48 protein-coding genes, 1 tRNA gene and 3 pseudogenes (2 of these 52 running past the window's edge) are annotated in these 57,671 nt (G+C 71.6%); 34 read left to right on the plus strand and 18 right to left on the minus strand.

Going from position 1 to position 57,671, the window contains the following annotated elements:
* The 4 genes in view from NAMU_RS07765 to lepA are tightly spaced (at most 60 nt apart) and all read left to right on the plus strand, a layout consistent with a single transcriptional unit that may run on beyond the window.
* Positions 1-548, plus strand: the 3' portion of a protein-coding gene (locus tag NAMU_RS07765; RefSeq protein WP_245544909.1) for a dihydrofolate reductase family protein. Its footprint begins 181 nt before the window's first position; 548 of the gene's 729 nt are visible here — the last part of the coding sequence; its start codon lies off the left edge, out of view; the stop codon is at positions 546-548.
* Positions 549-601: 53 nt separating this feature from the next.
* On the plus strand, positions 602-958 hold the full coding sequence (locus NAMU_RS07770) for a YciI family protein (RefSeq protein WP_015746856.1): 357 nt from the start codon (positions 602-604) through the stop codon (positions 956-958).
* A 52-nt stretch (positions 959-1,010) separates the two neighbouring features.
* Positions 1,011-2,300 (plus strand): RNA polymerase sigma factor, encoded by a 1,290-nt coding sequence (locus NAMU_RS07775; RefSeq protein WP_015746857.1) that lies wholly within the window; start codon positions 1,011-1,013, stop codon positions 2,298-2,300.
* Between the two features lie 60 nt (positions 2,301-2,360).
* A complete protein-coding gene (gene lepA / locus NAMU_RS07780) occupies positions 2,361-4,286 on the plus strand; it encodes a translation elongation factor 4 (RefSeq protein ID WP_015746858.1) in 1,926 nt (641 codons plus the stop codon).
* A gap of 27 nt (positions 4,287-4,313) precedes the next feature.
* Here the strand turns inward: lepA and NAMU_RS07785 are convergent, their stop codons facing one another.
* Positions 4,314-4,946, minus strand: coding sequence for a TetR/AcrR family transcriptional regulator (locus tag NAMU_RS07785; RefSeq protein ID WP_015746859.1), 633 nt, complete (start codon positions 4,944-4,946; stop codon positions 4,314-4,316).
* A gap of 89 nt (positions 4,947-5,035) precedes the next feature.
* Between NAMU_RS07785 and NAMU_RS07790 the strand changes: the two genes are divergently transcribed.
* The 3 genes from NAMU_RS07790 to NAMU_RS07800 all read left to right on the plus strand — a co-directional run bounded on the left by NAMU_RS07790 (position 5,036) and on the right by NAMU_RS07800 (position 8,020).
* On the plus strand, positions 5,036-5,974 hold the full coding sequence (locus NAMU_RS07790) for an NAD-dependent epimerase/dehydratase family protein (protein WP_015746860.1): 939 nt from the start codon (positions 5,036-5,038) through the stop codon (positions 5,972-5,974).
* A 79-nt stretch (positions 5,975-6,053) separates the two neighbouring features.
* A complete protein-coding gene (locus tag NAMU_RS07795) occupies positions 6,054-6,845 on the plus strand; it encodes an SDR family oxidoreductase (RefSeq protein WP_015746861.1) in 792 nt (263 codons plus the stop codon).
* Entirely contained in the window at positions 6,842-8,020 is a 1,179-nt protein-coding gene (locus tag NAMU_RS07800; RefSeq protein WP_015746862.1) for an FAD-dependent monooxygenase, read from the plus strand. The genes NAMU_RS07795 and NAMU_RS07800 overlap by 4 nt, the downstream gene beginning before the upstream one ends.
* Positions 8,021-8,027: 7 nt before the next feature.
* Here the strand turns inward: NAMU_RS07800 and NAMU_RS07805 are convergent, their stop codons facing one another.
* Positions 8,028-8,873, minus strand: coding sequence for an alpha/beta fold hydrolase (locus NAMU_RS07805; RefSeq protein ID WP_015746863.1), 846 nt, complete (start codon positions 8,871-8,873; stop codon positions 8,028-8,030).
* 143 nt (positions 8,874-9,016) lie between these two features.
* Between NAMU_RS07805 and NAMU_RS07810 the strand changes: the two genes are divergently transcribed.
* Complete coding sequence (locus tag NAMU_RS07810) at positions 9,017-9,700, plus strand: sensor domain-containing protein (protein ID WP_015746864.1); 684 nt, start codon at positions 9,017-9,019, stop codon at positions 9,698-9,700.
* On the opposite strand, the gene NAMU_RS07815 is transcribed toward NAMU_RS07810, so the two are convergent.
* Complete coding sequence (locus NAMU_RS07815; protein ID WP_015746865.1) at positions 9,692-10,897, minus strand: MFS transporter; 1,206 nt, start codon at positions 10,895-10,897, stop codon at positions 9,692-9,694. The two genes, NAMU_RS07810 and NAMU_RS07815, sit on opposite strands and share 9 nt — an antisense overlap.
* Before the next feature lie 5 nt (positions 10,898-10,902).
* Complete coding sequence (locus NAMU_RS07820) at positions 10,903-11,865, minus strand: zinc-binding dehydrogenase (RefSeq protein ID WP_015746866.1); 963 nt, start codon at positions 11,863-11,865, stop codon at positions 10,903-10,905.
* A 23-nt stretch (positions 11,866-11,888) separates the two neighbouring features.
* Between NAMU_RS07820 and NAMU_RS07825 the strand changes: the two genes are divergently transcribed.
* Positions 11,889-12,095: a hypothetical protein gene (locus NAMU_RS07825; RefSeq protein WP_015746867.1), complete on the plus strand. Its 207-nt coding sequence runs from the start codon at positions 11,889-11,891 to the stop codon at positions 12,093-12,095.
* A gap of 128 nt (positions 12,096-12,223) precedes the next feature.
* Here the strand turns inward: NAMU_RS07825 and NAMU_RS07830 are convergent, their stop codons facing one another.
* Positions 12,224-15,064, minus strand: coding sequence for an ExeM/NucH family extracellular endonuclease (locus tag NAMU_RS07830; protein ID WP_052307858.1), 2,841 nt, complete (start codon positions 15,062-15,064; stop codon positions 12,224-12,226).
* An 86-nt stretch (positions 15,065-15,150) separates the two neighbouring features.
* Between NAMU_RS07830 and hemW the strand changes: the two genes are divergently transcribed.
* The gene (gene hemW, locus NAMU_RS07835) at positions 15,151-16,368 is read left to right on the plus strand and encodes a radical SAM family heme chaperone HemW (protein ID WP_041368565.1); all 1,218 of its coding nucleotides are present in this window, start codon (positions 15,151-15,153) and stop codon (positions 16,366-16,368) included.
* On the opposite strand, the gene NAMU_RS07840 is transcribed toward hemW, so the two are convergent.
* Positions 16,352-16,717, minus strand: coding sequence for a type II toxin-antitoxin system VapB family antitoxin (locus NAMU_RS07840; RefSeq protein ID WP_015746871.1), 366 nt, complete (start codon positions 16,715-16,717; stop codon positions 16,352-16,354). The genes hemW and NAMU_RS07840 overlap by 17 nt on opposite strands.
* A gap of 203 nt (positions 16,718-16,920) precedes the next feature.
* On the opposite strand from NAMU_RS07840, the gene hrcA reads away from it, so the two are divergent.
* The 17 genes and pseudogenes from hrcA (at position 16,921) to NAMU_RS07920 (ending at position 33,666) form a co-directional block, all read left to right on the plus strand.
* The gene (gene hrcA / locus NAMU_RS07845) at positions 16,921-17,943 is read left to right on the plus strand and encodes a heat-inducible transcriptional repressor HrcA (RefSeq protein ID WP_015746872.1); all 1,023 of its coding nucleotides are present in this window, start codon (positions 16,921-16,923) and stop codon (positions 17,941-17,943) included.
* Between the two features lie 106 nt (positions 17,944-18,049).
* Entirely contained in the window at positions 18,050-19,201 is a 1,152-nt protein-coding gene (gene dnaJ, locus NAMU_RS07850) for a molecular chaperone DnaJ (protein ID WP_041368567.1), read from the plus strand.
* Positions 19,179-19,958, plus strand: coding sequence for a 16S rRNA (uracil(1498)-N(3))-methyltransferase (locus tag NAMU_RS07855; RefSeq protein WP_015746874.1), 780 nt, complete (start codon positions 19,179-19,181; stop codon positions 19,956-19,958). The genes dnaJ and NAMU_RS07855 overlap by 23 nt, the downstream gene beginning before the upstream one ends.
* Complete coding sequence (locus NAMU_RS07860) at positions 19,955-20,743, plus strand: alpha/beta hydrolase (RefSeq protein ID WP_015746875.1); 789 nt, start codon at positions 19,955-19,957, stop codon at positions 20,741-20,743. The genes NAMU_RS07855 and NAMU_RS07860 overlap by 4 nt, the downstream gene beginning before the upstream one ends.
* A 29-nt stretch (positions 20,744-20,772) precedes the next feature.
* Complete coding sequence (locus NAMU_RS07865) at positions 20,773-21,129, plus strand: histidine triad nucleotide-binding protein (protein ID WP_015746876.1); 357 nt, start codon at positions 20,773-20,775, stop codon at positions 21,127-21,129.
* A 333-nt stretch (positions 21,130-21,462) separates the two neighbouring features.
* On the plus strand, positions 21,463-22,509 hold the full coding sequence (locus NAMU_RS31380; RefSeq protein ID WP_052308156.1) for a PhoH family protein: 1,047 nt from the start codon (positions 21,463-21,465) through the stop codon (positions 22,507-22,509).
* Positions 22,506-23,066, plus strand: a complete 561-nt coding sequence (ybeY, locus tag NAMU_RS07875) for an rRNA maturation RNase YbeY (protein ID WP_015746878.1) — start codon at positions 22,506-22,508, stop codon at positions 23,064-23,066. Before NAMU_RS31380 ends, ybeY begins: the two co-directional genes overlap by 4 nt.
* Before the next feature lie 8 nt (positions 23,067-23,074).
* Positions 23,075-24,433: pseudogene (locus NAMU_RS07880) on the plus strand (hemolysin family protein); the annotation flags it as partial.
* A gap of 266 nt (positions 24,434-24,699) precedes the next feature.
* Entirely contained in the window at positions 24,700-25,053 is a 354-nt protein-coding gene (locus tag NAMU_RS07885; protein ID WP_015746880.1) for a hypothetical protein, read from the plus strand.
* On the plus strand, positions 25,050-25,973 hold the full coding sequence (gene era, locus NAMU_RS07890) for a GTPase Era (protein WP_041368569.1): 924 nt from the start codon (positions 25,050-25,052) through the stop codon (positions 25,971-25,973). Before NAMU_RS07885 ends, era begins: the two co-directional genes overlap by 4 nt.
* Positions 25,974-26,079: 106 nt before the next feature.
* A complete protein-coding gene (locus NAMU_RS07895) occupies positions 26,080-26,697 on the plus strand; it encodes a DUF3592 domain-containing protein (RefSeq protein ID WP_138180004.1) in 618 nt (205 codons plus the stop codon).
* 103 nt (positions 26,698-26,800) lie between these two features.
* Positions 26,801-28,105, plus strand: a complete 1,305-nt coding sequence (locus NAMU_RS07900; RefSeq protein ID WP_015746883.1) for a M16 family metallopeptidase — start codon at positions 26,801-26,803, stop codon at positions 28,103-28,105.
* Positions 28,102-29,463, plus strand: coding sequence for a M16 family metallopeptidase (locus NAMU_RS07905; protein ID WP_015746884.1), 1,362 nt, complete (start codon positions 28,102-28,104; stop codon positions 29,461-29,463). The genes NAMU_RS07900 and NAMU_RS07905 overlap by 4 nt, the downstream gene beginning before the upstream one ends.
* Positions 29,460-30,464 (plus strand): NAD(+) diphosphatase, encoded by a 1,005-nt coding sequence (gene nudC / locus NAMU_RS07910; protein WP_052307860.1) that lies wholly within the window; start codon positions 29,460-29,462, stop codon positions 30,462-30,464. The genes NAMU_RS07905 and nudC overlap by 4 nt, the downstream gene beginning before the upstream one ends.
* 412 nt (positions 30,465-30,876) lie before the next feature.
* On the plus strand, positions 30,877-32,934 hold the full coding sequence (locus NAMU_RS07915; RefSeq protein ID WP_015746886.1) for an ATP-dependent DNA helicase UvrD2: 2,058 nt from the start codon (positions 30,877-30,879) through the stop codon (positions 32,932-32,934).
* 164 nt (positions 32,935-33,098) lie between these two features.
* Complete coding sequence (locus NAMU_RS29795) at positions 33,099-33,254, plus strand: hypothetical protein (RefSeq protein ID WP_015746887.1); 156 nt, start codon at positions 33,099-33,101, stop codon at positions 33,252-33,254.
* A 145-nt stretch (positions 33,255-33,399) separates the two neighbouring features.
* Complete coding sequence (locus tag NAMU_RS07920) at positions 33,400-33,666, plus strand: WhiB family transcriptional regulator (RefSeq protein WP_015746888.1); 267 nt, start codon at positions 33,400-33,402, stop codon at positions 33,664-33,666.
* Positions 33,667-33,925: 259 nt separating this feature from the next.
* On the opposite strand, the gene NAMU_RS07925 is transcribed toward NAMU_RS07920, so the two are convergent.
* Genes NAMU_RS07925 through NAMU_RS07935 form a run of 3 tightly spaced genes read right to left on the minus strand, consistent with a single transcriptional unit; the run spans position 33,926 to position 38,290 of the window.
* Positions 33,926-35,806: a putative nucleotidyltransferase substrate binding domain-containing protein gene (locus NAMU_RS07925; RefSeq protein ID WP_015746890.1), complete on the minus strand. Its 1,881-nt coding sequence runs from the start codon at positions 35,804-35,806 to the stop codon at positions 33,926-33,928.
* 22 nt (positions 35,807-35,828) lie between these two features.
* Positions 35,829-36,677: a glutamate ABC transporter substrate-binding protein gene (locus NAMU_RS07930; RefSeq protein WP_015746891.1), complete on the minus strand. Its 849-nt coding sequence runs from the start codon at positions 36,675-36,677 to the stop codon at positions 35,829-35,831.
* Between the two features lie 8 nt (positions 36,678-36,685).
* Positions 36,686-38,290: an amino acid permease gene (locus tag NAMU_RS07935; protein WP_015746892.1), complete on the minus strand. Its 1,605-nt coding sequence runs from the start codon at positions 38,288-38,290 to the stop codon at positions 36,686-36,688.
* Positions 38,291-38,440: 150 nt separating this feature from the next.
* Here NAMU_RS07935 and NAMU_RS07940 point away from each other — a divergent pair, with 150 nt between their 5' ends.
* Positions 38,441-38,644 carry a hypothetical protein gene (locus tag NAMU_RS07940; RefSeq protein WP_041368571.1) on the plus strand — a complete coding sequence of 68 codons (204 nt, stop codon included), beginning with the start codon at positions 38,441-38,443 and terminating at the stop codon, positions 38,642-38,644.
* A 17-nt stretch (positions 38,645-38,661) separates the two neighbouring features.
* On the opposite strand, the gene NAMU_RS07945 is transcribed toward NAMU_RS07940, so the two are convergent.
* From NAMU_RS07945 to NAMU_RS29800, 3 genes are all read right to left on the minus strand, one after another.
* A complete protein-coding gene (locus tag NAMU_RS07945; RefSeq protein WP_015746893.1) occupies positions 38,662-39,993 on the minus strand; it encodes an ABC1 kinase family protein in 1,332 nt (443 codons plus the stop codon).
* Between the two features lie 44 nt (positions 39,994-40,037).
* On the minus strand, positions 40,038-41,048 hold the full coding sequence (locus NAMU_RS07950; protein ID WP_138180006.1) for a hypothetical protein: 1,011 nt from the start codon (positions 41,046-41,048) through the stop codon (positions 40,038-40,040).
* A gap of 136 nt (positions 41,049-41,184) precedes the next feature.
* On the minus strand, positions 41,185-41,334 hold the full coding sequence (locus NAMU_RS29800) for a DUF5679 domain-containing protein (protein ID WP_015746895.1): 150 nt from the start codon (positions 41,332-41,334) through the stop codon (positions 41,185-41,187).
* A gap of 175 nt (positions 41,335-41,509) precedes the next feature.
* Between NAMU_RS29800 and mgrA the strand changes: the two genes are divergently transcribed.
* Positions 41,510-42,559 (plus strand): L-glyceraldehyde 3-phosphate reductase, encoded by a 1,050-nt coding sequence (gene mgrA / locus NAMU_RS07955; RefSeq protein WP_015746896.1) that lies wholly within the window; start codon positions 41,510-41,512, stop codon positions 42,557-42,559.
* Positions 42,560-42,583: 24 nt separating this feature from the next.
* Here the strand turns inward: mgrA and NAMU_RS07960 are convergent, their stop codons facing one another.
* Positions 42,584-43,966 carry a zinc-dependent metalloprotease gene (locus NAMU_RS07960; protein WP_041368573.1) on the minus strand — a complete coding sequence of 461 codons (1,383 nt, stop codon included), beginning with the start codon at positions 43,964-43,966 and terminating at the stop codon, positions 42,584-42,586.
* A 78-nt stretch (positions 43,967-44,044) separates the two neighbouring features.
* Here NAMU_RS07960 and NAMU_RS07965 point away from each other — a divergent pair, with 78 nt between their 5' ends.
* Complete coding sequence (locus NAMU_RS07965) at positions 44,045-45,106, plus strand: YlbL family protein (protein ID WP_015746898.1); 1,062 nt, start codon at positions 44,045-44,047, stop codon at positions 45,104-45,106.
* 8 nt (positions 45,107-45,114) lie between these two features.
* Here the strand turns inward: NAMU_RS07965 and NAMU_RS07970 are convergent, their stop codons facing one another.
* Positions 45,115-45,630 (minus strand): PPA1309 family protein, encoded by a 516-nt coding sequence (locus NAMU_RS07970; protein ID WP_015746899.1) that lies wholly within the window; start codon positions 45,628-45,630, stop codon positions 45,115-45,117.
* Positions 45,631-45,867: 237 nt separating this feature from the next.
* Here NAMU_RS07970 and NAMU_RS07975 point away from each other — a divergent pair, with 237 nt between their 5' ends.
* The 3 genes from NAMU_RS07975 to NAMU_RS30400 all read left to right on the plus strand — a co-directional run bounded on the left by NAMU_RS07975 (position 45,868) and on the right by NAMU_RS30400 (position 49,339).
* Complete coding sequence (locus NAMU_RS07975; RefSeq protein ID WP_015746900.1) at positions 45,868-48,816, plus strand: UPF0182 family membrane protein; 2,949 nt, start codon at positions 45,868-45,870, stop codon at positions 48,814-48,816.
* A 155-nt stretch (positions 48,817-48,971) separates the two neighbouring features.
* Positions 48,972-49,048 (plus strand) — tRNA-Met (locus tag NAMU_RS07980).
* Between the two features lie 108 nt (positions 49,049-49,156).
* Positions 49,157-49,339, plus strand: coding sequence for an NUDIX domain-containing protein (locus NAMU_RS30400; protein WP_217180783.1), 183 nt, complete (start codon positions 49,157-49,159; stop codon positions 49,337-49,339).
* A 562-nt stretch (positions 49,340-49,901) separates the two neighbouring features.
* On the opposite strand, the pseudogene NAMU_RS31725 reads toward NAMU_RS30400, so the two are convergent.
* Both NAMU_RS31725 and NAMU_RS07995 read right to left on the minus strand, forming a co-directional pair.
* Positions 49,902-50,141, minus strand: a pseudogene (locus NAMU_RS31725) (HD domain-containing protein); the annotation flags it as partial.
* Positions 50,142-50,587: 446 nt separating this feature from the next.
* A complete protein-coding gene (locus NAMU_RS07995; RefSeq protein ID WP_015746902.1) occupies positions 50,588-52,411 on the minus strand; it encodes an IS481 family transposase in 1,824 nt (607 codons plus the stop codon).
* Between the two features lie 352 nt (positions 52,412-52,763).
* Between NAMU_RS07995 and NAMU_RS08000 the strand changes: the two are divergent.
* Positions 52,764-55,238: pseudogene (locus NAMU_RS08000) on the plus strand (DEAD/DEAH box helicase); the annotation flags it as partial.
* Between the two features lie 1,083 nt (positions 55,239-56,321).
* Here the strand turns inward: NAMU_RS08000 and NAMU_RS08005 are convergent.
* Together NAMU_RS08005 and NAMU_RS08010 are read right to left on the minus strand one after the other, a co-directional pair.
* Positions 56,322-56,885, minus strand: a complete 564-nt coding sequence (locus tag NAMU_RS08005) for a dihydrofolate reductase family protein (RefSeq protein ID WP_015746903.1) — start codon at positions 56,883-56,885, stop codon at positions 56,322-56,324.
* 185 nt (positions 56,886-57,070) lie between these two features.
* On the minus strand, positions 57,071-57,671 hold the end of the coding sequence (locus NAMU_RS08010) for a hypothetical protein (protein WP_015746904.1). It continues 2,459 nt past the right edge of the window; only the last 601 of its 3,060 coding nucleotides appear in the window; its start codon lies beyond the right edge, outside the window — the gene reads right to left on this strand; the stop codon is at positions 57,071-57,073.

Here is a 57,671-nt window from a genome sequence, read left to right on the forward strand (position 1 = left end):
TCGGTCGGATCGTCGACGAGGAATGGTTCGCCCACGCCGACGCCGTGCTGCTCGGGCGGACCACCTTCGACATGATGCGGCCGTACTGGAGCGCCTACCCGAACCAGGAGGAGCTGGTGGCCCGCGTGCTGAACACCTTCCCCAAGTACCTGGTCTCCGACACGCTCACCGACGAGCAGGCGGCCTGGGGTCCGACCACCGTGATCCGCGGCGACGTGGTCGAGCAGGTCCGGGCGATCAAGCAGCAGCCCGGCCGGGAACTGCAGGTACATGGCAGCTGGCAGCTCGCGCAGACCCTGCACAACGCCGGGCTGGTCGACACCTACCGGCTGCTGGTGTTCCCGGTGGTCGTCGGCCAGGGCAAGCGCCTGTTCGACGAGCACAGCCGGCCGACGGCCTTCCGGACGGTGTCGCGGACGGCCACTGCGGGCGGCCTGACCCACCTGGTTCTCGAGCCGACCGCGTTCACCAGCGGTGACCTCACCGCCGACGGCACCACCGACCTCGAGGCCGACGGGACGGAGGTGAGCGCCACCGTCCCGGCCTGAGCACGCCCCGAACCCATCCCGCACGATCACCCCGTAACCCACAGGAGCCCACCATGAAGCAGTACATGCTCTCCGTCCACCACGAGTCCCCGGCCGAGGTCGCCGCCATCACCGAGCAGGACATGCAGCGGATGTTCCAGCAGGTCGACGCGTTCAACGAGCAGGTCCGGCAGGCCGGCGCCTGGGTGTTCGCCGGCGGCCTGGAAGACATCGAATCGGCCACCGTGGTCGACGCCCGCGGCGCCGAGGCGGTCATCACCGACGGACCGTTCTCCGAGACCAAGGAGTACCTGGGCGGCTTCTGGGTGATCCAGGCCGCCGACCTGGACGAGGCCCTGGAATGGGCCCGCAAGGGCTCGGCCGCCTGCGAGGGCCGGGTCGAGGTCCGCCCCTTCCAGGGCGAGGCCTAGCCGCCACCGGCGGTCTTCGTCCGGGCGGGCGATCGTCGGGTGAAATGGGGGCATGCCCGACGACCCCGCTCCGCGCATCGACACCGCCCCGCGCATCGGTTCCGTCCCGGCCCGGAGCATCGAGCAGGTGTTCCGGGCCGAGCACGGACGGCTGGTCGCCACCCTGATCCGTCGCTTCAGCGACATCGACCTGGCCGAGGAAGCGCTCGGCGACGCGCTGGTCGTCGCGCTGCAGACCTGGCCCGAGCAGGGCCTGCCGGCCAATCCCGGCGGCTGGCTCACCACCACGGCCACCAACCGGGCCATCGACCGGATCCGTCGTGAGTCCACCCGGGACGCTCGGCACCGGCAGGCCAGCGCCCAGACCCTGACCCAGCACGACCCGATCGCCGAGCGCGACCGGCAGGAGGAGGAGGTCGGCGTGATCACCGACGACCGGCTCCGGCTGATCTTCACCTGCTGCCACCCGGCGCTGGCCCCGGAGGCGCGGGTCGCGCTCACCCTGCGCCTGCTCGGCGGGCTGACCAGCACCGAGATCGCGCAGGCGTTCCTGGTCCCGGAGCCGACCATGGCCCAGCGGCTGACCCGGGCCAAGCGCAAGATCAAGACGGCCGGCATCCCGTACCGGGTGCCGCAGGCGGAGGACCTGCCGGCCCGGCTGGCCGGTGTGCTGGCGGTGCTCTACCTGATCTTCAACGAGGGCTATCTGGCCAGCTCCGGCGACCAGCCGGTGCGCGACGACCTGTGCGCCGAGGCGATCCGGCTCACCCGGGTGGTCCGCGGCCTGCTCCCCGACGAACCCGAGGTCGCCGGGCTGCTCGCGCTGATGCTGCTCACCCAGGCCCGGCGGGCCACCCGGGTGGCCGGCGGGGTGCTGGTGCCGCTGGACGAGCAGGACCGGACGGCCTGGTCCCGGGACCTGATCGGGCAGGGGCACGAGCTGGTCCGCGAGTGCCTGCGCCGCAACCGACCCGGCCAGTACCAGCTGCTGGCCGCGATCAACGCGGTGCACACCGACGCGCCGACCGCCGCGGACACCGACTGGGGCCAGATCGTCGCGCTGTACGACCAGCTGCGCCGGGTGCACCCGTCACCGATCGTCGAGCTGAACCGGGCGGTCGCGGTCGCCGAGCTGGACGGTCCGGCGGTCGGGCTGGCCCTGGTCGAACCCCTGGACCTGGCCGGATACCACCCGTGGCACGTCGCCCGGGCCGATCTGCTGCGCCGGCTCGACCGGCCGCAGGACGCCGCGGCCGCCTACGAACAGGCCCTGGGCATGACCGAGAACGAGGCCGAACGGGCCTTCCTGCGCCGCAAGCAGCGCGAGCTGACCGGCCACTGAAGGCGGCCGGGGACCCCGGTGGGCCGGTGATTGCCGGACTCGGGGCCCGGCCGTGGGACGATGGAGCGTCCGCCCGCCCGCACTCCAGAAGGATCCAGAAAGACTCCCGTGACATCTGGTCTCGCCGCCCGTGCCCATCGCACGTTCACCCCGCCGGAGTTGATCCGCAACTTCTGCATCATCGCGCACATCGATCACGGCAAGTCGACGCTCGCGGACCGGATGCTGCAGCTCACCGGGGTGGTGGAGGAGCGGGCCATGCGGGCCCAGTACCTGGACCGGATGGACATCGAGCGTGAGCGTGGCATCACCATCAAGTCGCAGGCCGTCCGGCTGCCCTGGGCCGCGCCCGGCCGCGACGGCAAGACCATCGATCACGTCCTGAACCTGATCGACACCCCCGGCCACGTGGACTTCACCTACGAGGTGTCCCGCTCGCTGGCCGCCTGCGAGGGGGCCGTGCTGCTGGTCGACGCCGCGCAGGGCATCGAGGCGCAGACCTTGGCCAACCTGTACCTGGCCCTGGAGAACGACCTGCACGTCATCCCGGTGCTGAACAAGATCGACCTGCCGGCCGCCCAGCCGGAGCGGTACGCCGAGGAGATCGCGCACATCATCGGCGGCTCGCCCGACGACGTGCTGCGGGTCTCCGGCAAGACCGGGGCCGGGGTCAAGGAGCTGCTGGACAAGGTGGTGGCCGAGATCCCGCCGCCGGTCGGCGACGCGGACGCCCCCGCCCGCGCGATGATCTTCGACTCGGTCTACGACATCTACCGCGGCGTCATCACCTACATCCGCGTCATCGACGGCAAGATCACCCCGCGCGAGCGCATCCAGATGATGTCCACCCGGGCCATCCACGAACTGCTCGAGGTCGGCGTCATCTCGCCCGAACCCATCCCCACGGTCGGGCTGGGGGTCGGCGAGGTCGGTTACCTGATCACCGGCGTCAAGGACGTCCGGCAGTCCAAGGTCGGCGACACCATCACCTCCGCGGCCAAGGGCGCCACCGTCCCGCTCGGCGGGTACCGCGACCCGCGGCCGATGGTCTACTCAGGGCTGTACCCACTGGACGGCTCGGACTACCCGTTGCTGCGCGACGCGCTGGACAAGCTGCGGCTCAACGACGCGGCCCTGACCTACGAGCCGGAGACCTCGGCCGCGCTCGGGTTCGGGTACCGCTGCGGGTATCTGGGCCTGCTGCACATGGAGATCACCCGCGACCGTTTGGAACGCGAGTTCGGCCTCGACCTGATCTCCACCACCCCGAACGTGGTCTACCGGGTCACCATGGAGGACACCACCACGCACGTGGTGACCAACCCCAGCGACTGGCCGTCGGGCAAGATCCGCGACATCGTCGAGCCGATCGTGCGGTGCACCATCATCAGCCCGAGCGAGTACATCGGCACCATCATGGAGCTGTGCCAGTCCCGGCGAGGATCGTTGGGCGGCATGGACTATCTGTCCGAGACCCGGGTCGAGCTGCGCTACACGATGCCGCTGGGCGAGATCATCTTCGACTTCTTCGACGCGCTGAAGTCCCGCACCCGCGGCTACGCCTCGCTGGACTACGAGGAGATCGGCATGCAGGAGGCCGACCTGGTCAAGGTCGACATCCTGCTGCAGGGCGAGGCGGTCGACGCCTTCTCGGCGATCGTGCACAAGGACTCCGCCTACGGCTACGGCGTCTCGATGACGGCCAAGCTGCGTGAGCTGATCCCGCGGCAGCAGTTCGAGGTGCCGATCCAGGCCGCGGTCGGGTCCAGAGTCATTGCCCGCGAGACGATCCGGGCGATGCGCAAGGACGTGCTGGCCAAGTGCTACGGCGGTGACATCACCCGGAAGCGCAAGCTGCTGGAGAAGCAGAAGGAGGGCAAGAAGCGGATGAAGATGGTCGGTCGGGTCGAGGTCCCGCAGGAGGCCTTCATCGCCGCACTGTCCACCGACTCCGCCCCGGCGGCCGGCAAGGACGCCAAGAAGTAGCCACCCGGGGGCGCGGTGCGCCCGGCGCTATCCCGGCACCAGACCGGTCAGATAACTGCCGACCACCGCCGCGATCTCGGCCCGGGACTGGGTGGTGCCGGCCGGTGCGGCGGACAGCGAGCCCACCCCGACCAGCCGGTCGTACTGCAGCCCGTCGAGCAGGGCGATCAGCCCGTCGGCCGACCGGGGCGGGTCGGCCGCGCCCAGCCGGGTGACCGCGCCGATCGCCAGGGTCCGGAAAATGCTGCCGGCGTGCAGGATCTCGCGCAGATCGGGATCCGAGGCCACCTCGATCTCGCAGGCCATCCGGGCCAGCGTGCGGTCGCGGTGCTCGCCGATCTGCCCGTCGATGAAGATTGCGACACGGTCCGCCAGCCGGCCGGCCTCGGCCCGTCGCCCGTCCCGGGTGGTCGGTGCCCCCTCCGGGCCGGTCGGCGGGCCCGGCAGCCCGGCCAGCCGCGCCCGGTTGATCTCGGCGATCCGGACCAGCACGCCCCGCAACAGTTCTCGGCGCGTTCGGAAGTGGTACGAGGTGGTGCCGGTCGGCACATCGGCCGCGGCGTCGACGGCCCGGTGGGTGAGCGCGCGCATACCGCTGCTCGCGATCAGGCCGATGGCGGCGTCGGCGAGCAGCTGCGGCCGGTCGGTGATGACGGGCATCGAATGTCCTTCTTGACGGTGGCTGCGACAGGTGTAGTGTATCCGCTACAAATGTAGCACTACAGATGTAGCAACCGAGGAGAACGGCGATGGGCGAGCAGGAACTGCATGTGGTGGTGGGTGCGGGCGGGGTGACCGGGCGGCTGGTCGTCCGGCACCTGCTGGCCGCCGGTTGCCGGGTCCGGGCGGTCACCCGCGACGGGCGCCCGGTCGGCGCCAGCCGGGCCGAACGGGTCGCGGTGGACGCGGCCGATCCCGTCGCGCTGACCGCGGCGGCGCGCGGGGCCGTCGCGATCCATCACTGTGCGATGCCGCCGATCGGGCGGTGGCGCCGCGACTTCCCGCCGCTGACCGACGCGATCATCGCCGCCGGGGAGGCGACGGGTGCGCGGGTCGTCTACGCGGACGACACCTGGATGTACGGCCGGGTCACCGGTCCGATGACCCCCGACCTGCCCTCCCGGCCGGTCAGTCGGCACGGTGTGCTGCGCGCGTGGCTGGCCGAACGGTTCGAGCACGCCGCGGCGGCCGGGCGGATCCGGTTGTCGATCGTGCGGGCCGGTGAGCTCTATGGGCCAGGGGTTCACTCGATGATCGCCGGCACGGTGTTCGGCGCCATCCGCCGCGGCCGGACCGCCCGGTGGTTCGGTACCCCTGACCTGCCGATCACCCCGACCTACATCGACGACTTCGCCCGCACCATCGCCACCGTCGGCTGCCGGGACCGCGCCACCAGCCGGATCTGGCACGTGCCGCACCCGGCGGCCACCACCGGTCGGGAACTGGTTGCGGTCGCCGCGACCCAGGCCGGTCGATCAGCGGCCGTCGCCGCGATCACCCGCCGGCAGCTGCGGGTGCTGGGCGCGCTCGTCCCGCTGGCTCGGGACGGCGCGTCCCTGGTCTACCAGTTCGAGCAGCCATTCGTCGTCGACGGCACCGCGACCGCCGAAGCCTTCGGCATCACGCCGACGCCCTACGTCCAGGGTGTCCGGGCGGTCCTGGCCGCATCCCCGGCGGCGTCACAGTGAGCGGCCCGCCGGTGTCCAAGGTGGGGCAGGCGTGGTCCGCGTCGCCATCAGCCAGCGCAGGAGCAGGGCAGGAGCAGGAATGAACCCGAAGATTGCCGTGGCCGGCGGAACCGGGCTGGTCGGATCGATGGTGGTGGCCGAAGCGCGGGCCGCCGGCCGGGAACCGGTCGTCCTGGCCCGATCGGCCGGGGTCGACCTGCGGACCGGGGTCGGGCTGGACGCGGCCCTGGACGGCGTCGACGCGGTCATCGACGTGATCAACATCGATACGCAACGCCGGCGCCGGGCGGTGGAGCTCTTCGGCACCGCAACCGCCACCCTGCTGCGGGCCGAGGAACGGGCCGGGGTCCGGCATCACGTGATGCTGTCCATCGTCGGCATCGATCGGGTGGACACGGGGTATTACGCCGGCAAGCGCCGAGCGGAAGAGGTGGTCACCGGTGGCCGGGTGCCCTGGACGATTCTGCGGTCGACGCAGTTCCACGAGTTCGCGGACCTGCTCCTGGGTCTGGTGCCGGGGCCGGTCGTGGTCGTGCCGACCATGCTGAGCCGGCCGGTCGCGGCCCGCGAGGTGGCGCGGCACCTGGTGACGCTGGCCGGCGGGCCGGCCGCGGGCCGGACCCCGGAGATCGCCGGCCCGCAGGAGCGGCGGATGGCCGACCTGGTGCGTCGGCTGGCCCGCGCCCGCGGATCCCGCCGGGCGGTGCTGGAACTGCCGGTGCTGGGCGCGGCGGCCACCGCGACGGCGCGGGGCGCGCTGCTCCCGGCGGAACCCGGTCCCCGGGGGATCGAGACGTTCGAACAGTGGCTGGCCCGAACCGGCCGGCCCGGGCAGCTGACCCCGGACGACCGCGTGAGCGACCGACGATGAGGGTCGGCATCATCGGGGCCGGCATCGGCGGGTTGGCCACCGCGGTCGGCCTGCAGCGGGCGGGCGTGCCGGTCACGGTGTTCGAACGACGCGACGGCGCTGGCGATGCCGGGTCCGGGATCTCGCTGTTCGGCAACGGCCTGGCCGCCCTGGACGCGCTCGGGCTGGGGCCGGCCGCGCGCGAGATCGGCGCGGTGCCCGGCGGAATCGGCCCGGACACGCCGGCCGGGCAGCGGCGTCCGGACGGCCGCTGGCTGACCCGGCTGCCCCACTCGGTGCAGCAGACGGTCGCGGTCGTGCACCGGGCCGACCTGCAGCGGATCCTGCTGGACGCGCTGGCCCCCGGCACCGTGCACACCGGCCGGCCGGCGCAATCGGTCTCGGTCGACGGTCGCACGGTGGACCTGGCCGGCGGCCCCGAGACGTTCGACGTGGTCGTGGCCGCCGACGGGATCGGCAGCCGGATGCGGCGGGACTGGCCCGGCGATCCCGGCATCCGGTCCGCCGGCTACCGGGCCTGGCGGGGGGTGAGCGCGCAGCCGGTCGATGTCACCGCCGGCATCGGGGAAACCGTCGGCCGCGGACTGCGTTTCGGCATCGCGCCGCTGGCCGACGGCCGGGTCTACTGGTTCGCCGTGGTCTCTGAGCCGGCCGGCCAGCCGACCGGTCAGCCAGCCGGCCAGCCGGCCCTCGACGGGCCCGGCCCGGTGCTGGCGGCGTTCGGCGGCTGGCACCGGCCGATCCGGGACATCGTGGCGGCGACACCGCCGGAGGCCATCCGCTCGCTGCCGATCGAGGAACTGGCCGGCCGGCTGCCGACCTACCGGCGGGGCCGCTGCGTGCTGCTCGGCGACGCCGCACACGCGATGACGCCCAACCTCGGCCAGGGCGGCAACCAGGCCCTGGAGGACGCGGCCACGCTGGTGGCCCTGCTGACCGACCCCACCATCGACGGCCGCGACGGGCGGATCGATGCTGCGGTCGCCGAGTACGACCGGCGGCGCCGGCCCCGTACGCAACGCATCGCCCGGCAGGCCGCCCTGCTCGGCCGGGTGCTGCAGGCCCGCGGGCCGCTCACCGCGTGGGCCCGGGACGCCGCGCTGCGGTTCACCCCACCCGCGGTGGCCGCCCGCGGCGCGCTGGCGGTGCAGCGCTGGCGACCGCCGGCCGGCTGACCGCGACTCAGACCCGGGCGGTCGAGCCGGCCAGCACCGAGCGCAGGGTGGCGGCGAACGCGACCGGCTCGGGAATGAAACCGCCGTGGTCACCGGGGAACTCGACCATCTCCAGGCCCAGCAGCGCGGCCAGGGCGGCGGTGGTGCGGTAGGTGAACAGGGAGCCGGACTCGGCGCCGATGCCCAGCACCACCTGCCCGGGCCGGGCGGTCAGCGCGGCCACGTCCGGCCGGTACCGGGTGGTGCCCAGGATGTCGTAGCCGAACATGCGCACCGAGTCGGCCAGGTACTGCTCGGAGGGCTGCCACTCGGCATCCGGCGGGGTGCCGTCCGCGGCGGGCTCGGGCGCCCCGCCGGTCTGGTCGAAGCCGGCCTGGGCCATGAACTTGCCGAAGGCCGGGCCGATGCCGTCCCGGTGGAAGGTGGCCACGATGTCGTCGGTGATCGCCATCTGCTCAGCGGCGTCGGGCAGGATGGTCAGCAGCGGTGGCTCATGCGCGACGAGCGTGCGCACCCGCGACGGGTGCCGGGTCACCAGGGCCAGCCCGGTGACCGCGCCGCCGCTGCTGCCGAAGACGTCGGCCTGCTCGGCCCCGACCGCGTCGAGGATGGCGACGATGTCGTCGGCCCGCTCGTTCGGGTCGCCGGGGGCGGTGGGATCGGCCAGCGGGCTGTTCGAGATGCCGCGCGGATCGTGGGTGATCACGGTGTGGTCGCCGGCCAGCGCGTCGGCCAGCGGGCCGAAGAACCGGGCGGCCATGGGGGAGCCGGCGATCACCAGGACCGGTCCGGATCCGCGGACCTCGTAGTGGATGCTCGCGCCGGGCACCGGGACGCGGTGGGTGGTGGTCATCGACGATGATCCCTTCGTTCGTGGTCGGTCGCCGGTACTGACCCGGCCGCCGCGGTGAACTCATCGGCGGTAGGCAAAACCCCACCCCGACCGGGTGCCTGCCCCGCTGGGCCGCGACCCCCGGCCGGCCCAGCATGAGAACCATGAGCATCGCCACCGCCATCCCGGTCGACCAGCCGTCCGGCTCGTTGCCGGCCCGCCCGCCGCGGATCGGCCTGACCAGCGCCCGATCCTGGGCCGAGCTCGGCTACGTGCTGGTCGATCTCGTCCCGGCCGTCGCCATCTTCGTCGCGGTGCTCACCCTGCTGGCCGTCGGGATCGGCCTGTCGGTGATCTGGGTCGGGGTGCCGGTGCTGGTGCTGGCCCTGCTGGTGGCCCGGTTCGGGGCGCTCGTGCAGCGGTCGCTGGCCCGGGCCCTGCTGGATCTGCCGGCCGTGGCACCGGGCTGGATCCGGCCCCGCCGGCCCGGGCCGGTCGCGGCGATCGGGGCGCTGCTGCGCGATCCGGCGCACTGGCGGGCCGTCGCCTACCACGGCGTCGCGATCGTGCTGGCACCGCTGAGCTTCTCGATCGCCGTCACGCTGTATGGCGGCGGACTGGGTGCCGTGAGCTACCCGCTGTGGCACCCATTCCTGCCCGAACCCGGTGCCGGCGACGGTCGACCGCCCTGGGTGCTGCCGGTGCTCGTCGACACCTGGCCGGGCCGGCTGGGTCTGGCCGTCATCGGCCTGGGTGTGCTGTGGTGCGCGCCGCGGGTGGTGGCCGCGCTGACCACCCTCGACCGGATCCTGATCACCGGCCTGCTGGCCGCCCGCCCGTTACGCTGAGCCGGCCAGCCGGCGCAGCCCGGGCGCCCCGGCGGCGAGCAGGGCGGCCAGCAGCAGGCCACCGCCGATGGCGGCGAAACCGGCGGCCGGACCGTAGGTGTCGACCAGCGGGCCGAACGCGAGCAGGCCGAGCGGGCCGGCGGCCAGGGCCAGGGCGGTGTAGGAGCCGATGACCCGGCCGCGGAAGCGTGCCGGGGTCCGCGACTGCACGATCAGCGCGCACAACGGGTTGATCGGTCCGGTCACCACCCCGGCGGCCAGCGCCAGCGCCACCATCACCGGCACCGGCGGCAGGACCGCGAACGCACCGAGCGACAGGCCGGCCAGGGCGAGCGCGACGATCAGCGCGACCCGGGTGGGGACCCGGTGGGCGATGGCCCCGTAGGCCAGGGCCCCGCCGATCGCGCCGCCGGCGTAGGCGGCCAGGATCACCCCGAACGCCACCACCTGGCCGGACTCGTTCAGGTACGCGTTGAGCACGACCGACTCGAAGGGCAGCAGGAACAGCCAGATCACCGCCGCGGTTAGGGTCACCGCGCGGAGCGTGGAATCGCGCAGCAGGAGACGGATCCCGTCCCACACCGAGCGCAGGTACGGCTCGGGCGACGGCCGCACCGACAGGTGCGCCGGCACCAGGAACCAGGTGACCAGCAGGGACAGCCCGAACAGGGCGGCGGCCACCCAGACGGTGCCGAACCCGCCGACGACCACCAGCAGCAACCCGGCCAGCGCGGGACCGGCCAGGTAGCCGGTGTTCTCGGCCACCTCGCCCCAGGCGTTCACCCGGGCCAGCGGCACCTGGGCGGCCCGGGCCACGTCCGGCCGCAGGGCCTCCCGGGCGGCCGCGCCCGGGCTGTCGAACACGGCGCCCACCGCGACCAGGACCAGCACCAGCCCGGTGGTCAACCCGACGGTCGCGTCGGCCAGCGGCAACGCGGCCACCGCCGCGGCGCTCAGGGTGTCGGCGATCAGGCAGGTCCGGCGCTTGCCGATCCGGTCGATCAGGGCCCCGCCGAACACCGCGGAGAACACGATCGGGGCGATGGCGGCGGCCCCGGCCAGGCCGGCCAGGGCGGCGCTGCCGGTGCGTTCGAGCACCAGCCAGGGCACGGCGATGGCCACCACGCTGTTCGCGGTGACCGACAGGGCGGTGGCCGCCAGCACCCCGATCAGGCCGGTGACGGAGCGGGTGCGCACCGGGGTCAGGCGAGCAGGACGAGCTTGCCCGGGCTGCCGTCCTCCAGGTCGCGCAGCGCTTGGTCGCCCTGGGCCAGCGGGTAGGTCCGGTCCACCACCGGCTGCAGGCCGGTCGCCGCGCACAGCGCGATCAGCCGGCGCAGCTCGTCCAGCGTGCCCATGGTCGAGCCGATCACCGAGATCTGCAGGAAGAACAGTCGCTGCAGGTCGGCCGACGGGTCGTGGCCGCTGGTCGCCCCGCAGCAGACGATGACGCCGCCGGGCCGGACCGCGCGCATCGAGTGGGCCCAGGTCTGCTTGCCCACCGACTCGAACACCCCGTCCACCCGGTCGGGCAGCCGCGCGCCGGTCTCGAAGACCTCGTGCGCACCCAGGTCGGCGGCCCGGGCCCGGCCGGCCTCGGTGCGCGAGGTCACCCAGACCCGCATGCCCAGGACCCGGCCCAGCTGGATCAACGCGGTGGACACCCCGCCGGTGGCGCCCTGGACGAGGATCGTGGAGCCGCCGGGCAGGCCGCTGCGGGTGGCCAGCATCCGGTAGGCGGTCAGGTAGGTGGTGCCCAGCACGGCGGCCGTCGGGTGGCTCATCGACGCCGGCAGCGGCACCAGGTTCCGGGTCGGTACCACGACGTATTCGGCGAAGGTGCCCTGGTGCTTCTCGGTGAGCAGGGTGCGCTGCGGGTCGGTGGTCTCGTCGCCGGCCCACCCGGGCTGGCCGATGATCGGGTACAGGACCACGTCCTGCCCGTCGTCGGTGACACCGGCGCCGTCACAGCCCAGGATCATCGGGAACCGCTCGGGTTTGATGCCCACGCCCCGCAGCGTCCACAGGTCGTGCCGGTTCAGCGAGGCGGCCGTGACCCGCACCCGCGACCACCCCGGGGGCACCTCGGGCTCGGGTCGCTGGCCGACCACCACCCCGGCCAGCGGATTGTCCGGGTGGGGGGCGTCGGCGTAGACGGCGAGCATGACCGTCAGCGTAGGACCAGCCCATGCGTACGCTGCTGGGCATGTGGCAGACCGTCCTCGACGTCGTCGACGCGGTCGAGTCGTGGCTCGCCGGCCAGTCGTACTGGATCCAGGTGGTCGTGCTGCTGGCCGTGTTGGGGCCCCTGTGCTACCTGCTGGCCGGGTTGATCGACCGGGCCGTCGACTCGGTGCTGGCCTGGCACTCCCGCCGGGACGGGGCCGCCCGATGAGCCGCCGCCCGCTGCCCGAGGTCTCCCGCCGGTGGATGACCGCCGCCCTGGTCGCCCTGGTGCTGGTCGCGGTGCTGGTCGCGATCCTGCGCTGACCCCGTGTGGTGAACCCGTGGGCCGGCCCGGGTTCAGGCGCAGCCGGCCCGCACGTCCACCCCGTCCAGGTCGTAGCCGTCCTGCAGCAGCGACAGCGGCCAGGGCAGCGCGCCGCTGGTGTCGGTGATCCGCAGGAACCGCGCCGTCGACACCCCGCCCAGGTCGAAGGTGCCGGCCGCGTAGCCGCGGACCGTGCCCAGGTCCACCCAGCTCACGCCGTCCGCGGACACCGACACCCGGGCCCGGTCGGTCAGGTCGGTCAGGATCCGCGGCCAGCCGGGCACCACGGTCAGGTCGGGGCCGGGCAGGTTCTGCAACGGCCGGGTGAAGGCCAGGGTGAGCTGCCCGCCCCGGCCCAGGGACACCGCGTCCCGGCCGCCCGAGTCGGACCCGGCCGGGCCCAGCGCCACGGCCGGGTCCCGCCGGTCCACCGGCCGCCCGGTGCCCGCAGTCCCGGGCTGGTAGGCCGAGACCTGTTGGGCGGCGCCGTAGCAGGCCGCGGCGGTGGCCCGGGTCGCGTCGATTCCGACCAGCACCGGGTCGTGGTCGGAGGCGCGGAACTGGTTGGCCTCGAACAGCGCGTCCTGCTCGGGCGATTTGAAGGTGGTGTCGTAGTCGAGCACGTCCGGCTCGTCGGCGTTGATGTGCCACTCGCCGGCCGCGGTGACCTGGCCGGTCAACGAGGCCGAGGCCAGCGCGTGGTCCAGGTAGCCGGCCTGCCCGTCGAAGACGTAGCCGTAGGCGAACTCCCCGCCGGTGGCGGCGATCTGGTCGGTGTACCCGGCCTCGCGCAGCGTGCGGATCGGGTCCTCGTGGTCGTAGGAGTTCAGGTCGCCGACGATCAACCGGTCCGGGTCGCCGCTGCCGGTCGGGTCGGTGTCCAGGTAGCGGGCCAGGGCGGCCGCCGCGGCGGTCCGGGTCTGGTTGCAGTTGCCCTGCCCGTCACCGGCGTCCGGATCACCGGCGCAGGCCGAGCCCTTGGACTTCAGGTGGGCCACCGCGACGGTGAACCGGCCGCCGGCCGCGGTCTGGAACGTCTGGACCAGCACCGGCCGGTTGGCGGTGTCGATGAATGCCTGGTCCTTGGTCGAGTCCAGGATCTGGAACCCGCCGACCGGCTGCACCGCGGACGGCCGGTAGAGCAGCCCCACCCGGATCGCGTCGCCGCCGATCACCCCGGTGTCGACGCTCGCGTACGGCTGGGCGCCGGGCCGGGCGTTGAGGCCGGCGACCAGGTCGGCGGCCGGGTCGACGCCGGGGGTGTTCTCCAGTTCCAGCAGGCCGACCACATCGGCGTCCAGCCCGCCCAGGGCGGCCAGGATCTTGGTCCGCTGCCGGGCCAGCTCGTCGGCGTTGTCGGCGCCCCGGCATTCCTGGTTGCGGGCCGGGCCGCAGATGCGCCCGGCGGTGGTGCCGTCGTCCACGGTGAGGAAGTAGTTCAGCACGTTCTGGCTGGCCACCCGGGTGCTGCCGCCGACCGCCGGCGGGCTGTCCGGTCGCGGGTTGACCGCGGCGTAGTCGGCCGGCCCGGTCGGCTGCACCCGGTATGCCCCGAACGTCTGGTCGAGCACCCCGGTCACCCCGGTGACGGTGTCACCGCCGCGGAAGGAGTTGGTCGAGCCGAACGGCTGCCCGTTGCCCGGATGCCGCAGCACGGCCGGGTTCTGGGTGGTGGACCCGTCGTCCAGGGTGATCCGGCTCAGCGCATTGCGGGCGGCCAGCTCGACGGCCGGCGGCCCCGGGTCGACCACCGCGGTGGGCGTGAACGGCCGCGACTGCCCGGCCAGCGGCAGGCCGAGCACGACCTCGCCGAACCGGTCGTAGTTGAAGTACTCGCTGATCACCAGCGTCTGCGGCAGGGACACCCGCATGCCCTCCAGCGGCTCCAGTGCGTCGGCGGCGGGCAGCGGGAACTGCACGGCGACCGGCTCGGGCAGCGCCTGGCCGGACTGGCAGACCCCAACGGTGGGGGAGCCGGACAGCTGGGTCTGCGAGCTGGCCCCGGAGCTGGTCACGTACTCGCCGGCGGTGCCGGTGACGCGCACGGCGTCGCCGACCGCCGGGGTGGGCGAGCCACCGTAGACGAACAGCCCGTCGGCGGTGGCCGGGTCCCCGTCGCCGGCCGGGTCCTGCAGGTAGAAGCCGCCCAGGCCGGGTTCGACCGCGGTCACCACGGCCTGCACCGAGACCCGTTGGCCGGCCAGCGCGGTGGTCGCACTCGAGCCCTGCACGGTGCCGATCGGGGTGGCCGGGGCCCCGCATTCGTCGGCCGGCGGGTTCGGGTCGGCGAACTGCTGGCCGGCGTTGACCTGCCCGAAGCCGGCCGTCCCGCTGGCCCAGGTGAAGTCGGCCGGGCCCCGGCCGGTGCCGGTCAGCTGCAGCGAGCTGCCGACCGGCGCGCCGCTCTGGGCGATGCCGATGTCGGTGCTGGACCGCCCGGCGGCCGGACCGTCGGCCGCGGTGAACACGCCCTCGTAGGACAGCAGCTGCACGACCGTGCCGGCCGCGTCGACCAGCGCGAACCCGTCCCGGTCGCCGTTCTGCAGGCCGGGGGCGGCGACGAAGGCGGTGCCGTACCCGCCGGACTGGTCGGGCAGCGACCCGGACAGGGCCAGCGTCCGGTACCGGATCGCGGCGGTCGCCGTATCGCCGTTGTAGAGCACCAGCGACCAGCCGGTCAGGTCGGTGCCGGCCGGCCCGGCCACCTCGATCGCCTCGTCGACGTCGGTCCCGGCGTTGTCGTAGTGGATCTCGTTCACCCACACCGCAGGCGGGTCGGCCGCGGCCGCGCCGGCCGTGCCCGGCAGCACCGCCGAGGCCAGCACGGCCAGCGCCAGGGACAGGGACAGGAACCGCCGCACCGATCGGGTCACGAACAGTGACGCTAGGCGAACACACAGTGCACGTACAGGGCTGGCGGTGGTCGGGACGGTGAACGCCGGTGGTGAACACTGGTCGGGTGCCCTCCACGCTGCCCGACGGCGACCCGGTGCCGCCGGACGGGTCGCTGCCCGATCAGGCCCGCCAGGGCGCAGCCGACCGCACCCTGTCCTTCTACGTGCACGTGCCGTTCTGTGCGACCCGCTGCGGCTACTGCGACTTCAACACCTACACGGCCGGCGAGCTGGGCAGCGCGGCGTCCCCGCAGTCGTGGCTGGACGCGGCGCTGGCCGAGGTCGAGCTGGCCGCTCGGGTGCTGGGCCGGGGTCGCACCGTCTCGACCGTCTTCGTGGGCGGCGGCACCCCGTCGCTGGTCGGCGCCGAGCCGCTGACCCGGATCCTGACCGCCATCGACGAGCGGTTCGGCCTGGCCGACGACGCCGAGGTGAGCACCGAGGCCAACCCCGAGTCCACCGACCCGGCCCTGCTCGGCGCCCTGCGCGCGGCCGGCTTCACCCGGCTGAGCCTGGGCCTGCAGTCCACCTCCCGGCGGGTGCTCACCGTCCTGGATCGCACGCACACCCCCGGCCGGGCCCTGGACGTCGTGCGCTGGGCCGGGCAGGAGGGCTTCGAGCACGTCAACCTCGACCTGATCTACGGCACGCCCGGTGAGACCGACGCGGAGTTCACCGACTCGTTGGCCGCCGTGATCGCCAGCGGGGTCGATCATGTCTCGGCCTACTCGCTGATCGTCGAACCGGGCACCCGGCTGGCCCGGCAGTTCGACCGCGGGGTGCTGCCGATGCCCGACGAGGACGTGCTGGCCGACCGGTACCTGCTGGCCGACGAGCTGCTCACCGGCGCCGGCCTGCACTGGTACGAGGTGTCCAACTGGGCCCGGACGCCGGCCGGCGGGTGCCGGCACAACCTGGCCTACTGGACCGGGCAGGACTGGTGGGGGATCGGCCCGGGCGCGCACTCGCACGTCGGCGGGGTGCGCTGGTGGAACGTCAAGCACCCGGCCGCCTACGCGCAGCGGCTGGCCGAGGGCCGCAGCCCCGGGCAGGCCCGGGAGGTGCTGGGGCCGGACGACCGGCGGCTGGAGGACGTGCTGCTGCGGCTGCGGCTGCGGGACGGGCTGGCCCTGTCCGGGCTGTCCGAGCAGGGCCGCCGGCACGCGCGGATCGCGGCGGCCGACGGGTCGCTGGACGGCGCCGCGCTGGACCGGGGTCGGGCCGTGCTGACCCTGCGCGGGCGGCTGCTGGCCGACGGGATCGCGCTCAGCCTGGCTGAGTGAACCGGGCCACCGGGGAGCCGGACGAGGTCGCCGGCAGGGTGTCGATCGACGAACGGGCATCCAGGTCGAGCACCCGGACGTGGATCACCGTCCGCTGCTGCAGGGCCGAGCGCAGGGCGCGGTGCAGGCCGTCCTCCAGGTAGAGCTGTCCCTGCCACTGCACGGCGTGCGGGAACAGGTCACCGTAGAAGGTCGACGCCTCGTCGAGCAGGGCGTCCAGCCGCAGTTCCCGCTTGGTGGTGATCAGCTCGTCGAGCCGCACCTTGCGCGGCGGGATCCGGGCCCAGTCGCGGGTGGACATGCCGTGCTCGGGGTAGGGCCGTCCCTCGCGAACATCCTTGAAGATCATCCGTTGGGGCCTCCATGCCCGGAACTGCCCGGCGCGCGCTCACCCGCCAGGGTAACGGTCGGCGCCGGATCCGCCCGCTCGCGCCGCTCCGGCCCCCGCGCGGGATACCACGCGGCGCCGTTGGACCCCCGAACGGACGACTACACTTGGCAGCCGGAGCGGGCGAGTGCCAACCCGGCTCACCCGGAGTGCAGGAGGTGATCATGTCGGCCGACGACAGGCGGTTCCAGGTCCTGCGCGCGATCGTCGCCGACTACGTCGCCACGCATGAGCCGGTCGGGTCCAAGTCGCTGGTCGAACGGCACCAACTCGGCGTCTCCCCGGCCACCATCCGCAACGACATGGCCGCCCTGGAGGACGAGGGCTACATCGCCCAGCCGCACACGTCGGCCGGCCGCATCCCCACCGACAAGGGCTACCGGCTGTTCGTCGACCGGCTGTCCCAGGTCAAGCCGCTCTCGGCCGGGGAGCGCCGGGCGATCCAGGCGTTCCTGTCCGAGGCCGTCGACCTGGAGGACGTGCTGCGCCGCTCGGTGCGGTTGCTGGCCCAGCTGACCCGGCAGGTCGCGTTCGTGCAGTACCCGACGCTGTCCCGGTCCTCGGTCCGGCACGTCGAGGTCGTCACGCTGGACCGGCGCCGGCTGCTGCTGGTGGTCATCACCGACACCGGCCGGGTCGAGCAGCGCCTGGTCGAGCTGGACACCGACGTCACCGACGAGGGACTGCTGGCCCTGCGCACGCTGTTCGCGACCGCGGCTGTCGGCCGCCGGCTGGGCGACGCGGCCTCGGCCCTGACCGACGCCGCCGCCACCGTCGATCCGGACGTCCGACCGCTGGTGGTGCCCTCGGTGGCCGTGCTGCTGGACTCGCTGGTCGAGCACCCCGAGGAGCGGCTGGTGCTCTCGGGCACCTCGCACGCGACCGGCGCCTGGGCCGATCAACCGGGGGCCCTGCGGGGCGTCCTGGAAGCGTTGGACGAGCAGGTCACCTTGCTCAAGCTGCTGGCCGCGCTGGAGACTCCCGATGCGGTGGTCGTCTCCATCGGCAGCGAGAACGACGACGCGAACCTGTCCACGACGGCACTGGTGTCCGCCGGGTACGGCAGCGGGCAGACGCTGATGGGCGGTTTGGCCGTCGTCGGACCGACTCGGATGGACTATCCGGGGACGATGGCGGCGGTTCGGGCGGTCGCCCGGTACGTCGGGGAGATCGTCGCCGGCCGGTAGTGGCCGGCGGGCAGACAATCGGTGCGACATCGGGTGTGGACTATCGCCACCACCCGCTCGGGTGTGGTGCGAGCCCCGGCTCGCGGGAAGGCAACTGGTGCAGAGGGTGGCTCGGGACTATTACGGCCTGCTGGGCGTGGCCAAGGGCGCGTCGCAGGATGAGATCAAGCGTGCCTACCGGAAGCTGGCCCGGGAGCTGCACCCCGACGTCAACCCCGATCCGGCGGCCCAGCAGAAGTTCAAGGACGTCACCGCGGCCTACGAGGTGCTCTCGGACCCGGCCAAGCGCCAGGTCGTCGACCTCGGCGGGGATCCGCTCGGCGGCGGCAGCCCGGGCGGTGGCGCCGGCGGCATGGGCGACCCGTTCGGCGGCATGGGCCTGGGCGACATCATGGACGCCTTCTTCGGCGGCGGCGCCGGGGCCCGGTCCCGCGGCCCCCGGTCCCGGGTCCGGCAGGGCGAGGACGCGCTCATCCCGGTCGAGCTCACTCTGGAGGAGTGTGCCAACGGCGTGGCCAAGGACCTGGCCGTGGACACCGCCACCCTGTGCACCTCCTGCCACGGCTCGGGCTGCGCCAGCGGCACCCGCCCGGCCACCTGCGACATGTGCAAGGGTTCCGGCGAGGTGCAGCAGATCCAGCGCTCGCTGCTCGGCCAGGTCGTCACCTCCCGGCCCTGCCCGGTCTGCCGCGGTTTCGGCGAGGTCATTCCCGAGCCCTGCCTGCAGTGCAACGGCGAGGGCCGGGTGCGCACCCGGCGGACCGTCCGCGCCAACATCCCGGCCGGGGTCGGCGACGGCATCCGGGTCCGGCTGGCCGGCCAGGGCGAGGTCGGACCCGGCGGCGGCGCCCCCGGTGACCTGTACGTCGAGGTCCAGGAACTGCCGCACGACCGGTTCCAGCGCGACGGCATCGACCTGCACTGCACCGTGCACGTGCCGATGACGGCGGCCGCCCTGGGCACGTCGATGGGCCTGCAGACCCTGCACGGCGTGGAGGACCTGGACATCCAGCCGGGCACCCAGTCGGCCACCGTCATCACCCTGCGCGGCCAGGGCATGCCCCGGCTGCGCGGCACCGGAGTGGGCAACCTGCACGTGCACATCGAGGTGGTCACCCCGACCCGGGTCGACGCCCGGCAGGCCGAGCTGCTGCGCGAGCTGGCCACCCTGCGCGGCGAGGAACAGCCGGAGCTGGCCGCCCGCGGCCACAACGGCGGCTTCTTCTCGCGGATCCGTGATTCCTTCGTCGGGCGCTGAGCGGCCGGGATCGTTCCCCGGCCGCTCCGGCGAACCGTTCTTCCTGGTCCACGAGCTGCCCGCAGCGGGGCCGTTCGTGCTCGACGGGCCGGAGGGCCGGCACGCGGCCGCCGTGCGCCGGCTGCGGGTCGGCGAGGCCCTGGTGCTCACCGACGGGGCCGGGCGGCTGGCCGCCGCGGTGGTCACCGCCGCCGGCCGCGCCGAGCTCACCCTGGACGTGCAGCCGGCGCACCGGCAGCCGCCGCCCGACGTGCGGGTGACGCTGGTGCAGGCGCTGCCCAAGGGCGAGCGCGGCGAGCTGGCCGTCGAGCTGGCCACCGAGGCCGGGGTGGACGCGATCGTGCCCTGGACGGCCCAGCGCTGCATGGCCCGCTGGCGCACCCCCGACCAGGTCGACAAGGGGGTCCGGCGCTGGCGGGCCACCGCCCGGGAGTCGGCCAAGCAGGCCCGCCGGGCGTTCGTCCCGCCGGTGCACGAGCCGGCCACCACCGCCGAGGTCGGCGCCCGGCTGACCGGGGCCACCGCGCTGGTGCTGCACGAGTCCTCGGTCACACCGCTGGCGGCCGCCGGCCTGCCCCCGGCCGGCGACGTGGTACTGATTGTCGGTCCGGAAGGGGGACTGACCGAGGAGGAACTCACCGTGTTCGGCTCGGCAGGCGCCACGGTGGTGCGACTCGGTCCCCAGGTGTTGCGGACCTCGACCGCCGGTGCGGTCGCCCTCGGCGCCCTCGGCGTGCTCACCGGTCGGTGGACATGAAGGTCGACATCCGCGACTACGACTACGGACCGCACCCCAGCCAGCGGATCCGGCTGTTCCTGCCCTCCGGGCGTTACCTGACCGTCGTGGTGGTCATCCACGGCGGGTACTGGCGCTCCATCTACGGCATGGAACTGGCCGAACCCCTCGGGTACGACCTGACCCGGTACGGCGTCGCCGCCGCGGTCATCGAGTACCGCCGGGTGGGTGAGGGCGGTGGCTGGCCGACCACCCTGGCCGACGTGTCCCGGGCCGTGGACTCCCTGGCCGGCCCCGGCCAGCAGGCGGCCGAGGGGCGGCTGTCCCTCGATCGGGTCGCCGCCGTCGGGCACTCCGCGGGCGGGCACCTGGCCGCCTGGCTGGCCCACCGCGGGTCGCTGCGCTCGGGGACGGCCGGGTCGGTCGCACCGGGGGAGACGCACGTGCCGATCGTCGGTGCGGTCGCCCAGGCCGGGTTGCTGGACCTGGTCGGCGCCTCGGTGGAACGGCTGGGCAACGGCGCGGTCACCGCGCTGATGGAGGGCGAGGCCCGGTCCATGCCGCAGCGCTACCACCACGCCTCACCGATCGCGCACGTCGGCGACGGCGCCCGGGTGGTCTGCGTGCACGGGGACGCCGACGACACCGTCCCGCTGTCCCAGTCCGAGCGTTACGTCGAGGCCGCGGTCCGGGCCGGCGACCCGGCCTCGCTGATCGTGCTGCCCCGGACCGGTCATTTCGAGCTGATCGACGTCCGGCACCCGGCCTGGGACGTGTGCCGCAGCCAGGTACTGCGCATGGTCTGAGCGGGGGAGCCGTCCCTTAGGTTGGTCGCATGCCCTACACCAGTGACGACTGCCTGTTCTGCAAGATCGTCGCCGGCACCATCCCGGCCGACGTGGTGCACCGGGACGACCACGTGGTCGCCTTCCGGGACATCAACCCGCAGGCGCCCACGCACATCCTGATCATCCCGACCACCCATTACGAGAACGCCGCCGAGGTCGCCGGCGACGACCCCAGCGGCCTGGCCGCCCTGGTGGTCACGGCCCGGGTGCTGGCCCAGGCCGAGGGGATCGACCGGTCCGGGTACCGGATCGTCACCAACACCGGCGCCGACGCCGGGCAGAGCGTGTTCCACACCCACCTGCATCTGCTCGGTGGGCGGCGGATGGCCTGGCCGCCCGGCTGATCGGCCGGTCGGTCCCGGCCCGGCGCGGGTCTCGGTAGAATCGAGCGGTGGTCCGACGGTGATCATCACCAGCGACCATCGGGGATGCCCACCAGCGGGCCACCCGCGTGCGTGAACCTCGAATTAGGGAAAGTGGGCAGTCACCAGGTGCCGGATTCTCCGTCGGCCGCAGCGCGGTCCGACCTCCCCCGCGGCCTTTCCGGCGAACCGTCCGGCGCTCAGGGCGATGACGCGGGACGTTCCGCCCCATCGAGTACATCGATATCGAGTACATCGCTATCGAGTTCATCGTCGCCGAGCGAATCGACCCTGGTGGTGGCCGACGAGCGGCAGATGATGGGACTGCTCGGTTCTCGGGACTCGCTGCTGCGCCTGCTCGAGGACGGCCTGGCCGCCGACATCCACGTCCGCGGCAACCGGGTCACCCTCAAGGGCGCCGCGGCCGACGTCGCGCTGGCCGAACGGACCATCAGCGAGCTGCTCGCGCTGCAGGAATCGGGCTCGGTGATCACCCCGGACACGGTCCGTCGCACCATCGGCATGCTGGCCGCGCCCGCCGGCGCGGGCGCCGACCCGGCGGCCGAATCACCCTCGGCCGTGCTGGGGCTGAACATCCTGAGCCGCCGCGGCCGCACCATCCGGCCCAAGACGGTCAACCAGAAGCGGTACGTCGACGCGATAGACGCGCACACCATCGTCTTCGGCATCGGGCCGGCCGGCACCGGCAAGACCTACCTGGCCATGGCCAAGGCGGTCCAGGCGCTGCAGGCCAAGCAGGTCACCCGGATCATCCTGACCCGGCCGGCGGTGGAGGCGGGGGAGCGGCTGGGCTTCCTGCCCGGCACCCTGTCGGACAAGATCGACCCGTACCTGCGGCCGCTGTACGACGCGCTGCACGACATGCTCGACCCGGAGTCGATCCCGCGGCTGATGGCCGCCGGCACCATCGAGGTGGCCCCGCTGGCCTACATGCGCGGGCGCAGCCTGAACGACGCGTTCATCATCCTGGACGAGGCGCAGAACACCACGCCCGAGCAGATGAAGATGTTCCTGACCCGGCTCGGCTTCGGGTCCAAGATCGTGGTCACCGGTGACGTCACCCAGGTCGACCTGCCCGGCGGGCAGCGCTCCGGCCTGCAGGTGGTCCGGGAGATCCTGGCCGACCTGGACGACGTCGCCTTCTCCGTGCTCACCTCCGGCGACGTGGTCCGGCACCGGCTGGTCGGGCACATCGTCGACGCCTACGAGCGGTGGGACAAGCAGAACAACCCGGCGGCCCCCGACGAGCAGCCCCGCCGCCTGGGCCGGCCCACCCGCCGCTCGGACGCCTCGGCCGCCCACCGCACCCCGGCCCGCGGCCCCCAGGAGCCGACCCGATGACCATCGAGGTGGCCAACGAGTCCGGGGTCCCGGTCGACGAGATCGTCCTGGTGTCGGTGGCCCGGTACGTGCTGGACCGGATGCGGATCAACCCGCTGGCCGAGCTGTCCATCCTGCTGGTCGACGTCGAGGCGATGACCGAGCTGCACGTCAAGTGGATGGACGAGCCCGGCCCGACGGACGTCATGAGCTTCCCGATGGACGAGCTGGACACCGCCCGCCGGCCCGACGAGTCCGGTCCCGGCCCGGCGCTGCTGGGTGATGTGGTGCTGTGCCCGGCGGTCGCCGCCGAGCAGGCCACCGCGGCCGGTCACTCGGTGCAGGACGAGCTGCACCTGCTGACCGTGCACGGCGTGCTGCACCTGCTCGGCTACGACCACGCCGAGCCCGCGCAGGAGCGGGAGATGTTCCGGCTGCAGAACGAACTGCTGGACACCTGGCGCGAGCAGCAGGCCGCCGCGGCCCGCAAGGCCCGCCTGGCCGCCGCGGACGCCGCGGTGCTCGACGTCGTCGGGCTCGCCGGTCCCACCGACCCGGAAACGAGCGGGCGGGGCTGATCGCTGTCGTGGACAGCTTGGACGTGTTGTTGCTGGTGATCGCGGCTGCTCTGGTGCCGATCGCCGGCCTGCTGGCCGCGGCCGACGCCGCGATCACCATGGTCTCGCCGGCCCGGTTGGAGGAGCTGGCCCGCGAGGACCGGCGCGGCGCGTCGTCGCTGCTGACCATCACCGAGGACCGGCCCCGGTACACCAACCTGCTGTTGCTGCTGAGGATCACCGCCGAGATCACCGCGACCGTGATGGTGGCCAAGGTCGCGTTGACCACCCTGGGCTTCCAGTTCTGGGTCGGCCTGCTGCTGGTGGCGGTGATGGTCGTGGTCACCTACGTGGGGATCGGCGTGCTGCCGCGCACCATCGGCCGCCAGCACCCCTACCCGGTGGGTCTGGCCCTGGCCGGCCCGACCCGGGCGCTGGCCCGGCTGCTCGCGCCGGTCGCCTCGCTGCTGATCCTGATCGGCAATGCGATCACCCCCGGCCGCGGCTTCCGGGAGGGCCCGTTCTCCTCCGACATCGAGCTGCGGGAGCTGGTCGACATCGCCGGCAGCCGCGGCGTGGTCGAGGAGACCGAGCGGGAGATGCTGCAGAGTGTCTTCGATCTGGGCGACACCATCGTGCGCGAGGTGATGGTGCCGCGCACCGAGACGGTGTGGATCGAACGGGACAAGACGCTGCGCCAGGCGCTGGCCCTGGCCAGCCGCTCGGGCATGTCCCGGATCCCCGTGGTCGGCGAGGACCTGGACGACATCGTCGGCGTCGCCTACCTCAAGGACCTGATCGCGCCGGCGATGAACCTGGCCCCGGACGACCAGGGTCCCGTGCTGACCCAGATCATGCGGGAGCCGGTGTTCGTGCCCGAGTCCAAGAACGTCGACGACCTGCTGCGCGAGATGCAGCGCGATCGGACCCACTTCGCCGTCGTGGTGGACGAGTACGGCGGCACCGCCGGCATCGTCACCATCGAGGACATCCTGGAGGAGATCGTCGGCGAGATCACCGACGAGTACGACGCGGACACCCCGGCCCCGGTGGTGCCGCTGCCCGACGGCTCGTTCCGGGTCTCGGCCCGGTTGCCGGTCGAGGACCTGGGAGAGCTGTTCGACGTCGAGCTCGACGACGACGAGGTGGACACCGTCGGTGGGCTGCTGGCCCAGCAGCTCGGCCGGGTCCCGCTGCCCGGCTCGGAGGTCGGCGTCGCCGGGCTGTTCCTGCACGGGGAACCCGGGGTGGACCGCCGGGGCCGGCCGCGGGTGCAGACCGTGCTGGTGCGCCGGCTGACCGCGGCCGAGCTGGCCCAGGAGCAGGCCGAACGCGACCGCGAGGTGCGGGAGCGGGAGGACCAGCGGCGGGCGCAGGAGCAGGAACCGGAACGGCCCGCGGTCGAGGAGTCCGACGCCGAACCGGCCGAGGCCAAGCGGGCCAAACCGCGCAAGAAAAAGAAGAAGGCCAAACCGCCGGCCGCCGACGAGTCCGCCGAGCCCGGGGCGACGGATTCCCCGGGTGACTCCCCGCCGGACTCGCCGGCCGGCGCCCCGCCGGGCCGCTCGACGCCGGCGGACCCGCCGCTGCTCGGACCGCTGATCGAGACCAGGAACCAGCCAGTGCACGATTCGACGGAACGGAACCGAGCCGGATGACCCCGATCCCACCGCTGGACCCCGAGGACGCGAAGTTGGTGACGCTGGCCCGGGGCTCCCGGGCGCGGGCCGGCGCCGCCGAGGGGGCGGCCGTCCGGGACGAGGACGGCCGCACCTACGCGGCGGCCACCGTCGCGCTGCCCTCACTGCGACTGACCGCGCTGCAGGCCGCGGTCGCCGCCGCCGTCTCCTCCGGCGCCCAGGAGTTGGAGGCCGCGGTCGTCGTCGGCCCGGCCGACACCCTGGACACGCTGGACCCGGCGTCCCGCGCCGCCGCCGCCGACCTGGGCGCCGCGGTGCTCATCCTGGCCGGCCCGGACGGCGCCGTGCGCGACCGGAGCCCCCGCTGAGTACCGCCACCCCGGACGGGTACCGGTCCGGTTTCGCCTGCTTCGTCGGCCGTCCCAACGCCGGCAAGTCGACCCTGCTCAACGCGCTGGTCGGGGAGAAGGTGGCGATCACCTCGGACAAGCCGCAGACCACCCGGCGGGCCGTCCGCGGCATCCTGACCCGGCCGGACGCGCAGCTGGTCATCGTCGACACTCCCGGCATGCACCGGCCACGGACCCTGCTCGGGGAGCGGCTGGACGACCTGGTGCGCAGCGTCTGGTCCGACGTCGACGTCGTCGGGTTCTGCATCCCGGCCGACGAGCGGGTCGGTCCCGGCGACCGGCGGATCGCCGCCGAGCTGGCCGAACGGGCCGGCTCGACCCCGGTGATCGGCATCGTCACCAAGATCGACAAAGTGTCCCGGGAACGGCTGGCCGAGCAGCTGTTGGGCGCCTCCGAGCTGGCCGGGTTCGCCGACATCGTGCCGGTCAGCGCGGTCTCCGGCGAGGGCACCGACACCCTGACCGATCTGCTGGTGGCGCGGCTGCCGGAGGGTCCGATGCTCTATCCGGACGCCGAATCCACCGATGAACCGATCGAGACCCGAATTGCCGAACTGGTGCGGGAAGCCGCGCTGGACGGGGTCCGTGACGAATTACCGCATTCGCTCGCGGCGATGGTCACCGAAATGCTGCCGCCCGATCCGGACGCGGCCAAGCAGGTCACCAAGGTGTACGTGACGCTCTTCGTCGAGCGGTCGTCGCAAAAGCCGATCGTGCTGGGTCCCAAGGGTTCTCGGCTCGGCGCGGTGGGTCGGCGGGCCCGCCTGCAGATCGAGGAACTGCTCGGTACCCGGGTGTATCTGGATCTGCACGTGGCCGTGGCCAAGGACTGGCAGCGCGATCCCAAGCAACTGCGCAAACTCGGTTTCGACGGCTGATCGGCGACACCCGGGCCGGCGCGGGCTAAATGCCGGGCCGGGGCGCAACGAATGTGTCATCATCCCGGGTATGGGCAGGCATGCCAGGGGGAATATGCGGTCGCGGGTGACCAAGACTGCGGGTATCGGGGTGGCGGCGGCGCTCGTCGTCGCGGCGGGGTTGTGGTGGGCGGCGGCATCGTCACCACCGTCCGAATCGAGCGTCACCGGGTCGGCCGTGGTCGTCTCGTCGTTGGCCTGTCGCAACGGGGACGAGGGCACGGTGGTCGACCTGCGCGACCCGGTCGGTCAACCCGCCGGCACCACCCGGCGGGCCATTCTGGATTCCTGCGGTCATCAGCCCGGCGAGGTGATCGCGGTCGCCTACTCCGCCGCCGACCCCAGCCGGCTCGTCGTCGCCGCCACCGACCCGGACGCCGGCACCGGCCGCCGGCTGATGCCGCTGGCCATCGTGCTGGCCGGGCTGCTGGCCCTGGTCGCGGTCGTCGTGGTGGTCCGGGACGGCCGCCGGGTGACCCGCCCGGCGGTGCCGGCCCATCCGGTCGCGCACGGCCGGCACGCCCGTCCGGACGAGGACGAACCCGCGCCCCCGGTGGCGGAACCGGCGTGGCCGGTCCTCGAGCTGCGGCCGGCCGAGATCGACCTGCTGTTCCCGGATCGGGACCGGTTGGCCGTCAGCCTGCACGACGAACTGTTCACGCACCGGAGTCCGGCCCAGGTGTGACCGGCCCCGCGGCCGCGGCGGCTACTGTGGCCCGGTGCCCTCCGTCGCGGCCCGAGCCGCCCGCCCCACGGCCCGCCGAACCGGCCGACCGCGGACACCGAAGTTGCCCCGCGCGGACTACCCGGTCGACCGCTTCGTCCTGGACAACGGACTGCGCGTGCTGTTCGCCCCGGATCGGGGCGCCGGCGTGGTCGGCGTGTCCGTGCACTACGACGTGGGCTTTCGCTCCGAACCCGAGGGCCGCACCGGCTTTGCCCACCTGTTCGAGCACCTGATGTTCCAGGGCAGCGAGTCGCTGCCCAAGCTGGAACACTTCCGGCTGGTCCAGTCCTCCGGCGGGGTGTTCAACGGATCCACCCACACCGACTACACCGACTACTTCGAGGTGGTGCCGGCCGGCGCGTTGGAACGGGCCCTGTTCCTGGAGGCCGACCGGATGCGGGCCCCGCTGATCACCGCGGAGAACCTGGCCAACCAGGTCGACGTGGTCAGCGAGGAGATCCGGCTCAACGTCCTCAACCGGCCCTACGGCGGGTTCCCCTGGGTGCAGCTGCCGGCCGTGCTGTTCAGCTCGTTCGCCAACGCGCACAACGGGTACGGCGATTTCGTCGACCTGAATGCGGCCACCGTGGCCGACTGCGCCGAGTTCTTCGACACCTACTACACGCCGGCCAACGCGGTGCTCACGGTGTGCGGTGATTTCGACCCGGAGCAGGCCCAGGAATGGGTGCGGCGGCATTTCGACGACATCCCGTTCCGCCCGGCGCCGGTCCGCCCGTCGTTCGACGAACCGGCCCCCGCGCAGGTGCTGCGCGGCGATCACCTCGACCCGCTGGCGCCCGCCCCGGCCCTGGCGGTGGGGTGGCGGATGCCCGATCCGGTCGCCGATCTGCCCGGGTACCTGGCGTTCATCGCGCTGTCCGGGATCCTGTCCGACGGCGAGTCCTCCCGCCTGCAGTCCACCGTGGTGGCCGACCAGAACCTGGCCACCGACCTGTGGGCCTCGCCCGGGCTGCTCGGCGGTCCGCTGGACTCCCGGGATCCGGACGTGTTCGTGCTGGGGGCGATCCACCCGCTCGACGTGAGCGCCGACGCCGTCATCGAGGCCAGTGCCGAGCAGATCGCCGCGGTGGCCGCCGACGGCCCCGAGCCGGCCGAGCTGCAGCAGGCGCTGGCCCGGTTCGCGTCCTCGCTCTACCGGGAGAACGACAGCATCACCAGCCGGATCCGCTCGCTCGGCTCGCTGGAACTGCTGCACGGCCGGGCCGAGTTGCTCGGCGAGCTGCCCGACCTGCTCTCGGCGCTCACCGCGGACGACATCGCCGCCGCGGCCGCCGCTCTGGACCCCGATCGCTGCGCGGTGCTGCGGATCCTGCCCGATCCGGCCGGAGCGGGGGAGCAGGCATGACCAGCCGAACCGCCGAGGAGATCGGCCGCACCGCCACCGGTCCGCGTCCGGTGCCGGCGCTGGTGCCCGGCGCCCGGGGCAAGGTTCCGACCGTGGGCCGGGCCGTCCTGGACAACGGGCTGACCGTGCTCGCCGTGCGCAAGCCGCGCAGCCCGCTGGTCGAGGTCCGGCTGAGGGTGCCGCTGGCCGGGCCGAGCCGGGTGCACGCCGCGCGGGCCGAGCTGCTGGCCGCGACGCTGCTGCTGGGCACCGAGCAGCGGGACCGCCGGCAGGTGGACGCCGACCTGGCCGTCGTCGGCGGGCATCTGGACGCCTCCGTCGACCCGCAACGGCTGCTGATCACCGGGTCGGTGCTGGCCTCCGGCCTGCCCCGGCTGCTGGAGGTGCTGGCCGACAGCCTGACCGGCGCCGCCTACCGCAAGGACGACGTGCTGGGCGAACGGGCCCGGCTGGTCGAGCATCTGGCCATCGCCGCCGCCCAGCCAGCCTCGGTGGCGCACCGGCTGCTGCAGGACCGGCGCTTCGGCGACCACCCGGCCGCCTGGGACATCCCGGACGCCGAACTGGTCGCGGCGGTCGGTCCGGCGGCGGTCCGTGGCCTGCACGCCCGCGCGGTGGTGCCCCGCGGCGCCACCCTGACGTTGGTCGGCGACCTGAGCCCGAGCCGCACTCTGGCCACCGCCGCGCAGGCCCTGGACGGATGGGCGTCGGAGCGGTCCGTGCGCACCCTGACCCCGCCGCCGGCCATCGTCGGCGACCGGGTGCTGGCCGTGCACCGGCCCGGTGCCGTGCAGTCGCAGGTGCGGCTGTCCGGCCCGGCCGTGACCCGGTCGGATCCGGCGTATCCGGCGCACCAGCTGGCCAACCTGGTCTACGGCGGCTACTTCTCCTCCCGGCTGGTGGAGAACCTGCGCGAGGACAAGGGTTTCACCTACCACGCGCGGTCCTCGCTGGAGTTCTGGCCGGAGCGGGCGGCGGTCAGCGTCAGCTTCGACACCACCACCGACGCGACCGCCCCGGCCCTGTTGGAAGCCCAGTACGAGCTGGGCCGGCTCAGCCTGCAGCCGCCGACCGAGCAGGAGGTCGAGTCGGCCCGCAACTACGCGCTGGGCACGCTGGCCACCTCGCTGGCCACCCAGGCGGGCCTGGCGTCGATGCTGTCCATGCTGGCCGGCTCCGGGCTGGACGAGAACTGGTTGCGGGAACACCCGGTTCGGCTGGCTGCGACCACGGTCGACGAGGTCGCCCGGGCGGCCGCCGGCATGCTCGCGCCGGCCGCGTTCACCGGAGTCGTCTTGGGCGACCTGGACGCCGTGGCGCCCGGGTTGCGTGGGCTGGGCACGGTGATCGTGCCGTGAAGCTGCAGATGGACACCCCGACCCTGTCCCGGGGCGCCGCCGACCGGTCCGAGGACGTCCGCGACCCCGACCGGGTCCGCGCCGCCTGGCCATCCGCGCGCGTGCTCGTGCTCGACGACGCCGGCCGGACCCGGTGGGACGGCACCGGTCTGCACCTGCTGCCGGCGGCGTCGGTGGCCGACGAGCCGCCGGTGCACGGGGTGCTGCTCGGCGTGGTCGACGGCGTCGATCACTGGGCCGTGCGCGGCCCGGTGGCCGCGGCCGACCCCGACGCCGACGGTGCTGCCGACGGGGCCGCGCGGGCCGGGCTCGCCGGATTGCGGGAGATCGGCGCGCTGCTCTCGGATGCCGAGGCCGGCCTGTTCACCGCGGCCACCGCGCTGCTCACCTGGCACGCGGCCGCCCCCTTCTGCCCGCGCTGCGGGTTGGGCAGCACGCCGCGGCTGACCGGCTGGTCCCGGGTCTGCCCGAACCAGCACGAGGACTTCCCCCGCACCGACCCGGCCGTCATCGTGCTCGTGCACGACGGCGCCGACTCGATCGTGCTGGCCCGGCAACCGATCTGGCCGCCCGGCCGGGTCTCGGTGCTGGCCGGTTTCGTCGAGGCCGGCGAGTCCCTGGAGGCGGCCGTCGTCCGCGAGATCTACGAAGAGGTCGGACTGCGGGTCCGCGACGTGCAGTACCTGGGCTCCCAGCCCTGGCCGTTCCCACGCTCGTTGATGGTCGGCTTCGCCGCCCGGGCCGAGCGGGCCGACGAGCTCAAGCCGCGGGTGGGGGAGATCGAGTCGGCCCGCTGGGTCGACCGGGACACCGTGCGCCAGCTGATCGCCACGGACGAGGACAACTGGCTCTCGCCGGTCGGCAACCCCACCCCGACCCTGAGCCCGCAGGAGCGCGACAACGCCGCCCCGGTCGACGCCGGCACCGCCTTCGCGGCCGTCCTGCCCGGCCCGGTCTCCATCGCCCGCCGCATGATCGACGCCTGGGCCGCCGTCGACTGACCCCCACTGCGCCCCCCTCCCCGCGCGGAGCCATGCCGGCGGCGCCCCCCTTTCCCGCGCGGATCAACTTCTCCGGCGCCCCCCTTCCCGCGCGGATCATCTTCGCCGGCGCGGATGAAACTGCACCGAATGTGACTCGTGCGGCGCGAGTCAACGACTTCATCCGCGCCGACGATGGCCGCCCGATCCAGATCCACCTCGACCGCTCACGTCGACGGTTGGAGTGGGCCTCGCCAGGCGGCTGGGCCGACGGTACGCCGGCCCCGCCGCCGGGATCTGCGCGGATCAACTCACACCGAATGTGACGAGTGGGACGGGAATCGACGACTTCGGCCGCGCCGGGGAAGTTGATCCGCGCGGCACAGGGTGGGGTGGAAGTGTCGTACGGCTGTGCGAGCATGGTTGGGTGCCGATGAATTACCTCGATGGCCTTGACGACGGGCAGCGCGCGGCCGTGCTCGCGCCCTCCGGACCGGTCTGTGTGCTCGCCGGGGCCGGCACCGGGAAGACCCGCACCATCACCCACCGGATCGCGCACCTGGTGGCCACCGGCGCGCATCCGGCGTCCGAGGTGCTGGCGGTCACCTTCACCACCCGCGCGGCGGGGGAGATGCGGCTGCGGCTGCGGGCCCTGGGCGTGCCCGGGGTGCAGGCCCGCACGTTCCACTCGGCCGCGCTCAAGCAGTTGCGCTACTTCTGGCCGCGCGCGGTCGGCGGTCAGCTCTGGCCGGTGCTGGAGCACAAGTTGCGGCTGGTGGCGATCGCCGCCCGCCGGGCCGGGGCCGCCACCGATGCGGCCACCCTGCGCGACCTGGCCGGCGAGATCGAGTGGTCCAAGGCCACCCTGGCCGGGCCCGAGCAGTACCTGGCCGCGGTGGCCAAGGCCGGGCGGGACACCCCGCTGCCGGCCGAGACCGTGGCCAAGGTGTTCGCCGGGTACGAGCGGGCCAAGCAGGAGGCCGAGCAGCTCGACTTCGACGACCTGCTGCTGCACACCTGCGCGGTGCTGGAGGACGACCGCGACGTCGCCGCCGAGTTCCGTTCCCGTTACCGCAGTTTCGTCGTCGACGAGTACCAGGACGTCACCCCGCTGCAGCAACGCACGCTGGATGCCTGGCTCGGCGGGCGGGATGCGGTGACCGTGGTCGGGGACGCCAACCAGACCATCTACTCCTTCGCCGGGGCCACCCCCCGCTACCTGCTGGGCTTCGAGAAGCGTTACCCCAACGCCGAAGTCGTCCGGCTGGAGCGCGACTACCGGTCCACCCCGCAGGTCGTCGGGCTGGCCAACCGGGTCATCGCCGGCGCGTCCGGCGCCACCACCCGGTACCGGCTCAAGCTCACCGCGGTGCTGCCGGACGGTCCGGCGGCCACCTTCGACGAGCATCCGGACGAGCCGACCGAGGCCCGCGCGGTGGCCGCCGCCTGCGCCGCGCTGATCGCCGACGGCACCCCGCCGTCGGAGATCGCCGTGCTGTACCGGATGAACGCCCAGTCCGAAGGGTACGAGGACGCGCTGACCGCGGCCGGGGTGCCGTACGTGATCCGCGGCGGGCAGCGGTTCTTCGCCCGCCCCGAGGTGCGCCAGGCCATCGGGGTGCTGCGGACCGCCGCCGAGGCCTCCGGCGCCGACGTCACCGACTCGCCCGGCCCCGGCCTGGTGCTGGCGGTCCGGCAGTTGCTGGTGCCGGTCGGCCTGACCGACGAACCGCCCGCGCCCGGCGCGCTGCGCGACCGCTGGGACTCGCTGCTGGCCGTGGTCAGCCTGGCCGAGGAACTGGCCGCCGCCGACCCGGAGGCGGGGGTGCCCGAGCTGGTCCGCGAGCTCGACCAGCGGGCCGAGGCCCAGCACGCGCCCTCCGCACTGGGGGTCACCCTGGCCTCGCTGCACGCGGCCAAGGGCCTGGAGTGGGACGCGGTGTTCCTGGTCGGCCTGACCGACGGCACCCTGCCCATCCAGCACGCGGAGACCCCCGAGGAGATCGAGGAGGAGCGCCGGCTGCTCTACGTCGGCGTCACCCGGGCCCGGACGCGGCTGGCCGTGTCCTGGGCGCTCTCGCGCACCGAGGGCGGCCGGCGCACCCGGCGACGCAGCCGGTTCCTCACCGGCATCGCCCCCGACAGTGCCCGCCCGGACCGCACCGGCCGGGCCCCCGGCCGCTGCCGGGTGTGTGGGGCGGCGCTGTCCACGCCGACCCAGATCAAGTCCGGGCGCTGCGGAAAGTGCCCCTCCAGCGCCGATCCCGAGCTGGTCGACGCGCTGCGCAGCTGGCGCAAGGACCGCTCAACGCAGGCCTCGGTGCCGGCCTTCGTGGTGTTCTCCGACGCCACCCTGCTGGCCATCGCCGAGCGCAAACCGGCGGACGTGGCCGCGCTGCTGGCCATCCCCGGGATCGGTCGGGCCAAGCTCGATGCCTACGGCTCCGACGTGCTCGAGATCGTCGGCCGGGCCGGCGTGAAAAGTTCCTGAGAAAATTCTGCGATATTCAGTTGCGTCGTCCTGGCGCCCCGCCCTACTGTCGTTCCCGTTGGTGCACCACGGTCCGTGACGGGCCCGGAGTGCGGCAGCGAAGTGATCAGAACGCCACGACATGCTCTCCGCGCAGGCGGGGTCGACGAGAGGGAGGTGCCGACATGTTCAATCCGCGGATGATCAGCGGTCGGTCCGGCCTCTGCGTCGCGCACCTGCGGCGGATCGAGGGGCCAGCCATCACGGCGCGACTGCGCCACGATCAGGTCGATGTCTTTGGCGGCGGCATGTTCCAGCGCCAGGGAGCGCCCACGGCCTGATCGGCCGCCCTTGTCTTTCCGCTGGTTCGCCCTATGGGGTGAATGCCTTGTTTGCCTGTATTTGACAGGCCCTTCGCGTACTCCGAGCCGTAGGCCGGCCCACCCGGACCGGACGGCCACCACCATCCTCACGGAGGCCCCCGTGATGCACCTGCTCGAACTCATCGACACCCCACCGACCGACGACCTACCCTGCCTGTCCGGGGACCCCGACCTGTTCTTCGCCGAACGGCCGGACGAACTGGAACAGGCCAAGGCGCTGTGCGTCGACTGCCCGATCCGGCCGCAGTGCCTGGCCGCGGCCCTCGACCGCGGTGAGCCCTGGGGTGTGTGGGGTGGCGAGATCTTCGACCACGGCGTCGTGATCGCCCGGAAGCGGCCGCGTGGCCGGCCCCGGAAGGTCGCGGCATGACCACGCCGGTCCGGTCCCGCGCCGCCCGGCGCTTCCCGTCCACATCCGTTGTGGCCAGCCCAGTCTCGCCACAACCCAAGCACATCAGCACATCTGCGCTCCGCCGATCGGCGGACCATTCTCGGAGGCATGACATGAGTTCTCTCATCGAAGATCTGGCTCGCGACCGCATACGCGACATCCAGCGGGACGTCGAGCGCACCCGGCAGATCCGCCGGGCCAAGGCGGCCCGCAAGAGCCGCTGACCACGGACGGCGCGTCAGGAACCCGCGTTCTGACGCGCCGTCCACTCGTCCACCGGCACGTACACGGCGATGTTGTCCATCCGCCGTTGCACCGCGGCCACCTCCCGGATCGCCTGGGCCAGGATGCTGCGGTCGATCGGCGACACCGTCGCCATTTCCAGCACATCCGTCGGCGGCTCGCCGTCGCGCCACTGTCGCAGCTGATAGCGCAGCCGCAGCCGCTGCAGCTCCCCGAACACCTCGATCAACGTCGAGGCCGACTCCTGCGGCATCATCTCCGACCCGGCCGCCGCGCGCAGCCGCTCGACCGTCGGCAATGCCGAGGAGCCCACGCTCAGCGCGGCCCACCGGGCCAGGTTGACCAGGGGCAGCAGCCCGTCGTTCTTGACGTTGACGAATTCCGGCCGGCGCCGCAACGCCTCCCGCAGCACGTGCGGCTTGGCCCGCCGGGCCAGCATCTCCTGCAGCAGCAGGCGCATCGTGCCCGGATGCTTGCGGACGTCGGCGAAGACCCGGTCGACCTCGGACAGGCCCGGATCGCCGTGGATCGGCCGGCCGTCCACGAGCAGCGACGTCATGATCGCGCCGTTGTTGCGGTCCGGCGCGGCCATCCATTCCAGCGCCGCGGCCCGCCACTGCGCGTTGGTCCGGGCGAACAGCGGATTCTGCGCCGAGGTGCCGCGCTTGTCCCGGTACAGCCGGGCGCCGTCCAAGATGTCCGCCACCTCGGCGAAAGCGCCCCGATAGGCGGCGATCTGGCTGGTCGGCAGGCCGTCGACGAAGCTGGCCGCCGAGTCCACGTCGGAACTGAGCACCGCCTCGTGCCGGCCGTTGCTGCCCAAGGCCAGCCAGGTGAACGCATCGACCGACAGCTCCGGACGATGGTCGAAGACCAGCCGGATCGCCCGCCGCACGATGGTGTCGATGATCGCCGAGTGGACGCCGATCACCTTGCTGACGGTCAGGCCGCGGGTGACCAGCTCGTCCAGCACGGCCGGCAGCCGGCGCGCCCGCTGGCACAACTCGTCCACGGTGGCCGCGCGGCGGATCTGCTCGTGCAACGAGATGCCGGCGGTGGCCGGCGAGACCATGAAGTCGCGCGGGGCGATCACCCCGCACACGCCGCCGACCCGGTCGACGACCAGCACGAAATCCGCGTCCCGGTCCAGCAGCACGACCAGCGCCTCGGCGGCCGAGTCGCCCCGCACCACGGTCGGCGGATGACGGTCCGCGACCGCGTCCGCGGCCAGGGTGGACAGGTCACCACCGGCGGCCAGTGCCCGCCGGATCAGTGTGTCGGTGAGCATGCCGAAGCGGCCGCCGGGCAGCGCGACCGCCGCGCACGGCGCATCGAAGGCGGTCATCTGCGCGGCCGCCTGCACCAGCGTCGAGCCGGTCGGGATGATCAGCGGATCGTGCACGATCAGGTCGTCGACGGTGGTGTACGCGGCCAGCGGCGGGACCGGACGGACGATGCCGCCGGTCGCCGTCGCCGGCGTGTGGGCGGCCAGGTAGCGGGCGCCGCCCAGGGCGGCGAATGCGCCGGCCAGCGCCGAGACCGGCAGGGCGGCCGCGCGGACGTCGGTGGCGGCGGCCGCGCGCGGACCCAGGGCCCGCTCGGCCAGCACGCTGGTCATCCCGATCAACGAGCCGGGCCCCACCGTGTCGTCCGGGACCGACGACGGACCCGGACCCGGCTCCCACCACAGGTCGACCCGGCCCTCGATGACGAACAGGACGTTGCGGACCGGGCTGGCGAACGCGTCCAGGACGAGTTCGCCGGCCCGGAACCGGACGGTGCGCGCCCGGCCGGCCAGGTCGGCCAGCCGGGCGGCGTCGAGCCGGTCGAACGGCGGGTACCGGCCCAGCCGCCCGGTCAGCTCCTCGGTGTTCACCGGCCGCTCGTGCGCACGGGGGTCAGGCGGACCCGGGCGTCGGCGGGTCCGGGATCGCGTACCCGGACGGGCCCACGGTGGCGTCCAGCGACGCCCGCCAGGAGCCGTCCGCGATGTACTGGGCCAGCGCCTGGTTGACCTGGGCGACGCGCGCGTCGTCACCCTTGGGGATGCCGACGCCGTACCGCTCGTCGGTGAACCCGTTGCCCACCAGCTTGAGCTTGCCCTTGTACTGATCCTGCGCGGCGAACCCGGCCAGGATGACGTCGTCGGTGCTCACCGCGTCCACCTCGCTGTTGGCCAGGGCGGCCACGCAGTCGGAGAACCGCGGGTACTCGGTCAGGGTGATCCGGCCCAGGTAGTTGTCCTTGATGTACTGCGAGGACGTCGTCCCGGTCACCGAGCACAGCACCCGACCGTCCAACGTGTCCGGCCCGGTGATGTCGGTTTCGTTGCGCCGGACCAGCAGGTCCTGATGGGCGACGAAGTACGGGCCGGCGAAGTCGACCACCTGCTTGCGCTGATCGGTGATCGAGTAGCTGGAGAACACCAGATCCACGTCACCGCTTTCCAGCAGCTTCTCCCGCTCGCTCGGATCGGCCTGCACCCAGGTGATGTTCTGGCTCGGCACGCCGAGCGCGGCGGCCACGTAGGTCGCCGTGTCGACGTCGAAGCCCCGGTAGGTCTCACCGTCCTTGAACCCCAGCCCGGGCTGGTCGAACGAGATGCCGATGGTGAGCTTGCCGCCCTCCTGGGCGCCGGAGACGGTGCTGGGCGTGCCGACCGAGCCGGAGCCCGAACTGCAGGCGGCCAACCCGACCAGGGTCAGGGCCAGCACGGCCCCGACCAGGCCACGACGGGAATGGCGCATGGTCCGCCTCACCGTCCCTTCTCGTCGGGCGCGGCCGGCGGGGCCGGGGCGACCCCGGGCACCGCATGGTCCTCGTCCAGCTCGGCCAGCGTGTGCTCGGTGTCGATCGGCGACTCGTACCGGGGCCCGTCGTTGGTCCAGGCCGATTTCATCCGGCCGCCGGTGTGGGCGTGCACCTTGGGCCGCACGATCAGCCAACCGGTGATGAACACGACCGCCAGGATCGGGATGCCGAACACGATGACGATGAAGTTCGTCTTGTGCCAGAAGTACGGCGAGCTCTGCCAGCCGGAGATGGCCATGCCGACGATCACGAAGGCCAGGAAGGCCAGGCCGATATAGCTGGTCCAGGGTGAGCCGGGCATCGGGAACGAACTGGCCGGGATGACGCCCCGGTCGGTGAGCTGTCTGAGCCGGATCTGGCACAGGAAGATCGTCGACCAGGTGAAGATGACGCCGATCGCGGCGGCCTCCAGGGCGATCTCGAACGCATCGGGCTCGATCGCGTTGAGCAGCGCACCGAAGACGTAGACGATCGAGGTGAACACGATGCCGGCCCAGGGCACCCCGGACGCGCTCATCTTCATGGTGAACTTGGGGGCCTGCTTGGACACCGCCAGGCTGCGCAGCACGCGGCCGGTGGAGTACAGCCCGGAGTTCAGGCTGGACATGGCGGCGACGATGAGGATGCCCTGGATCAGGGCGCCCATCCAGTTCAGGCCCAATCGTTCGAACACCGTCACGAATGGACTGGTGCCGGCCGTGTACTCGCTGGTGGGCAGCATGCACACGAGCAGCAGGATCGACCCGCAGTAGAAGACGCCGATCCGGAAGATGACGGCGTTGACGGCCTTGGGCACTTCCCGTCGGGAATCGGCCATCTCGCCGGCCGCGACGCCGACCATCTCGATCGCGGCGTAGGCGAACACGACGCCGGACATCACCAGAATCGGGCCATACCAGGCGAAATCACCGGTGGACGGCCAGAAGCCGCCAGGATTGCTCCACAGGTTCTCGAACCCGGCCTGGTGGTCGCCGATGGTGAAACGACCGACCACGACCACGATGCCGACGATCAGGAACGCCACGATCGCGGTGACCTTGAGGATCGAGGCCCAGAACTCGAACTCGCCGAACGCCTTGGCCGACAACAGGTTGATGATCAACACCACGACCAGCGCGATCAACACGGTCGCCCAGGTCGGCATGGTCGGCCACCAGAACTGGACATACAGGCCGACGGCCGACAGTTCGGCGATCCCGGTCAGCGCCCAGTTCAACCAGTACATCCAGCCGGTGATGTAGGCGCCGGCCTCGCCGTAGAACTCGCGCATGTAGGAGACGAAGGCGCCCGAGGTGGGGCGGTGCAGCACCAGCTCGCCCAGCGCGCGCATCAAGAAATAGGCGATGACGCCGACGAAGGCGTAGCTGAACAGCAGGGCCGGACCCGTGCTGTGCAGGCGGGAGGCCGAGCCCAGGAACAGGCCGGTGCCGATCGCACCGCCGATGGCGATCATCTGGACCTGGCGCCGGCCCAGGCTCTGCTTGTACCCCTCCTGCTCGGAATTGAGATTGGTGGCGGGCTGCGATGGTCGCGGCTCGGTCTGGGTCACGATGCACCTCCTGGTGTGCGCGGCATCCGGAACGGATGGGACTCATGCAAGCCCCCCAATGCAGTCAATGCATTACGGGGTGTTACTACTGGATGACAACGTTGTCGAGCTCGATGAACCCAGAATCGACGGCGGAGTTATCGTGGCGCGGTGGAATACCCACTGTCAGGCCCGGTCAAACCGGGCGATCAGCGCATTCTCGCAGCCTGCCAACTGTGCGGCCAGGCGGTGCCGGACGCGCCGGTGACCTGGATGCTCGAGCATGGACCCCGCGGTCCGGTGTGGACCTGCCCGGACTGCGCGCGGGCGCACCTGCGCTCGATCGAGGCCAAGCTCGACCAGGAGTACTGGTAGGGCCGGCCGCGGACAACTCAGGCGTGGGCCGGGGTGTCCGGCTCGTCGAGCCCGGGCAGGAACCGGGTGACGATCTCCCGGAACGGCGCGGTCGCGTCCAGCTGGCACAGCACGCCGACCGAGCCGAGAGTGACCCGGTGAATCAACAAATAGGACGGCGGCAGGTTCAAATTGCGCGCCATTTTTGACTCTTCGCTGGAGAAGTTCGACATTCGCGCCGCCTGCGCCTGCATCCAGGTGCGGGTGAAATGGAACTCGGGCTGGCGCAGCGGTTCGATGAACGGCACCAGGTAGTCCATCAGCAGTTCGGGATCGGGGTCGTAGCCGGCCGGGATGAAGCCCTCCTCGCGCAGGGCGGCCATCACCAGATCGGCCCGGCCTTCCAGGGCCATCCGGGTCACCCGGCCGATGATCGCCGGGGTGCCCTCGGGCACCCGGGCCACCGAGCCGAAGTCGATGACGGCCAGCCGGCCGTCCTCGGTGAGCATGTAGTTGCCCGGGTGCGGGTCGGCGTGCAGCAGGCCGACCTGCTGCGGGGCGGCGAAATGCAGCTCGGCCAGCAGGGTGCCGGCGCGGTTGCGCTGCTCGGTCGTGCCGCCGGCGATGATCTTGTTCAGGGAGATGCCGTCCACCCATTCCCCGATGATCGCCTTGGGGGCGCTGGCCACCACCCGGGGCACCAGGAAGTTGGCGTCGTCGGTGTAGGCGGCGGCGAATTGGCGCTGGTTGTCGGCCTCGCGGGCGTAGTCCAGTTCTTCCAGGATGCGGTCGCGCAGCTCGGCGACCAGCGGGCGGATCTGGGTGCCGGGGATGACCATGCCGAGCAGGGGAGCGACCCGGAACAGCTGGTCCAGGTCCGAGCGCAGGGCGGCGTCCGCGCCCGGATATTGCAACTTGACCGCGACCTGGCGCCCGTCGTGCCAGATGCCGCGGTGCACCTGGCCGATGCTGGCGGCCGCGGCGGCGGTGTCGTCGAACTCCTGGAAGCGGGACCGCCAGCCGGTGCCGAACTGGTGGGCCATGATCTTGTGCACGGTCTCCGGCGGCATCGGCGGGGCCGCGTTCTGCAGCTTGGTCAGCGCCTCCCGGTAGGGCGCGGCGTACTCGTCGGGGATGGCCGCCTCGTACACCGACAGGGCCTGGCCGAACTTCATCGCGCCGCCCTTGAGCGTGCCGAGGACCTCGAAGAGCTGCTCGGCGGTGCGCCGCTGCATCTCGCTGCTGATCTGGTCGCGGTCCCGCCCGGCCAACCGCTGGCCCAGGCCCAGCGTGGCGCGACCGGCCGCCGACAGCGGCAGGCTGGCCAGACGTGCGGTTCTGTTCAGGGCACCGCGGGGAATGTCGGCCACCTGCCCATTGTGTCAGGGGCGGCGACGGGCTCGGCCGGGCGCGCTCACGGGGTGCGGTGGCAACCGCAATCCGGGTGTTCGGGCCAGGTGCGCCGGCGGGGGGCCAGCGCGTCGGGCGTCCACTCGACCGAGCCGTTCACCGTCGTCGGTACCCCGGTGCCGTCGATCAGCTCCAGGGTCTGCCCGATGGCGAGGCAAGCGGCCATCGCCGAGATGGTCACCGGCGCGCGGGGTGTCTGCCGGGACAGCTGACCGGCCACCGCGGGCCAGCCCGGGTCGGCGTCGGCGCGGTGCCGGTTCACGCAGCCCAGGCAGCTGGATCGGCCGGGCAGCACCAACGGGCCGACCAGCGCGCGGGCCGCCTGGGTGAGCACCGCCAGGTGCGGGATGCGCTGATGGACCAGAATGGCCGCCCGGACCAGGTCCGGGACTTGCTCACCGACCAGGACGACCAGCGTCGGAGACTGGTGGGCGGCCGGCCGATGGGTGCGGACCAGCGGGTTCGCCGCCCGCAGGGCCCGGGTGGCGGTCGAGCCGGCGGCCGGGCGGGGACGCGCGTCCGGGTCGGCTCCCGGGGGCGACGGATCGTGATGGACGTGCCCGACGCCGGCCGCCGCCACCAGGGTGGCGACCAGGGTCGCGGCCGCGCAGTCGCCGTGCACGACGACCAGCGCGTCCTGCCGGGCCTGCAGGATCCGGGTGGCCGCGGCCTGCCCGTGCCGGTGGGCCAGGCCGATCCGTTCGCCGGCCAGGTGCCCGGGCACCGCGCCCGGCCGGTGCGCGGACCGGGCCGCGTCGACCAGTAACCCGGCGGCCAGCAGCTCGCCGAGCAGCGATCCCCAGACCATCGGGTCGGCGTCGTGGGCCTTCAACACAGTGTCGACCGGACGCAGCCCGTCCAGCTCGGCCAGGATGGTGGCCGCGTCCGGTGGTGCGTTGAGCAGGCAGACCCGCCGCGGTTCCTCGACGCCGATCTGGAGTTCGTCCGGTGACCGGACGATCAGCGGAACGTCCGCGGACAGCGCATAGCGGGCCGACAGATCCACCCGCGTCACGTCATGAACAGCCACCTCGTCATCACCCCGGACCAGGGTGACGCATCCCGACGAGGCACGGGGAAAGTTGTCCACAGGGCGATCGCTCCTGTGGATAACCGTCCCGCCCCGGGAGTCCCCCGGGGCGTCCCGAAAATCAGGCCTTGCCGAGGATCCGGTTCATCTTGGTGCCGCAGACCGGGCAGGTGCCCTTCGCCATCCGGCGACCGTTGGTCTCGGCGACCTCACCCTCGAAGTCCCGCTTCTCCTTGCACTTCACGCAGTAGCCGTTGTAGGTCTCGGCCATCGGCCCTTCCTTTCGTTCGCGGCGGCCCGGAGCCCGAGATGGCCTCGTTGCCGGCAAGCCCGCACCCGCTTGATCCGTGGATCGGACCGGCGCTCACCGTACCCGCAGCGCACCGCCGAGCCGGGGATTTGCGCTGAACGGCCCCGATGTCGATCCGGCTGACAGACTGGGCCGCATGGCCAGTTCACCGTTCCCCGCCCCCGTCTACCTCGCCGACGACGCCCGCTACGACTCGATGCCCTACCGCCGCACCGGCCGCAGCGGCCTGCTGCTGCCCGCCGTCTCGCTGGGCCTGTGGCAGAACTTCGGCGACGTCAACCCGCTGGATACCCAACGGGCGGTGCTGCGCCGGGCCTTCGACCTCGGCGTCACCCACTTCGACCTGGCCAACAACTACGGCCCGCCGTACGGATCGGCCGAGACCAACTTCGGCGCGCTGATGGCCCAGGACTTCCGGCCGTACCGGGACGAGCTGGTCATCTCCACCAAGGCCGGCTACGACATGTGGCCCGGGCCCTACGGCGACCGCGGCTCGCGCAAGTACCTGCTGGCCTCGCTGGATCAGTCGTTGCGGCGGATGGGTCTGGACTACGTCGACATCTTCTACTCGCACCGCGCCGACCCGGACACGCCGCTGGAGGAGACGATGGGCGCGCTGCACACCGCGGTCGCCTCCGGGCGGGCGCTGTACGCGGGCATCTCGTCCTACTCGCCGGAGCGGACCCGGCGGGCCGCGGAGATCCTGGCCGACCTGGGCACGCCGCTGCTGATCCACCAGCCGTCGTACTCGATGCTCAACCGCTGGATCGAGGAGGGCCTGCTGGACACCCTGGGCGAGCTGGGCGTCGGCTGCATCGCGTTCTCCCCGTTGGCCCAGGGCATGCTCACCGGCAAGTACCTGGACGGGGTGCCGGAGGACTCGCGCGCCGCGCGGGGCGGTTCGCTCTCGCCCGAGCTGCTCACCGACGAGGCGCTGAGCCACATCCGCGCGCTCAACGGCATCGCCGCCGACCGCGGTCAGTCGCTCGCCCAGCTGGCCCTGTCCTGGGCGCTTCGGGACGAGCGGGTGACCTCGGTGCTGATCGGCGCGTCGTCGGTGCGCCAGCTGGAGGACAACCTGGCGGCGACGGCGAACCTGGCCTTCGACGACGAGGAGCTGGACCGGATCGGGGCGCACGCCGTCGACACCGGCATCAACCTGTGGAGCCCGTCCAGCGCGGTGTGAGCGGGAGGCCGGCCCGCGCCCGGGTCAGACCGGGCGCGGCGGCTGCTCGTCGGGGTTGCCGTCGTCGCCGGCCGGGTCCCGGGAATCAGCCGGAGCGGCTGAATCGGCCGGGTCGGTCGCGTCGTCCGGCTTGCCCAGCAGCTGGGTCTCGATGTCGTCCAACCCGGCGAGCAGCTCGGTGAACTGCTTGTCGCGTTCGACGAAGCCCTTCGGGTCGTCCAGGTCGGTGCCCGAGGGCAGCAGGCCCGGGTCGGCCCACAGGGCGTCCCGGCCGTCCGTGCCGCGGGACTCGCCCACGGCCTGCCACAGCTCGGCGGCGGCGCGCAGCCGCCGGGGCCGCAGCTCCAGGCCGATGAGGGTGGCGAAGGTCTGCTCGGCCGGCCCACCGGTGGCCCGGCGCCGGCGCAGCGTCTCGCGCAGCGCGTTGGCCCCCGGCAGCCGTTCGCCGACCGCGTCGGCGACGACCGTGTCCACCCAGCCCTCGACCAGCGCGAGCAGGGTCTCCAGCTCGGCCATCGCGGCCTGCTGGCCGGGGGTGATGGTCGGCTCGAACATGCCCTGGCCCAGCGCCGCCTCGATGCTGGCCGGGTCGGACGGGTCGATGTTGGAGGCCAGCTGCTCGACCGCGGAGAAGTCGACCGAGATGGCCCGCGCGTAGTCGTTGATCAGCGCGACCACCCGGTCCCGCAGCCACGGGGTGCCCGCGTACAGCCGGTGGTGGGCCGCCTCGCGGACGGCCAGGTACAGCCGCACTTGGTCCTCGGGCAGGTTCAGCCCGGCGCCGAACTCGCTGATCGAGCGGGGCAGCAGCGCGGCGGTGCCCTCGGGTCCGAGCGGGATGCCGACGTCGGTGGAGGTGAGCACCTCGGTGGCCAGCTGGGCCAGCCCCTGGCCCAGCTGCGAGCCGAAGGCCATGCCGCCCATCGAGCCCATCATCGCCAGCAGCGGTCCGGCCTGGGCCTTGGCCTGCTCGGGCAGCCCGTCCACCCAGGCGCGGGAGACCTGCTCGGCGATGGGGGAGCACAGCTTCTCCCAGGCCGGCATGGTCGCGTCCACCCACTGGCGGGGCGTCCAGGCGGTGGCCGTGCGGGCCCCGGCGGGCAGCGCGGTCGCGCCGTCCAGCCAGACTTCGGCCAGCTTGATCGCCTCGACCACCTTGTTCACGTCGACCGCGGAGGCCGGGTGGGAGGCGGGCAACTGGGAGGTGGCCAGCCGGCGCGCCAGGTCGTAGTTGACCGGGCCGGTGGAGGCACCTGAGGCGTTCGCCTGCGACATCATCTGGCCGAGCTGGGAGAGCATCGAGCCGAGCTGGCCGAGGTCGAAACCGCCTGGCCCCGGGCCCTGGCCCGGCTTGCCGTCGGGGTCGTCATCTCCGGATGGGCTGAATCCGAAGGGCAGATTCGTCATGCGGCCCACGTTACGCACTTTCGTCCCTCCTGGGTGGCGTGGGTGTGAACGATCCTGCTCACCCCTACCCTCGCAGTCATGTCCTGGTTCACCCGGCTGTCGACCCGCGGCCGCACCCTCGTCGTGGGCGGCGCGACCAGCGCGGTCCTGTTGACCGCGGCGGTGGCCATTCCCATCCCGTACGTCGCCATCTCGCCGGGGGTGACCTACAACGTGCTCGGCTCGGTCGGCGACACCCAGGTGATCACTTTCACCGGTGACGACGTACCGGCCGGGGCGGACGCCGCCCGCTCCGGCGAGGGCAACCTGAACATGACCACCATCTCGATCAGCGACGGCATCACCCTGTTCGAGAGCCTGGGGCTGTGGGCGTCGGGCCGGTTCGCGCTGGCCCCTCGCGAGGACTACTTCCCGCCGGACCAGACGGTCGAGCAGGTGGAGGCGCAGAACGCGCAGGCATTCCGGGACTCGCAGTCGGCGGCCGAGATCGCGGCCCTGCGCTATCTGGACTACCCGAACGTGGTCTACGTCGGCGACATCGCCGAGGGCTCACCCAGTTCCGGGGTGCTGCAGCCGCAGGACAAGATCGTCGGGCTGGACGGCACGCCGATCACCGACTTCGCCTCCCTGCAGGCCGCGCTGGCCGGGACCACCCCGGGTCAGACGGTGACGGTCACCGTGCACCGGGACGGGCAGAGCGTCGACGAGAAGGTCACCCTGGGCAGCAACCCGAGCGTGGGCACCCAGGGTGTGCTGGGGATCGGCGCCGTGCAGCGGCCGCAGGCGCCCTTCGACATCACGATCGCGCTGGAACGCATCGGCGGCCCGTCGGCCGGGTTGATGTTCGCGCTGGGCATCATCGACCGGCTCTCCGACGAGGACCTGACCGGGGGCGAGTTCGTCGCCGGCACCGGCACCATCGACGCGGACGGCAAGGTCGGCCCGATCGGCGGCATCCTGTTCAAGATGATCGCCGCTCGGGAGGCCGGCGCCACCGTGTTCCTGGTGCCCGCGGACAACTGCGCGGAGGCGTTGACCCAGGTGCCGGAGGGTCTGCAGCTGGTCAAGGTCGGGACGCTCACCGACGCCACCGCGGCGCTGGACACGCTGCGGGCGGGCGGCACCCCGCCCGGCTGCTAGGGCAGCGCTCAGTTCTGGTCGTCGAAAGTCAGCTCGAGGGCGTCCAGCAGGTTGGGAGCCAGATCCGCCCCGCGAACCAGCGGCAACTCCTGCTCCCCGGCGGGCACCCGCACCCGCAGGAGGCAGGCGCGGGGTCCGGACCGCAGGACCCCGGCGACCAGCCGCGCCTCGGTCCGCTCCGGATGCTCGGCCGCCTGGGCGGCGGCCGCGTCCGGGTCCTCGGACAGGGCCTCCTGGGCGCTGGGCGGCAGCACCAGGATCTCCTGGACCAGCACGCAGCCGGCGACGCCGGCCGGCCAGGACACCTGGGCCAGGCCCCGGGCCACGTCCTGGTCCGGCAACGGGTCCTGGGCGATCGGCGTGTAGACCGCCGTGTCCAGTTCGGCGGCCAGCGACGGCTGGGCGGCGAGCAGGTCCTCGGTGCGGACCAGCGCGAACAGCTGCACCGGCCGGTCCCACCCAGCGGAGGCGACGAATTGCTCGACCTCGGTCAGCGCGGCAGCCAGGTCACGGTCCTCACTCATTCCGATGATCTTCGCACGTGGGGGGCACACAGCTGACGCATATGAGTTCTGCGTGAATCCGTCCGTTGCCCGATCGTTGCCCGATCCGGGGAACCCTGCGGCCCATGCCTACAGTTGAGGGATCGAGCACGCGCGTACGACTCGACTCGCCTGGCATCCGGTCCGCACGGCCGAACGCCGTCCAGCGGCGATCATTGGCGGGCTCGATGCATGAGAGACGACCCGAGGAGTTCATCCGTGGCCATGCGGCCCCCTGTCGGTCTACCGACCATGTCCAAGCGCGCGAAGCGGGTGTTGATCGCGCTCGTCAGTCTCGCCGTGCTGGCCATCCTGTGGTTCCAGTTCGTCGGGATCTACGTCGATTGGCTCTGGTACGGCGAGGTCGGCTTCCGCGAGGTGTTCACCACCCAGGCGATCAGTCGGGTGGCCATGTTCCTGGTCGCCGGCCTCGGGGCCGGTGGTCTGGTCTTCCTGGCCATGTACCTGGCCTACCGGTCCCGGCCGGTCTTCGTGCCGACGGCCGAGGTGGATCCGCTCGCGCCCTACCGGACGATTGTCACCACCCGGCCCAAGCTGTTCGCCTTCGGCATCTCCGGCCTGGTCGCCCTGGTCTGCGGGTTGTCCGCGCAGTCGGACTGGACGGTCGTGCAGCTGTGGTTGCACGGGGGAGACTTCGGCACCGCCGACCCGCAGTTCGGCAACGACGTCGGCTTCTACGTCTTCACCCTGCCGATGATCCAGCTGGTGCTGGGTTGGCTGTTCCTGATCATCGCCATCTGCTTCATCCTGGTCGCGGTCGTGCAGTACCTGTTCGGCGGGATCCGGCTGTCCGGGCCGGGCCGCAAGGTGACGCCGCAGGCCACCATGCAGCTGTCCCTGCTGGTCGCGGCGTTCGTGCTGCTCAAGGCGGTGCAGTACTGGTACGACCGGTACGAGCTGCTGTTCTCCAACCGGAACCCCACCTTCACCGGCGCCTCCTACACCGACATCAACGCGGTGCTGCCGGCCAAGCTGATCCTGATGCTGATCGCGTTGATCTGCGCGATCGGCTTCATCGTCGGCGCCTTCACCCGCTCGGTGAAGCTGCCGGCCATCGCCCTGGGGCTGCTGGTGCTGTCCAGCGTGCTGATCGGTGGGGTGTGGCCGCTGGTGCTGCAGCAGGTCGTGGTCAACCCCAACGGCATCAACCGGGAGCCCGAGTACATCGCCCGCAACATCGAGGCCACCCGAACCGCGTACCAGATCCGCGACGACCAGATCAACTACGTGAACTACCCGGGGCAGCTCACCGGTGATCCGCAGGAGATCGTGGCCGACCAGAGCACGGTGCCCAACGCGCGCCTGCTCGATCCGAACGTGCTCTCGCCGACGTTCACCCAGCAGCAGCAGCTGCGCAACTTCTACGGCTTCCCCGACCAGCTGGCCATGGACCGATACACGGTCAACGGGCAGACCCAGGACTACGTGGTCGCGGTCCGCGAGCTCAACGCCGACGGGCTCAACGACGCGCAGAAGAACTGGATCAACGAGCACATGGTGTTCACCCATGGTGACGGCTTCGTGGCCGCGCCGGCGAACACCGTGGTCAACGGCTACCCGGACTATGTGGTCTCCGACCTGGCCGCCCTGCAGCGGCAGGAGGCCGGGGGCGCGGCGTCGCCGATCCCGGTGAACCAGCCCCGCACCTACTACGGCCAGCTGGTGACCGACTACGCGATCGTCGGCGGTGACGGCGGAGCGCCCCGCGAGTACGACACTGACAGCTCCCGGTACACCTACACCGGCAGCGGCGGCGTGCCGGTGGGCAACCTGTTCCAGCGGGCGGTGTTCGCCACCGAGTACGGCGAGCAGAACTTCCTGTTCTCCTCGGAGATCAACGCCAACTCCAAGATCATGTACAACCGGGACCCGATCGAGCGGGTCAAGCTGGCCGCGCCGTTCCTGACCACCGACACCAAGGCCTACCCGGCCGTGGTGGATGGGCGGATCGTCTGGATCGTCGACGCCTACACGACGGCGGCGAACTACCCGTACGCGCAGGCGGTCACGCTCTCGGACGCGACGAACAACTCGCTGGCCGCGCGGGGCGCCGCCGCCGGGCAGACCAACCAGCAGGTGTCCTACATCCGCAACTCGGTGAAGGCGACCGTCGATGCCTACAACGGCACCGTCACGCTGTACGCGGTGGACGAGACCGACCCGGTGCTCAAGGCCTGGGAGGGTGTGTTCCCCGGGCTGGTCAAGGCCAACAGCGAGGTGAGCGCGGACCTGCGGGCGCACTTCCGGTACCCGCAGGACCTGTTCGAGGTGCAGCGTTCGCTGCTGGTGCGCTACCACGTCGACGACCCGGTGGACTTCTTCCAGAGCTCCGGCTTCTGGCGGGTGCCCAACGACCCGACGGTCAGCGACACCTCCGTGCAGGCGGCCCAACCGCCGTACTACCTGCAGGTCAAGCTGCCCGGGTCCGATCAGGCAACATTCCAGCTGACCAGTGTGCTCACCGGCTTCCAACGGGAGTTCATGAGCGCCTATGTCTCGGCCGGCTCCGACCCCGAGGAATACGGCAAGCTGACGGTGCTGCGACTACCCACGGCCACCCAGACACCCGGTCCACAACAGGTGCAGCAGCTGTTCCGGACGACCCAGGAGGTCAGCAGCCTGGTCACCCTGGCCACCAACCAGGGCGGGTCGCGGGTCATCTTCGGCAACCTGCTGACCCTGCCGGTGAACGACGGGCTGCTGTACGTCGAGCCCTTCTACATCCAGGGTGCGGCGACATCGTCCGGGTCCTCGTTCCCGCAGCTGAACCGGGTGCTGGTCTGGTACGCCGGTCGGGTCGGGGTGGGTAACACGCTCACCCAGGCGCTGACCAGAGCGGCGCAGAGCGCGCCGGTGCAGACCCCGGCGACCGGGGACGGCACCGACCTGTTGCCCTCGGACACGGCGGCGCCGACGACGACCGAGCCGACGACCACCGCGGCGCCCCCCGCCGACCAGGCGGCGGCGCTGGCCCAGCTGGACGCGGCGGCCAGTGCGCTGGACGCGGCCAAGGCCTCCGGTGACCTGGGGCAGATCGGCGCGGCCAGCCAGAAGCTGGAGGACGCGGTGAACGCGTACCTGCAGCTGGCCGGCACCGCGATCCCGAGCGCGAGCCTGGGCCCGGTCCCGACGTCGGCCGGCGGGTAGCCCTCGGCGCATGGCGTACAGTGGCGGGCGGCCTTCCGGAGGTTCGGAGGGCCGCCCGCAGCTGTTTCTCCGGGTGGTGTCCGCCGTCACATGCGTTGGGGCGGAATCGATTTGGAGAACGGCCGGGGACCTTGTTACAGTGAGATGTACAACGACGCGGGGTGGAGCAGCTCGGTAGCTCGCTGGGCTCATAACCCAGAGGTCGCAGGTTCGAATCCTGCCCCCGCTACCATCGTGATCAGGCAAAACGGCTCTCGGACATAGTCCGGGGGCCGTTTTTCTTGCCATTTGTGACCACGTTTGTGACCGAACGCGGTTCGGTGGCGGTCACGGGGGCTCGATGCGGGCGCGCCGGAACAGCATCGTCGTCGCGGCGTCCGCGTTCGTCGTCGACGACCAGGAACGCCTGCTGATGATCCGACGCACAGCCAGCGGCCTGCTCGGCCTCCCCGGCGGGCGTCACGAGCTGGGCGAGACCCTGACCGAGACCGCGATCCGGGAGACGTTGGAAGAGACGGCGTGACCATCCGGGTGGACGGGCTGGTCGGCATCTTCTCAACCCCCACCACGTCGTCGGGTTCTCCGACGGCGAGGTCCGCCAAGAATTCTCGGTGTGCTTCCGGGGCCGGCCGATCGGAGGCACCCCTCGGTCCAGCAACGAGGCCACCAACGCCGACTGGGTGCCCAGAGACCAGATGGCCGGGCTCACCATCCACCCGTCGATCCGGCTGCGCATCGAGCACGTCTACGCGGGCGGCGAGCCGTACTACACGTGAGACAGGCCGGCGTCGCGAATCCAGGCTTGCGCCCGCTCGATTGCGGTCTCCCATTGCGGCCAGTTCACCGCCAGGGCTGACGACATGGTGGTCGGCCGGGTATCTCTGCTGAACCTCGGCCATGCGGACGGGAAAGGTCAGTCGCTGGCAATCGGGCCCGACCGTCATGTCGGCGAACCACAGGAGATCGCGGACCAGCGTCTGCTCATCGGTGAACTCGGCCAGCTGCGCGCCCAGGCCGAGCTCTTGAGCCTCGGCCGCGGCGCTGGAGTGGAACGCAACGAGGTTCACGACCCGCTCGGGGAACGCCCGTTCGCGGAGGAATCGGGCGCCGTCGAGCGGGTGGAAGCCGAGCACCGCGAGGTCGGGGGAGTACCCCATGTCGTGGAGCCAGGCCGCGCTGACCAGAACGTCGGCGTCTTCCTGGCCAAGCTCCGAGGCCACTGAACTAGCGACAGTCGCGACCGCCCGGGAGTGAGCCCAACGCCGCGGAAGGGCGTGCTCCAAACACTCGCGGGCCGTAGACTCCGCAAACCGGACCAAGCTCATCCGTCCACGATAGGCAAGGTGCGGGTCGCAGCAGTTGCACGGCCAGGCCGACGACGTCCGGGGGGACAGCCACGTGTTACAACGCACCGGCAAAGGGGACCGAGCATCGAGCCTTCTGCCCAGACTGCACCGCCGCGTCTGGGACGGCACACCGCCGATACGTCGGGCTGCTGGGCCGAGCCGAATCTCTAGGGGCCACGACAACGCATCTGACTCCGGCTGGCCGCACGCGGCACCAGAACCTGTGGGGCTCCCAGATAGGCCTGCTCGGAGCACGGGACGCCCCACGGAGGCATCCGGCCCAAGGGTGCCGAACCGACCCGGTGTCGCACATCAACTGGCGGACGGCTGTCGCACATCACCCGACGGAGGACAAGGCGCCACGTCGTTGCCTTGGTTCAGGGGATGGTTAACGATTTTGTGCCAGCTGATCCTTTACACCGGGCCTAGACAACTTGGGTTGTGGCCGATCGTGGTCGGTCGGCCTTGATGTTACGCACCGGAATTGTCGTGGTCCGTCGAATGATTCGGGTTTCGCCGTCGTCGAATTCGATGGCCAGGGTGGTGTCGGACACGTGAACGGTCACGGTCTGGTGCTGATGGGTGCGGCCGAGCGCGACTTTCTGTCGGCACACGGTGATCACGCCGGTGCTCGACGCGCGACGCTGGACCCGGACCGGTTCGGTAGACGGCCGGGGTGGCGGCCCGGCCGGCCGGTTCCCGCGGAGACGAACGATTTGCTCGTGCGGCAACGGGTTCGGCCGCACCCGCAGCAACTCACGGGTGTCCAGGTCGAAGAACATCAGGGTGTCGCGTTCGATGCGGATCCCGACCTGCCGGCCGGCCAGGATCTCCGCGGCCAGCATGGCGTGCCCGCCCAGGACGACGGTGCCGCCGCGGGTCACGACCCGTTCGACCTCCACGGCGTCACCGGGTTGGACCGGCGGCAGCGGGGACGGGCCGGCGGCCACGGCCCCGGCGGCGAGCAGCGCGGACAGGTCGGTGACCGTCAGGTGCGAGCGGACCGTCTTGACCCGGGTTCCCCCGATGAACAAATGGATCAGGGTGGTGTCGGCCCAGAACCGCACGACCTGCCCGGAGCGGGCCGGGCCGAGCCAGAGCTGCCGGCCGGCCAGTTGCAAGTTCCCGGCCGGCGGAACAACCCGGTCGAACTCGACCGCCCCGCCCGCGCCGCCCCGGCCGGGGCCTGGAGGTGTTGCCGCGCCGGCACTGTCGGGTTGGTCACCGGACGGTGCGGACGTCGTCGGAGCCGGCGCGGGGGCGACCGTGGGTGGCAGCCACAGCGGCACCAACTCCGCCTCGGCGGGGTTGATGGGGGTGAACCGGTCGGCCGGGCTGACCGGCCGCTGCCCGTCCAAGGCCTGGTGCGGCCGTTCGGTGTTGTAGACCCGGACGAACTCGTCGACCGCGGCCTGCGCGGCGGCCAGCGATTCGAACGGCTCGTGATCGTCGAGCAGCTCCCGGCGCAGCGTCAGGTGGAATCGTTCGATTTTGCCGGTCGTGGTCGGCGACGCCGGCTGGGTCAGCCGGTGGGTGATCCCGTTGTGCCGGCAGATCTTGTCGAACAACACCTCCCCGCCGCGACCGAACCGGGCGGTGAACTGTTTACCGTTGTCGGTCAGGATCTCGCCCGGAACACCGAACCGGGCCAACGCCGCGGCCAGGGCCAGGCACACCGCCCGCCCGGTGGCCCGCTCGACGACCGCGGCGATCACGCAGAACCGGGAATGGTCGTCCACCCCGGTCACGACCTTGACCCCCCGCAAAACTCCGGTGGCAGGGTTGACCAGCCAGACGTCGCCGACGATGTCGAGCTGCCACAGCTGCATCGGCCCCGGTCGTTCCCACCGCTGGTACGAGCTCCGCGGCCGTTTCCGGCGGCGTGGGGTGACCAGGCCGTGCCGGATCAGGATCCGGTTGATCGTGGCCGTCGACGGAACCGTCAGGCCGGCGGGCTTGCGCAGCAGCTCCATCCGGATGCGCTTGGCGCCCCACCGTGGGTGGGTCCGCCGCAGCTCGGCGACCCGCACCGACACCTCGTCGCCGGCCTGGTGCGGGCACGACCGGGGTCGGTGCGACCGGTCCGCCAGCCCGGTCACGCCCTCGGTCAGGTACCGCCGCAACCAGGCATGCACGCTCACCCGGGACACCCCGACCGCGGCCGCGACCTCGGTCACCGTGGCACCCGCCAGCACCGCCCGAACTGCGTCCAGCCGCTGCTCCACCTTCGACAAGACAACCAGAGCCATTCCCGGCCTCCCGAGCACGACGATGCCCACGAGCATCGCCCCTCAGGACGGGCCGATCACGGCCAAGTGTTAAGGATCAGCTGGCATGAGACTGTTAAGCATCACCCGAGACAGGACAAAGGCGCCACGTCGTGCCTCGTGAGAACTTTCTCTACTCATTCAAGGCCGGCCTGCGCCTGCGGCCTCTACTGGCGCTCCGGCCTCCCGGCTCCGACCGGCTACAGCGCCACCGCTACGAGATCCGTCAAGACCGGACTTTTCCGGCTCGCTCAGTAAGGAGCTGACGTTCTCATCGCGTCACTGTCTGCCCGCCCGAGTAGCGTTCGTGGACTGCCAAACGGGAGGCCTGTCCATGCACCTTGAAGAGCTAAGGCTCGGTCTGCGGATCGACGGTCTCATCCCCGCGGAGGTGATCACCGTCATCGCCGCGCAGTGGCATGGCACGGATGCCGTCGAACTGACCTACAAGAACGCCACCGGCGGGCTGGGCCAGCAAGTCGTGTTTCGCAAGGACCAGGACAACCTGAGCATCGCCCAGAGTGGCAGCCGTGCCTTCGACGCCACCGCGAGCGACTTCAAGCTCGTCGCCGAGGCTCAGCGCATCTCACTCGCTGGTCTGTTCGATCCCATGCTGGCCGTCGCCACCAGTGACGTGCAGCCGCTCCCGCACCAGATCCGCGCGGTGTACGGCGAGCTGCTGCCGCGCACTCCGCTCCGGTTCCTGCTCGCCGACGACCCCGGCGCCGGAAAGACGATCATGGCCGGCCTTTACATCAAGGAGCTGCTACTCCGCGACGACGTCAAGCAGTGCCTGATCATTGCCCCGGGTGGTCTGATTGAGCAGTGGCAGGACGAGCTCTTCTTCAAGTTCGGGCTTCGGTTTGATCTGCTCACGAACCAGGTCATCGATGCCCAGGCGAACTTCAACGTCTTCGAGACCAATCCTCTGCTGATCGCCCGCATGGACCAACTCTCGCGCAACGAGCAGCTGCAGGCGCAGCTCAAGGAGACCGAGTGGGACTTGATCGTCGTCGACGAGGCGCACCGTATGGGGGCCCACTACTTCGGCGGCGAGCTCCGCAAGACCAAGCGATTCCTTCTCGGTGAGATCCTCGGCCAGATCACCCGCCACCTCCTCCTGATGACCGCGACCCCGCACTCGGGCAAGGAGGAGGACTTCCAACTCTTCCTGACCCTGCTCGACCGCGACCGCTTCGAGGGCAAGCAGAAGAAGAGTGCTGACGTCAGCGGCATCATGCGGCGCATGGTCAAGGAAGACCTCCTGACCTTCGAGGGCAAGAAGCTGTTCCCTGAGCGCATCGCCGAGACCGTCCCATACGAGCTGACCGCGCTGGAATACGACCTTTACGAGGACGTCACCCACTACGTCCGCGAGGGGATGAACCGCGCCGAGCGGATCGGCGGCAAGCGCAAGAACACCGTCGGGTTCGCGCTCACCGTCCTTCAGCGCCGGCTCGCGTCCAGCCCTGAGGCCATCTATATGAGCCTCGTACGACGCTCCGAAAGGTTGGAGCGCAAGAAGCTGCAGATCCAGAACGGCACCTACCGCGACACCGAGCCGGAGATTGATCTGAGCGAGATCGACGACGACGAGTTCAACGCCGAAGAGATCGAGGCCGCCGAGGAAGAACTCCTCGACGCCGCCACGGCGGCGCAGACGGTCGAGGAGCTGAACGCTGAACTCCTCGAGCTCGCAGGCCTCATCAAGACCGCTCGACTGGTCCGTGAGGCGGGCACCGACCGCAAGTGGACTGAGCTGTCGAACATCCTTCAGGACAACGCGCTCGTCACCGACAAGAACGGCTGGCCACGGAAGTTCATCATCTTCACCGAGCATCGCGACACCCTCGACTATCTACAGGGAAGGATCGGCTCGCTTATCGGCAAGCCCGACGCCGTCAGGGCGATCCACGGCGGCGTACGCCGTACCGAGCGTCGCCAGATCACCGAGGAGTTCACCAAGAACCGCGACTGCCAGATCCTGCTGGCCACTGACGCCGCCGGCGAAGGTCTCAACCTCCAGGCCGCGCACCTGATGGTCAACTACGACCTACCGTGGAATCCCAACCGCATCGAGCAGCGGTTCGGTCGGGTCCACCGTATCGGTCAGGAAGAGGTCTGCCGTCTCTGGAACCTCGTGGCCTCCAACACTCGCGAGGGCGAGGTCTTCACCAGACTGCTCGAGAAGCTCGATCAGATGCGTGAGACGTACGGCGGAAAGGTTTTCGACGTCCTCGGCGAAGCCTTCACCGACATCCCGCTGCGCACCCTGTTATTGGAGGCGATCCAGTACGGCGAGCGCGAGGACGTGAAGGCGAAAATGCATGAGGTCATCGACGCCTCGGTCGGGGACGGACTCAAGGACTTGCTTGACGAGCGTGCCCTCGCGTCGGAGCACCTCGCCGACGCGGACCTACACGCATTGCGTGCCGCCATGGACGCGGCGCGAGCCCGCCGGCTCCAGCCCTACTATATCGAGCTCGCGTTCAAAGCGGCATTCACCAAGTTGGGCGGTCGCATCGTCAAGCGCGAGCAGGGCCGCTACGAGATCGCGAACGTTCCACAGCACATTCGCTCCGCCGGCACCGGACCAATCGCCACCAAATACGACCGGATCACCTTCGATCTGGCCCACGTCCAGCCGGGCGATCGGAGTCGCGCGGACCTCCTCGCACCCGGCCACCCACTCCACGACGCCGTCATGGGAGAGGCCATCCGACAATTCGGCGGCGCCCTCAACCAGGGCACTGTTCTCGTCTCCTCGACCCTTGAGGAGCCGCAACTTCTCGTCGGCGTCGTCGAAGAGAACGTGGCCCAACCGCCGCCACTGTCAGACAAGGTGTTTGCTTCGGCGAAGTCCCACGTGATCGGTAGCGCCTGCCGCGCGAATGTCTCGCGGAACGCTGCACGGTCACTCATCCATGTCGTCACGCTGGACGACAAGTTCGTCATCTTGCTCTGGATCAAGCCGAGGTATGTCGCGACTGCATCTGCGTACTCCGCCGTACCCCCGTCCTCGACAACCTTGTGGCGAGCTTCGCGCACGAGGGATCCGAAGGTAGTCAGAGCCACCATCTGACGAGGTGTGAACAGCCTCGCGGTGCTGGTCATGCCATAGAGCGGTGCGCCCATGTACTGAGAGTTCGTCGCGAGTGCACCGTCGGGGTAGTCGTCTGGCATGGCCACGACGGCAGCCACTGTTTGGTCGTTGGTCGGCGCGTGGTAGGTCCGTCGGCGTCTGCCCTCTGCGACCGTGGCCATCAGGATGGCCCCGATGCGCCCCTCGACTCCCCGGGCCTTGATGTATTCGAGGCTAACGGCCGTCTGACAGGCGACGCATGTAGCACCCGCCCGCCCATTCACAGATCCATCAACGAGAGGCCCTGACTTGGAAGTAGCAATCTCGAAGACGACCCTCTGGCCGGAGGCGTGTGACTGATCTGTCACAACTGTTGGAACGGCGTATGCCTCTTGCCCCGTAGACCCCGCCGCAGCCCCTCCCGACTCAGAGTGCGATCTGACATCTTCGCCGAAGGACCATGTAGCCAATCAAGATTTCAATGCGACGCCAAGCGGACGGCCGAGTCCTCCTGTTGATCGGAAGGTCCTTACTTTGTGACCAGGTTTGTGACCAGAACCCTGTGATACGGGTTGATTCGCAGTGCGACGCGTGAACTCGTGTGAGAACGGTTCATACACTTCAACAGACCTATATCGCTCACTTGTGCGATGAGTTGAAACGCCGATCGCCTGACTCATAACCCAGAGTTCGCAGGTTCGAATCCTGCCCCCGCGACCTGAGTCTTGAGGCAAACGGCCGCCGGACCAAGTCTTAGGTCGTTTGCCTCAACCTTGGTGAGTGGGCGGTCCGGTCCTGGTGACCCGGGGGTCAGCGCCGGGTCTCGTACCGGGTGAGCAGCACGCCGCCGGGGAACGTCCGGGTCTCCACCAGGTTCAGGTTCACCCAGTTCCCCAGGGCCGTGAAGAACGGCAAGCCGCCGCCGATCAGGACCGGTGCGGTGGCCAGCACGTACTCGTCGATCAACCCGGCGCGCATGGCGGCCGCGGCGAGGGTGGCGCCGGCGATGTCCATGGGTCCGCCGTCCTGCGCCTTGAGCCGGCTGATCTCGGTGACGGCGTCCGTGGTGACCAGGCGGGTGTTCCAGTCGACCGGGCGGCTCGTGGAGGAGAAGACCACCTTGGGCATGTCCCGCCAGCGGCCGGCGAACTCGATCGCCGCCGGCGTCGCGCCCGGCTGCTGGTCGGCGGTGGGCCAGTGCGAGCTCATCGTCTCCCACAGCCGGCGCCCGTACAGCGCCAGGTCGGTGGCCGCGACCCGGTCGGACCAGAACTGGAACAGCTCGTCGCTGGGCGTGCCCCAGCTCAGGTCGTCGCCTGGCGCGGCCACGTAGCCGTCCAGGCTCACGTTCATGCCGAAGGTGAGTCTGCGCATCGAACCAGCCTTCCTGAGTCGGTCCTGGATGGGTAGACCCGGCTGTCGGGCGAATCCGTGGAGCTGTTACACCGCACTTCGCGCCGTGGGTGCGCAGTTCGCGCCGTCCTATGCCGGCGCGACCTGCGCATTCGTGGCGCGAAGCGGCGGCCCGGTCCGCCGCTGCCGCCCACTTCCGCGGCGGATCACGGCCCGGTCCTGATCACCTTGTACCCGCCCTGCCCGCGCCGGCGCAGCGCGATCAGCTGCCGGTAGAGCTTGCGGGCATCGGCCCACGGCGGGATGGCGACCACCCGGCGCATCTCGGTCACGTTGATCTTGCTGCGCAGGTATCCCCGTAGCTGCTCGTTGGTCCAGCGCGCACCGGGCGTCTCGCCCAGCAGCCGGGGCAGTTGCATGCGCAGCTGGTTCTTGGCGGCCAGTGCACCCACGGTGCGGGAGGCGATGAACTCGTCGATGCAGATCATCGCCCACTCGTAGTCGGTCTGGACCTTGCCCTTGGTCGACGTCGGGGTGAGCTTGACCTGGCGCTGGGGGATACCGCCCTCGGGCAGGTTCTTCCACTTCATCTCGAAGACGTACATCTTCAGGATTCCGTCCTCGTAGGCGAAGCCCATCGCGTCGATGCCGTTGTTGGACTCGTACTGGCCGGTGACGACGGCCAGCATCGTCGGCAGGCCCTGGAACCGGCTGGTCATCAGCTGGTCGACCACCATCTCCTCGTACTCGGCACCGAAGTTGCGTTGGACCGCCAGTCCCCGCGGTGCCTGAGCCGCCGCCTTGCGC

Source organism: Nakamurella multipartita DSM 44233, from assembly GCF_000024365.1.
Taxonomy (GTDB): domain Bacteria; phylum Actinomycetota; class Actinomycetes; order Mycobacteriales; family Nakamurellaceae; genus Nakamurella; species Nakamurella multipartita.

Coding starts and splice junctions, on each gene's coding strand:
- NAMU_RS07795 (WP_015746861.1), top strand. CDS start 6,054: ATGAACCCGAAGATTGCCGTGGCCGGCGGAACCGGGCTGGTCGGATCG.
- NAMU_RS08005 (WP_015746903.1), bottom strand. CDS start 56,885: ATGCGCAGACTCACCTTCGGCATGAACGTGAGCCTGGACGGCTACGTG.
- NAMU_RS07840 (WP_015746871.1), bottom strand. CDS start 16,717: ATGATCTTCAAGGATGTTCGCGAGGGACGGCCCTACCCCGAGCACGGC.
- NAMU_RS07775 (WP_015746857.1), top strand. CDS start 1,011: ATGCCCGACGACCCCGCTCCGCGCATCGACACCGCCCCGCGCATCGGT.
- hrcA (WP_015746872.1), top strand. CDS start 16,921: ATGTCGGCCGACGACAGGCGGTTCCAGGTCCTGCGCGCGATCGTCGCC.
- NAMU_RS29800 (WP_015746895.1), bottom strand. CDS start 41,334: ATGGCCGAGACCTACAACGGCTACTGCGTGAAGTGCAAGGAGAAGCGG.
- NAMU_RS07800 (WP_015746862.1), top strand. CDS start 6,842: ATGAGGGTCGGCATCATCGGGGCCGGCATCGGCGGGTTGGCCACCGCG.
- mgrA (WP_015746896.1), top strand. CDS start 41,510: ATGGCCAGTTCACCGTTCCCCGCCCCCGTCTACCTCGCCGACGACGCC.
- NAMU_RS07995 (WP_015746902.1), bottom strand. CDS start 52,411: ATGGCTCTGGTTGTCTTGTCGAAGGTGGAGCAGCGGCTGGACGCAGTT.
- NAMU_RS07785 (WP_015746859.1), bottom strand. CDS start 4,946: ATGCCCGTCATCACCGACCGGCCGCAGCTGCTCGCCGACGCCGCCATC.
- NAMU_RS07770 (WP_015746856.1), top strand. CDS start 602: ATGAAGCAGTACATGCTCTCCGTCCACCACGAGTCCCCGGCCGAGGTC.
- NAMU_RS31380 (WP_052308156.1), top strand. CDS start 21,463: ATGATGGGACTGCTCGGTTCTCGGGACTCGCTGCTGCGCCTGCTCGAG.
- NAMU_RS07860 (WP_015746875.1), top strand. CDS start 19,955: ATGAAGGTCGACATCCGCGACTACGACTACGGACCGCACCCCAGCCAG.
- NAMU_RS29795 (WP_015746887.1), top strand. CDS start 33,099: ATGTTCAATCCGCGGATGATCAGCGGTCGGTCCGGCCTCTGCGTCGCG.
- ybeY (WP_015746878.1), top strand. CDS start 22,506: ATGACCATCGAGGTGGCCAACGAGTCCGGGGTCCCGGTCGACGAGATC.
- NAMU_RS07960 (WP_041368573.1), bottom strand. CDS start 43,966: ATGACGAATCTGCCCTTCGGATTCAGCCCATCCGGAGATGACGACCCC.
- NAMU_RS30400 (WP_217180783.1), top strand. CDS start 49,157: ATGCGGGCGCGCCGGAACAGCATCGTCGTCGCGGCGTCCGCGTTCGTC.
- NAMU_RS07965 (WP_015746898.1), top strand. CDS start 44,045: ATGTCCTGGTTCACCCGGCTGTCGACCCGCGGCCGCACCCTCGTCGTG.
- NAMU_RS07920 (WP_015746888.1), top strand. CDS start 33,400: ATGCACCTGCTCGAACTCATCGACACCCCACCGACCGACGACCTACCC.
- NAMU_RS07820 (WP_015746866.1), bottom strand. CDS start 11,865: ATGCTCGCCGTCTACGCCGACGCCCCCCACCCGGACAATCCGCTGGCC.
- lepA (WP_015746858.1), top strand. CDS start 2,361: ATGGAGCGTCCGCCCGCCCGCACTCCAGAAGGATCCAGAAAGACTCCC.
- NAMU_RS07915 (WP_015746886.1), top strand. CDS start 30,877: ATGAATTACCTCGATGGCCTTGACGACGGGCAGCGCGCGGCCGTGCTC.
- NAMU_RS07805 (WP_015746863.1), bottom strand. CDS start 8,873: ATGACCACCACCCACCGCGTCCCGGTGCCCGGCGCGAGCATCCACTAC.
- NAMU_RS07825 (WP_015746867.1), top strand. CDS start 11,889: ATGCGTACGCTGCTGGGCATGTGGCAGACCGTCCTCGACGTCGTCGAC.
- NAMU_RS07905 (WP_015746884.1), top strand. CDS start 28,102: ATGACCAGCCGAACCGCCGAGGAGATCGGCCGCACCGCCACCGGTCCG.
- NAMU_RS07930 (WP_015746891.1), bottom strand. CDS start 36,677: ATGCGCCATTCCCGTCGTGGCCTGGTCGGGGCCGTGCTGGCCCTGACC.
- NAMU_RS07810 (WP_015746864.1), top strand. CDS start 9,017: ATGAGCATCGCCACCGCCATCCCGGTCGACCAGCCGTCCGGCTCGTTG.
- NAMU_RS07865 (WP_015746876.1), top strand. CDS start 20,773: ATGCCCTACACCAGTGACGACTGCCTGTTCTGCAAGATCGTCGCCGGC.
- NAMU_RS07885 (WP_015746880.1), top strand. CDS start 24,700: ATGACCCCGATCCCACCGCTGGACCCCGAGGACGCGAAGTTGGTGACG.
- NAMU_RS07790 (WP_015746860.1), top strand. CDS start 5,036: ATGGGCGAGCAGGAACTGCATGTGGTGGTGGGTGCGGGCGGGGTGACC.
- NAMU_RS07970 (WP_015746899.1), bottom strand. CDS start 45,630: ATGAGTGAGGACCGTGACCTGGCTGCCGCGCTGACCGAGGTCGAGCAA.